Genomic DNA, 57671 nt, shown 5'->3' with positions numbered 1-57671 from the left:
AGCGCGGATGGCGCAGGAGCGGTTGCTCGGCCCCGGCGAGGATGAGGCGGCGCCTGAGCCATTGATGCTAGGCGAGACCGAACTGGATCGGCCAGCGCCACGGCGCTTGGCCCCAGAGCCAACCAGTGCTGCCGCGTTGACGATAACCCTGGTCTTGATCTGTTTAGCGATTGGCCTCTATCCGGGTCCGTTATTGGCCAATATTGATGGGGTTATCCGCGAGTTGGCCTTTATTCGGGCGTTATAGGCAGGAGGCAGGCGAAGATGGATCGTATCCTGGTTCTTGTCGCGGGGTTGGCCTACCCCGGCTTGCTGTTCGCAATAGGCTTGGGGATGCTCTACCGGCGCGTGCTGGGAGGAGCGGCGGGGAGCATGCATCTCGGTGAAGCGCTGCGTTCGCGGGAGGGTCTGGCGTGTCTCGTGGGGATGGTTGCGGCGGGGGTGGGGTTAGCGGGCTTCCCATGGCCCTACCACCCAGCGCGGGCGATCCATGGGTGGGTGTGGAGTTGGGCGGCTATGGAGATCGCCTTTCTGCTGCCACTCGCCTCGGCACTAGGGGCGGGCGTTCCCAAAGTGGTGCGCGCCGCAGCGCGACGGGCGCAGATCGGGGTCTTTGGGCGCACATTCCTCTGGCTCGCACTGGGCAGTGCGCTCACTGTTCATGACACCTGGAGCTTGGCGGCCCTTCCCACTCACCTGTTGGCTCTGGCAACGGCGGTGGTGGGCTTCCCGCTTGCAGTGGGCTGGGGGCCATTTGACGACGAGGTCAGCCTGAATGGATCGGGGCTTGATGCTGGCCTACCCCTAGCGTTGCGCCACCTCAGTACCCTAGCGCGCGATGTGGCCAGTGCCGCCCTCTTGGCAATCATGCTCTTGGCTGTGCTGCCGACGGGGATTGTACCGCCTTGGCTGGCACTCATCCAGATTCTGGCGGCCTTTGTGGTAGTCGCGATGATCCTACGGCGATTTGCGGGGCGGCTACCACGTTTACCGTTGGCTACTAGCCTGCGGATTGGCTGGGCCTATGCGGCCCCACTCGCGGGGGCAGCGTGCGTGGCGCTGTTGTTGGTGCTTGCGGCCTGATCGGTGCCGTCGCTTGCCTTGAAGACATGGAGTAGCTCGTGAGCAGAGAGAACGACGTGGTGATTGAGATTGACGATCTCTCCAAGTCGTATGGCCACCACGAAGTGTTGCGTGGACTGAGCTTGCGTGTTGAGGCAGGCGAGGTGTACGGATTACTGGGGCCAAACGGGGCGGGTAAATCAACGCTGCTCCACCTGCTGCTGGGCTTTCTCAAGCCCACTGCTGGGCATGTACGAGTCTTGGGGAGTAGCAATCTCGAACGGATGCGGGCGCAGATTGGCTATATCCCCGAACGGCAGCGCTACCACACCCGCTACACAGCGCGTGAATATCTACGCTTTATGGGCGAAATGAACGGGCTGTATGGGAGTGCATTAAGCAACCGACTCGATGAGTTGATCATTTTGGTTGATCTTGAAGCCGATGCCAACCGTATGTTGAGCACCTTCTCCAAGGGGATGCTCCAGCGGTTGGGGGTGGCACAGGCGCTGCTGGGTGATCCCAACCTGTTGCTGATTGACGAGCCAACCAGTGGCCTTGATCCGGTTGGTCAACGGGCGGTACTTGATCTGCTGGCCAGCCTGCGTGACCGTGGCCATACGGTCTTTTTGTGTACCCACTACCTGCACGAGATCGAATACTTGTGTGATCGGGTCGGGGTATTGGCGCGGGGCCAGATTGCTGCTGAAGCGTGGGTGCATGATCTGCGAATTCCGAGCAGTAACGTGATGATCGAGGTAGATCGGCTGGAGCCAGAATTACGTACCCAGCTTCAGACGCTCAGTATGGGGATCACCTGTGAGCCGCGCATCATCCAGATTCGGCAGAATACGCCCCAATTGCAGACCGAGGTATTGCAGCTTTTGATCAATGCGGGCGTGGCGATCCTCTCTTTGGCTCCACTTGAGAGTCCGCTCGAACAGTTTTACAGCCAGGCTGTGCAAACGCGGATTCAGATGCAGCACGCTGGTAGTACAGACGATGCGGGCTTGTCAACAACTGCGCATGAATCTATGCCAGTTGCTCGTCCGACAGGTGAGGGTGAGACGCTGCTGAATGAATTATTACGGCGGAATTCTGGTTCGGCGAATGGTGAGACGAATAAGCCTGAATAGGAGGAGAGCGGAGATATGCGCAGCCTACGCTTCACTGGCTTTATGCTGTTGGAATATATCCGCTCAGGCCGAGTGGCGTTGGAGATCATCGCCACGCTGGTGGTCTTTTTCGTCTTTTTGCGCCGAGTGGGAATCAGCATGAACGCGGAGTACTTCTTTAGCGTGACGGGGGTGTATGCACCCATCTTGACGCTCTACACCACAGCGGCCTTTATTGGCCTAGGGGATCGTCCGCAGGGCTATGTGTTGCTTGCACACGGGATGAGTCGAACCAGTTACCTACTGGGCATCTTTGGGAGTGCCTTCAGCATTGTTGCCGGTTCCTATGGCATTCTTTCGGTGATGGCCGCACTCTTCAACCGTCCGCTGGATCTGAATATCTTCGGGTGGATGTTGGGTACGTTACCCTTATTGTTGAATATTGCCCTACTGGCGGCATTGATGCTGATGCTCTCGCCACTCGTCTTTCCGAGTGCGTGGCGTTTGACGGTACTGGGCTTGATTGCCTTAGCTTTTTCGAGCAACTTCATTGGTGGGCCGATTTTCGAGTCGTTACCGTCACTGGTACGGGCCATCTTGCGCGCCGTGCAGGCGGTGTTGGGGGGGCCATTGGTGCCCGCCTTCTACGGCTTTCAGCTTACTGTAACCCGTGATTATAGCTCGATGACTGCGGTGGCGAACATCCTGGCCCAGGTTTCGTTATTGATCGCCTTGTTGGGATTGGCGATCTATTCGTTTTCGCGGCGCGATTTGATGTTTAGTGATGGGGCGCCGTAGCGACGCAATATTTTGCGTCGCTACGGCCTCACCGGCACAAACGCGATAGCATCAATCCAGACCCCGCGACGCAGATCGCCAGTGAGGCTTCCACTTATCACCAGCGCCTTGGTGGGGGTGAAATCGTAGGTACCGAGGTCGGCCCACCAATTGCGGGCATCCTCGGCGTTGAGCGTAGCGAGGCTCTCGCCGTCGCGGTGGCGAATGAGGTAGCGTTGCTCGCGGGACTCATCGAGGCCGTTGAGGGCGTAGGGGATGTAGGCGAGGACGCGGTAGCGCCCGGCGCTGGGCAGTTGAGGCCGCCATGCCGCCACGAGGGGTGGGGCCAAGGCGGCGCTGCGCCAGGGTTGGGTGTTGCTGCCGGGGAAACTGCTGGCGCTATAGCGCGAACCGCCCGCATAGCCCACCTCATTGAGCAACCAATCACCACTACTACTGAAGCCGGGGCCAGCATCATCCACCACCACCACCCCGGCGGCGGGTGGGCCACACGGCGAAGGCGCGTCGGCCCAGAGCCAGACACTCACCTGCCCAGCGGCCTGGGTAGCCCAGGGATCAGGGTTGGTTCCACACCAGCCATAGGGGTCAACATCGCGGCCCAGGTACTGCACCTGGAAGTGGAGATGGGCACCATTGGCACAGCCACTATCCCCGGCGATCCCGATCTGTTCCCCGGCGGCCACCTGCTGACCAGCCTCGACACTGATGCGATGCAGGTGCCAATAGAGGGTTCGGTAGCCGTTCCCGTGGTCAATGATCACCGCCTTGGCAGGTGTGGGGCAGCCATCGTCGGAGTTTCCGGCGAAGGTGACGTTGCCTGCGGCAGCAGCCAGGATCGCATCGGGCGGCCCCATCGCATAATCCCAGCCGGTATGGCCATCATAGGCAAAGGCGATATCGGTCTCGTGACGACCCCAGAAGGTATCTATACCGCCATTTTCACGCAAGAAGGGCGCGTCATGGTCGAAGAAGGATGTAACTGGAAAGATCGTCGTCATGGGTTGCACCATAAATGGCTGGGCCAACGCGGGCCAATCGGTGGGTGGCTCACGTGGATCGCCGAAGATGCGCGCATAGGTATTGAGCAGCCCTTCGAGTCGCGAGCCTAACCCACCGGGGTTGGTGGTGGGGGCGAGGACGCGGGCCAGGACATAGCGACTGAAGGCGATATCGGCACTTACTGGTTGGCGGGTACCATCGGCGAAGACGAGGGGTGGCGGCGGGTCGTTGGGGTTGCGCAGGGTATACTCGCGCATAGCGGCGCGGATCTCACGGGCAGCCCAGCGCAGTTGGCTATAGATACCGCGTCGGTTGCCGCCATCACCCTGGTAGCCCATAGCCCAGGCCAGATTGTCGTTGGTTCCGGCATTTAACAGGCCCGCGTGGTAGTGCATGAGCGCCAGCAGCAACTTGGGGTTAATACTATAGAGGCTGGAGAGCCCCACGAGGACATCGGTGAAGCGTTGGGAGCGCTCACCCACCTGGATACGCACCGTGGCCAGGGGGCTACCGCGCTCCTCCAGCAACGCCTGGATCTCCGGCGTACTGAAGTTATGGGCATAATTGAGGCGTTGTGGGTCAAAGAGCGCATCACGCGGGATGGGGATTGCGGTGGGAGGTATGGGGGTCGGTATGAGACTAGCCGCCTCGGTCGGTATAGCCGACGGGGTTGGCAGACTAGTTGGGGGTAATAGTGTTGGGCTGGGGCTTGGTGGCGGCGGTGGGGTGGCGCATGCTGTAAGAGCCACCGCGAGAACCAGTGCCAGCAGGGTGATCTTCATAGAGAGACTCGTAGGGGCGAAGCATCGCCCACCATGTGATTGAGGCTAACTGACAGGATTGGGGCGATGCTTCGCCCCTACAGGATTGGGGGCGATGCTTCGCCCCTACAGGAATCCGGTGCGACGCGCTCCCAATGCAGCTAGGTCATCCGCGAGGGCGACGATTTCATCGGCGCGGAGCAGGACACTACGCCATGCGGCGGGGATGGCTTCAAGGCCATAGAAGGCACCGCCGATCTGGCCATAGATCGCGCCAGTGGTATCGGAATCTTGGCCCAGATTGACGGCTAGGATCGCACCGGAGGCAAAGTCGTGGCTATGGTAGAAGGCCCACAGCGCCGCTTCGAGCGCCGCCGTCACATAGCCAAGCCCCTGGATTGTAGGCGGCATGGCATGCTGGTAGCTGCCCTGGGCCACCTTGGCGACCCCGGCCTCAAGGGCGAGATCATTACCCAAACTGGTATCGAAGAGATCGGCTTTGCTGGCCCCGGCCAGGGCGCGCCAGATCAGGCGGGCATAGAGACGGCAAGCATCAATGGCAGCGGGGGCGGCGTGGGTTACTCGCGATTGATGACCGGCCCAGGTGATGGCCTCAGCCTCATTGGCAGCGGCCAGGACGACCGGCACCATTCGCATCAGCGAGCCATTCCCGGCGGTATTGGGGCTTGGATTGCCCGCATAGGGCTGATTGGTCATCTGGTAGGTTTGGAGGGCGGCACGGGTAGCATTGCCAATATCGAAACAGCGCCCGGTAGAGCTATTCTCACCATTGCGCCACCAGCGCACATAGCGTTCGATCTGATCACGCGGATCAAAATCGCCAACAGCGACCAGACTCTGGCCCAAACAGAGCGCCATACTGGTATCATCCGTCCAGAACCCTGCGGGGAGATTAAACGGGCCACCGCCGACGATCTGCGTCACCTGGGGGGTGAAGGGATCGAGGGGGCCAGTAAACTCCAGGGTTGTACCGAGGGCATCGCCAATAGCGAGGCCCAGTAAAGCACCTCGGTGGTGGTCGGAGGGATGGGGATGGCTCATGGGAGAACTCCAACGTATGGCGGTTACGCGGCCCTATTGTAGCACGAGGAGGGCATGGTATGGACGAGGGGTTGAACCACCTAGACGCAGAGGGACGGGCGTGGATGGTGGATGTGGGAGGGAAGGCGGAGACGGAGCGCGAGGCGATTGCGCGGGGGCGGGTGCGGATGCATGCGGCGACGCTGGATCTGATCATGGGAGGTGGCTTACCCAAGGGGGATGTGGTGGCAGTAGCGCGGGTGGCGGGGATTATGGCGGCCAAGCGCACCCCAGAACTGATCCCGCTCTGCCATACGCTGCTGTTGACCCATGTGAGCCTCGACATCCATGCGGCGGGTGACGGGAGCGGATTGGAGATCGAGGCCACCGTGCGCTGCCGGGGCCAGACGGGGGTGGAGATGGAGGCATTGACGGCGGTGAGTGTGGCGGCGCTGACGATCTACGACATGGCCAAGGCGGTAGATCGGGAGATGCGGATCGGTGAGATTCGCCTCGTGGCCAAGCATGGCGGGCGCAGTGGGCCTATCGTGTTGGAGTAGCATCTAGTTTGGGGAATCGGCTTCAAGTGCCTGGCGCAATTGGGCCACTTCAGCCGAGATCGCATCGGTACGGTACATATTGCGCAGCACCGTCTCTTCGAGCACATCGCGCCAACGGCGCAGATCGCGCAGGCGGTGGGCGATGCGTTCATCGTTGCTGCGTTCATAGTCCTCTGCCAGATTGGCGATCTGCTGCTCCAACTCGGCGAGTGTCCAGGAGACATCGGCGAGTTCGGCGTTGGCACTCTTATAGCGGCTCAGTTGCTCCTGGTACTGTTGACGTAATTGTGTATAGTGATCCGTTTCTGATTTTCCTGGTTTCATGTGCTACCCCATCCCATGAACAATGTTTGGGTTTAGGATAGCATAGGTTGGTGAGCGACTGGGCTAGATCCACGAAGTTGTTTGGCGGCGTAGCCGCCAAACAACACCAAAAAAGATCTTCGGGGGCGGCGTAGCCGCCCCGCACCCCCACCGGAGGTGACTTGACACTGAACAAACGTTCTTTTATACTGTATAAACATCCGTTGAATAGTATCGAAGGGGCAGGTTATGAGTCCACCATTTCTCATGTGGTATGACGACAACCCCAAACTCACCGTAGCGCACAAGATCGAGGATGCCATCGGGGCGTATCGCAACCGTTTCCCGAAGACCGCACCGACGCTGGTACTGGTGAATGAGGCGGAGGTGATCGAAGTAGCGGGAATTGAGGTACGGGGTATGACAACCGTACACCGCAACACCGTATGGGTTGGGTTGGATCGTGAGGATGCCTCAGCGGAGGTGCCGCTACCTGCTGCAAGCCCCCCGCCATCAAGCGTATCTAAGCCGCAGCGGCGCAAGGGCCAGACCTAAACCTGATTGTCGAGTACTGCCAAGCCATAGCGCGCGTGGGTATTGTTGGGGTCAAGGGCGAGGACATTCTCAAGGGCGGTACGCTGGTCTTCGGGATCATCAACCGCACCGCTGAGCCAGAGCCATGCTTCGGGGATGCCTTCGTCCTCACTGACCACGCGCAGCAACAAGTCGCGGGCGCGGTCTTTATCGCCTTGGCTGAGCGCAAGGGCTCCTTCGTAGAGCCATGTTGCAAGTTGCTTATTCATGGCGGTCAACACCTTTCTTGTTGCACTTTCACGATCTGAGCTAAGATGCTGAGGGCGATCTCTTCGGGGCGCTTACCACCAAGAGGCATGCCAATTGGGGCATAGATACGGGCGAGTTGGTCTTCGGTGAAGCCTTCTTGGCGCAAGCGGGCGAGGCGTTTGGTATGGGTCTTGTTACTCCCCAATGCACCGATATAGCGTGCGGGTGAGTCCAAGGCCACGCGGAGTGCGGGATCGTCGAGTTTGGGGTCATGAGTAAGCACTGCCAGACAACTCCGCGCATCGAGGCGACCGGGCAGCACCTCATCGGGCCACGCGACGAGGAGTTCATGGGCGTGGGGGAAGCGTTCGCGGTTGGCGAAGCTGGCGCGGGGATCAACGATCACGGTATGGAAGCCGAGTACCTGTGCCAGAGTGTCGAGGCTGATAGCGATATGGACGGCACCGATCAGAAAGAGGCGTGGCGCAGGTGCAAAACTTTCGATCAGGAAGCTGCACGCCAGATCGGGGTACTCAACTACCTTGGTGATCGCGTGGGTGAGGAGCGTCTGGGCATCGCGGCTGACCCGTTGTTCCAACGTGGGATCACCGAGATTTCCGTGGGCGATTCCAGCGGGGGTGATGAGCAGTTTGCGGCCAAGGTGTGGGCCGGTGATGCGGGTTGCCGTTGCGATGGGGTATTCGGTCGTGAGGGCGTGGCGGATCGCCGCATAGTGGGTGAGTGGTTCAACAAGAATATCTATCTCGCCACCACAGGCCAAGCCAAGTGCCCAGGCATCTTCATCGGCAACTCCGATATGGAGCAGGCGTGGTTGATCGTTGACGAGAGATGTCTGGCATGCCTCGATCACTGCGCCCTCGACGCACCCACCACTCACTGATCCGGCCAGAGATTGAGCGGAGGAGACGATCAGTTTGGCTCCCACCGGGCGGGGTGAGGAACCCATGGTACGCACGACCGTTGCCGAGGCAATCGCTTCGCCGCGTGCCAGCCAGTCGTCAATGTGGGGAATCAACTCCTGCATACCAACCTCCTAACCTCTATTATACCTGCTGGTTGGGTCGTGTAGTATTTCCTCAAGCTCACAAAATACTCAGCAGACAGAAAGAGCCAGCCAAGCTGGCTCTTTCTGTCTGGTGTGAGATGATCGGGGTACGGGCTATGGATGGAGGATCACCGTAGCAATCTGCACCCCTAGCCTGCGCCCATCACCACTGGCGCGATCATAGTCGCGGGGGTGGAAGGTGTGCGACTCCAGCATGATGACCACTTCGCCGGGGTTGCTGATCGGTTGGGGTAGATTCAGGCGGTAAGTGTCGCCCTCCGCACTGAGCATTATTGTGCCCACCACTTGGCCATTCAGTCTGACCCACAGTGGGGTTCTGCTGCCATCCGGGCGGCCTGAGGCGGCTCGGATCTGGATCTGCTGGGCACCGGCAGCCGCGTGTAGGCGCACGTAGGCCGTGCCTTGGCTCCAACGGAAGCCCGTCTCCTCGGTGGCGAGTTGGTGAAATCCACGGATAAAGCCCAGATCTAGCCCATCGCCGAGGTTAAGTTCGCTGGGTGGTGGGCTGATCATCCGTTCCCATGCCCAGGTTTGCAGATCTTCTAAGGCACTACTCTCGTAATCAAGATCCTGCCGGGCGGCCTTGGTCTCACCCTGAAGGCGCAGCAGATCGCCGCGTAGTAGGTGCGCGTAGGGGTGCGCGGGTAGCAACTTGATCGCGGCGTTAAGGTACGCCAGGGCGGTTTGGTTCTCCCCGCGTGCAAGCGCGGCACGGGCCAGGGCGACCTGCGCCAGTGCCGAGTCGCTGTCCCATTCCAACGCAGCCTCAGTGGCGCGTTCGGCGGAATCTGCGTCACCCCGGCTCAGCGCGGCTTCGGCACGGGCGAGGTGGAAGTGTTTGTTGGCCAGTTGCCACGCCAGTGCGGGGTAGTTGGCGTGCAGGAGCGTGATGCTGAGGCAGAAGAGTGCGGCGAGTAGCCCCGGCCAAGCCGGGCGTTGGCGGCTGGTCAGCATTAGCCCACTGTAGGCGAGCAGCGCCGGGTAGAGTGGTAGGCGGTAGCGTAGTTCGACATGGAAGATCAGGGTGGTGAGGGTGACATAGAGTACCCAGGGTAGCAGCAGCCAGCGCGGTTGGCTAAAGGTGTGTAGGAACCATGCCCACACTGAACGCGGTTTCTCGCCTTGGGCTGTGTGTTGGCCCATGCCGATCACCCCGGCGAGCAGAATAAGCAACCAGAGGCCATCGCCCAACACTAGGCGTGCCCAGACCTCCGCCGGGCGTATCCAGATCGCCGGACGGGCCAGCATGTCGTCGCTGAACTCCAGGGCAAAGAGTTTCTTCAGTTCGCCCCCGGCTTTGTGTAGGAAGCGCCCCGGATCGGCCTGAATGACCGCCATGCCGCGTTGGGTTGCGATCTGTTGCCGCGCCAGTCGGTCTTCGCCCATGGCGTAGAGCTGCGCCTTGACCGCCTCGCGCCCAGCCGGATCGTTATCGAGCCACAGGTTTTCGGCCCCGGTGGTGTCAATCAGGATGAGGCCGCCGTAGGTCAGGTAGTTGCGGGTGCTCCAAGGAAGAAGTACCAGACAGCAGGCGAGGGCCAGGGTGAGGGCGGGAGTCATGGCCCTCATAGGCATTCGGTTACACATCCTCTTGTGCCCCGGTTTTTGACCGCAGAGGACGCAGAGGAACGCAGAGGAAGAACCACAAGGAGCGCGAAACCCATCCCTCTGCGTACCTCTGTATCCTCTGCGGTTGATAGGGCGTACTACCGAGGATGATACCTTCCTTAACCGAATGCGTATGAGGATGGCCCTCACCCCCCTAGCCCCCCTCTCCCGCACGCGGGAGAGGGGGGGATTCAGCGCCGCCAAAACCAACCAGACTGTGCCGAGCGGCAGGAGCGGCAACGCTACCGAACGCACCAGACAGAGCGCCCCGATGATTAGCCCGGCGGCCCCGGCGAGGCGGGCGCTGCCGGTGCGGGCGGCGCGCAGCACCAACCAGAAGACTGCGCTTAGCCCAAAGAGAAAGAGTGCCTCGGTGAGCAACTCGGTGGCGTTGGCGGCCAGCGTGTAGCTGAGCGCAGTCAGCAGCGCCGCGATCAGTGCCGGGCGGCGCGGGGCGTGGCCGTTCTGTTGCGCAACTTCGTGGGTGAGCAGGTAGACCAACGGGATGGTCGCGGCACTGATGATTGCTTGGACGAGGCGCAGGTTCTGGACGAGCGAGTCGATCAGGTAGATCCATCCGGCCAGGAAGAGCGGGTAGAGTGGCGGACGCATCAGCCGCAACTCGACATATTCATGGTCGCGTAGCAGCCGAATGGCCTGATCCAGATACTCGTGTTCGTCGCCGCCCAGCGGGTAGAACTCGCGCCAGTGCCACGCGAGCAGGCGCAGCCCCAGGCCGAGCAGGATGATCACCAGGAGCGGCCATGTTTTGTGTGATCTTGCCACTAACGCACCTCCGCCCAGTCTAACTGGTAGGCCAAACGCCGCAACTGACCCACCTGCGGCCCCTGTTGGCGCACCAGATCGAGCGCATCGGGGACGAAGGTGGCCGCGTGTAGCGTGACGATCAGGTCACTCCCGGCGGGTTGGGCGGGCAGCGCCAGACATTCGCTCCGTAGCTCGCGGCTGAGCGCGATCTGGCCCAGGCTGGTCGTTCCAACCCGAACCTGCACGCTGGGCAGCGCCATGTCGCTGGGCCAACCCAGGCCGCTGATGCTCAGACAGAGTTGCTGGGGTTGCCCGCTGGCAGCGCGGGGGAAGCGCAGCGCGGCGTCGCCACTCGCCCAACGCACAGTGGCATCCAGGTCGGGATCGTAGCGCCCCAGGTAGAAGCCGTGGATATAGCCCAGATCGTTATCGCTGGCCAGATCAATGCGGTTAGTGGGGGGCGGGGCGAGCCACTGCCATGCCCACGCCACCGGGTTCTGGTCATCCACATGGGCTGGGCCAAACTCGCGCCGCGCCGCCTCTAAGTCGCCCATCTGGCGGAAGAGTTGACCCGCGATCAGGCTGCGCTGCCAACCCTCTAAGGGCTGCTCTGGCCCCTGCGCCAGCCGATCCATCCCGCCAGCCGGATCGCCCTGCAACCCGGCCAGCAACGGTGCGCCCACACCCACCGCATACGCCGGGAGGGCGGGGTCATTCAGGGCTGCCGCAGCCGCTACCACATCGCCGCTGCCCAACGCGCTGGCTAGCCGCTGCTCGGCCAGGTAGGCGGGGCGGGTGCGCAGGGCGATGCGCGTATTCTCCAGGCTCGATGGGTATGGCCCCAGGTACGAGGCCCAACGCGAGGCCGCGTCCGCTGCGCGGGGTTCGAGGTAGGCGTAGGGCGCGGTGGCGATCAGGCCCAGCAGGAGGGCGAGGGCAGCACAGGCGCGGGTGTAGCCCGACGGTACACGGCGCACCCGGCTGAAGAGCGTGGTTAGGGCGTAGGCGGCCAGCAACACCACCAGCGGCATGAGCGGGACGCGAAAACGGTTGATCGCAAAGAGCAGCGGCGCGGTAGCGAGGTTGTAGAGCAGCCACAGGCCAACCAGGGTGATCGCGGTCTGCTGGGGGGCTTGGCGGCGCAGCCAGCCCCAGCCCAGCACCGCCAGCGGCAGGCTGAGCACATAGAGCGTGTCATCGAGCAGAAAGAGGGCCAGACTGTACCAAGGCGGCAGGCGACCCAGTGCAAAGCCCTTACTCAGCCGCTCGTCGCCGGTATAGTTGATCTGAAAGAGGTCGGCCAGTTCGATCAGGCTCTTCTGTACGAAGGCCAACGGGGCTTGGCGCAGCAGACAGAACGCCTCGGCATTCAGCAGGGCTTGGCGCTCAGCCTGGGTGATCTGGTCTACTGGGCTTTCCAGCGCCGCCAACAGCCGCGCATCGCCCGCCGCGTAGAGACACGCCCCGTTGCGCTGATCGGCAACCAGCGCGGTGCGCTGCTCCTGGCTCAATGTCGGTTCGAGCAGCGCCAAGATGAAGTTACGCAGCGGCGCATCACTGCGCCCGCCATCATAAGCGGTACGCGCCCCCAGCGCCAGGTTGAACGCGCCAGTGGTGTCCACCAGCACCATACCGCCGTAGGTGCGGCTGGCGTAGAGGCTCCACGGAGCCAGGATGAGGGTGAAGGTAACGCCCAAGATCGCCACCGCACTGAGCCACTGGCGCTTGGCCTGTAGCCCAACCCAGATCAGCACCAGTGGCACGAAGCCCAAGGTGAGGCCACGGGTGAGCGTGGCTAGACCGAGGAGTAGCCCCGCGATGATTAACCAGGTGTCACGCTCTATTGACGCAAAGGCGCGAAGACGCAAAGGTTTTGTTGCAGGCTTTGCGTCTTTGCGTCTTTGCGTTAAACCATGAATGTCCGCCCAGCGCGCCAGCGCCACGAGGCTGCCCAGCAAAAGGCTGGTGAAGAGGGTTTCACTGAGGATGAGTTGCGGATAGGTGGCGAAGGGCAGGTAGATCGCGCCGAGGATCGCGGCGCTGCCGGGAGCATAGCGCTGGGCGTTGGTGGGGAGAACCAGCCGCATTGGCATTCGGTTACGCATCCTCTTGTGCCCCGGTTTTTGACCGCAGAGGACGCAGAGGAACGCAGAGGGAGAACCACAGGTAGCGCGAAACCCATCCCTCTGCGTACCTCTGTATCCTCTGCGGTTGCTATGGCGTACTACCGAGGAAGATACCCTCCTTAACCGAATGCGTATGAGAACCAGCCGCCCCAGGGCATAGATCAGCCCGATATTGAGCAGGCTCAACCCAATCTGACTGAGGAAGATCGGGGTGAGCGAGTTGCCAAAGAGCGCGAGGTGCGCCGCCAGGAAGAGCGGGTAGAGTGGCGCGCGTGTCCACAGGTAGTGCAGGTGCCACGCAAAGCCGCGCCCGTGGGCCAGCCAATCAGCGGCGGCGAGGTACTCGGCCTCATCGCCGATCAGCCCCAGGCGCGGCAATTGACCCCACAGGGCTAGGCGTAGCCCTAGGCCGAGCAGTAGAGCAACCCAGAGGAGTTTGTGGGGTTTAGAATCTGTCATGTCTGGTTCGTGGTTGCAAAAGAACACAAAGAATCTTTGCGTCTCTGCGCCTTTGCGTGAAATCAATCATCCTGGTTTCACCGAATAATCTCCACACTCCCCAACACGAATCGCCCATCCTCCATACCGCCCTCGACCTGCAAGCGTGCATCCGGGGCTGGGTTGCTGGGGCGATAGATCCCCAAGAGCAGGGTGTAGCGTCCAGCGGGGAGATCGGCGGGCAGCGCAATCGTGCGATCATCGCGGGCGGGCTTGCCGGGTAGCCACGTACTGGTGGGCAGGTAGCCCGCGAGCGGTTGGCCATCATCTCCGGCCACCGGTGGGGCGCTACAATCCTGGCACAGGTGCAGAAAGAAGCTGAAATCCTCACTCGGTTGGCTGGTTACGTCCCAGAAGAGGCTGATCGGCAGGTTGCCCCCGGCGCGATAGACCCCCGGCGGATCGGTTTGCCATGCCTTCAGGGTAAAGCCTTGGAAGATAAGTTGCTGTGCGAAGGTGACACCAACCGGGGTGGCCGGACTGATGCGCTCGCCGGTGATGTAGGTTTCGGGAGCCTCCTGGCAGAAGAGATGTACCCCGTGGTAGCGCCAGATTCCACATGGCCATGTGCGCTGCTCGCGACTGAAGGCCCAGAAGTTACCCACCAGCCCATACTCATCGCCCGGTGCGGGCGCATCCACCGTGCGCGCATGGTCGGGCGCAATCAGCAGGAAGCTGCGGCTATACCCGGCCAGATTGGCGCGCCGTTCGATGTCCCACTCGCGCTGGCCGTAGGCGGTTTCGCCCTGCCAGAAATCGGCAAAGACGAGTGGGGTTGGAGCCGGATCGGTACTCATCTGCCGCATATAGTAGTCGTAGAGCGGGCGGATGTAGGAGGGATGCACCACCACCGCATCATCGGGATGCACCCGCAGCGCTAACTCGCGGATGGCCTCGCGGTACTGCTCCTTCACCGCCGCCCCCGAAAAGAGGCCGAAGGGCGGCGTGAGCAGCGCCGAGGTGCTGGTGGCGAGCGCGAGGAGAAGTAGGATGGCTGGGGCCAGGTGGGGGATGATCCCTATTGGCATTCTCTTGCGCTCCGGTTGTTGACCGCAGAGGACGCAGAGGAACGCAGAGGAAGAACCAGAGGTAGCATGAAACCTATCCCTCTGCGTACCTCTGTCTCCTCTGCGGTTGCTATGGCGTACTACCGAGGATGATACCCTCCTTAACGGATACCCCAACACCAACACCCAGATCGGATAGACCACGATCAGGTAGCGCGCCTCATAGAGCCGCGTGAAGAGCAATTGCAGACCGAAGAGAACGAGCGGCACGAGCAGCAGACAGAGCCACGTCTGCGCGAGGGGGCGGCGCAGATCCCGCACCAGCCCCAGCATCCCCCAGATGAAGAGCAGCCCCCACGGCAACAGCCACCACCAGGCGGCATCCCCCGGCCAACGGTCGAGGCTAAAGCGGGTAAACGTGAGCCAGAGCGCATCGAGCGGCCCAGCGGGGATGTAGGCTCCGGTAGCGGCGCGGTCACTGCCGAGTCCGAGTGCCATCACCCCCACCAACCCCGCACTGGCCAGACTCATCCCGATCACCCCGATCTTCCACCCCGGCCTGCGTTGCACCACCCACGCCCAGCCGATGGCCAACACCACCAACGCTGCGAGGCGGTGGATGCTCAGCGCCACTAGCGCGATCAGGGCAAAGCTGCGCCAGTTAGATTCATATGTAAAGAAACCTCGTATTGACGCAAAGGCGCGAAGGCGCGAAGGTTTGTTAGCGCGAAGAAGTTCTGGGATGCGCCGCATGGCTTCGACAAGCTCAGCCAGCGGCGCGGTGGCGGTGGCTGAGCTTGTCGAAGCCATGCTTGTCGAAGCCATGCAAGGTTTTGTTGCCGGCTCTGCGCCTTCGCGTCTTTGCGTTAAAACCTGGAGGCTAGGAGGGTGCAGCGCCCGCATCCCCGCCCAGACGAGCAGCGCCGCCGCCAGCAACAACAGACTATACGCCTTGGCCTCTTGCGCATACCAGAGCGGGAAGGGGCCAACCATAGCGATCAGTGCGGACGCCAGGGGCGCCAGCCGCGCATGCGGGTTCCCTACCCGTCCCGCCAAGTAGATCACCGGCACCGCTGCCGCCCCGGCCAGCGCTGAGGGTAGGCGCAACATCGCCTCACTATCCCCGGCCAGCATGATCCAGAGCTTCAGCAGCAGGTGGTAGAGCGGGTAGGCCGCCGAGGGACTCACCAGATCGCGCAGCAGATCGGCCCACGGCAGATTGGCCACCTGCCAGCTACTGCCCTCATCCAACCAGAGGCTCTGTGCATCCAGGTGGTAGAGGCGTAGCGCGAGGGCGAACCCGAAGAGGACGAGTGGGGCAACAAGCGGATGCTGTAGGCGACGCAAGACTAACCTCGATTATCGATCATCGTGTAGGGGCGAAGCATCGCCCGCCAATCTAGCTCGTGTTCCCCATACTCTACAGTAGGCGATGCTTCGCCCCTACGTAAACCTGCTCAAAGCGCTCGCAGGTCTTTTCCCAGGTCAGTTCCTCTTCGATGCGGCGGCGAGCGGCACGGCCAAGCCCTTCCGCAAAGGGGCGATCCGCAATCAGGCGCATGATCGCCTGCGCCAGCGCCGCCGGGTCACGTTCGGGGACGATCAGGCCATGCACGCCATCCGCGATCACATCGGGAACCCCAGCCACCCGCGAGGCCACCACCGGACGCGCCGCACCCATGGCCTCCAGCAACACATTCGGCAACCCGTCCACCCCCTCGCGCACGATGGGCAACGCAAAGACATCGGCGGCGGCGAGGTAGCGCGCCGTGCGCTGGCGATCCAATTGGCCGGTGAAGCGCACCTGGGCCGCGATCCCCAGCCGCTGCGCCTGGGCTTCAAGCTGCGCCCGCAGATCGCCATACCCGACGATACACAACAGCGCCTGCGGATAGCTGCGCAATACCTGCGGCCATGCATCGAGCAGCACACCAAAGCCCTTCTTGGCCACCAGCCGCCCCAACCCGATCACCAACGGCACACCTTCACCCAAACCCAACTCGGCGCGCACCGCCGCCTGTGCCTGCGGGTCGGGGCGAAACTCGCGGATATTCACCCCATAAGGGATGATGCTACTCTTGCTCGCAGCGGCTCCCAGCCTAATCCCGCGCTGACCCAGATCGCCACTACACGCCGTCACCGCAGTGGCCTGCGCAAAGGCGGCGCGTGCCACGATGCCAGCGATGCGGCCCCGTTCGGCCAGGTAGATGTCGCTGCCATGCAGACTGATCACCAAGGGCAGATGGTGCATCCGCGCCACCAGCGCAGCCGGTGGCCCATTCGGCAAGACCCAATGCGCCTGCACCAGATCGAAGGGCGACCCGGCGCGGCGAGCAGCATTCAGGGTACGCAGCAGCGCCAGTGCCGAAGCACCCAGGGCGAAGGGCGCCGCCAGCAGCGCCCGCCGCTTAATGTGGGTGTCACTCAGCAGCGACTGAGCATAACCCCAGATATTCAGTGCCGGATGCGGCGCATAGCGAAAGAAGCGTAGATCCACCCCGCGCTCCTGCGGGGCACGCCGGAGGTCGGGGTGCCAGGGAGCCAACAGCGTCACCTGATGCCCGCGTGCCACCGCTCCGGCGGCGATCTCCTCAATGAACGGCGCGGTCGTTTCACCGGGATACTTGGGATATGACGAGGCCAACATTACAATGCGCATAGAACCAATTCCCGTTGAATAAATCACAGTTCACACTTCTCCTAGCATCCCGGTTTTGACGCAAAGCCGCTAAGACGCAAAGCCTTCAAGATAGACCCCAATTAAACCCTTTGCGTCTCTGCGCCTTTGCGTCAACCACGTGTGAACAGTTACTTAAATAGACCGCACCTTATGGAATCCGATACACAAAGGCGCGAAAATCTGCGCTCGGACTAGCATACACCAATTCAAAGCCCTCGATGACAGCGCCCACTTGATTCCCATGATCGAGCAGTTTATTCAACTGGCGCCCGCCATCACCCTTGACTCGTTGCTGATTCTCTAGCACCAGATAATCGGCACCATAGTGGTGGGCAATTTCGAGCAGCAGATCGCGGCTCGGTGTATTGGGAATCATCAATGTGGAGCGCTGGGTATGCCAGTTGGCCTGCCAGGGGATGCGCGTCATCAGCACGGCATCGGCGGGCACATGCTGATCGATCCACGTGTATGCAGCCAGATCGGGTGCCCAGATTGCCGTCTCTTCACGCACCTTCTTAGCAATATCAGGGCGCGAGAAACCGAGCACCCCACTGATCGCCACCAGCACCAGGATCAAGCCCAGCGGTGCCCAACGGCGATCCCCGATCTGAGCCAGCCGGTCATACCCGCCCCAGATCGCCCACGCGGCCAGCAGCGCCAACCAGGGAATGAGCATCACCCAGTAGCGCTCCTCGTTGGTGCGCCAGTAGGTAATCATAAAGACCATATAGGGCAGATAGGCCGCCGCCAACAGCCCCACCAGACGGCGACGGGAGCGCAACGCGGCGATCATGCCGATCAGCGCCATCCACGCGCCCAGGTCGCTGGCGATATTCTTACGCTCGTTATTACTAAAGAGCCACGCCACCCCATCGGGCGCACCATGCCAGACCGGCATGAGGTAGTTGCGTAGCTCGCGCACCTGCGCGATCAGCTTCTCCAGGGTCGCATCGAAGCCCCAGCGCATGATCCAACTCCGATCCGGCAACCCCGGCCCGCCCCACACCGGCGTAAAGACACGATAGATCTCCTCCCAGGCATCGCCGCTGTTGCCTCGGTAGCCCAACACCCAAGCATCATAGCTCTCAGTCGAAAAGACCGGCTTGCCAAACAGGAGCAGGTTGCGGATGACATAGGGAGCCAGCACGATCAGCGCCGGGAGGCCAAAACTGAGCGCCGCCGTGATGACGGCCTTAATCGTATGCGGGCGAGTTGTATAGAGGAAACCCAACAACCACAGCCCCATCCCCGCCAGCATGATCGCGCCACTCGGCTTTTGCAGCATCATCAAGCCACACAGCAGCCCCGCCGCGATCAACCAGCGCTGATCGGGTGCAGCTTCAGCCTGCGTACTCTGATAGAGGCAAAAAATCGCCCCCATACACCAGACCACAAAAGCCAAATCGCTGGTCGCATAGATCGTCAGCCGGAAGAAGAGATAGTTGGTCAACACAAAGATCGCCGCCGTCAACCCAACCCGCCGATCCCAGATGCGGCTACCAACCAGAAAGATCAGCAGCGCCAGCAACAGGTTGAAGACCAGATTGGGCAGCTTCGCTGCCCATGGCGTCGGCCCAAAGAGCGCAAAGAAGGGCGCAATCCAGACCGGCTGGAGCAGCGGCCATGTCTCCTGCGGGCGGGTCAACTCGGCATTGACCGTGTAGAACTGGGTGACATAATCCACCACCCACCCGCGCCCCGCTACCAGATTGCGCGCCACCACCGCATTATCGGAATAATCGGCGTGGCCCACATAGGGCAGTTGGAAGATCACCCACGCCTCATAGCCGATCCAGATCAGGCAGAAGGTGGTGAGCAGCAGCACCGCCCCGCGTGGCGACCCCAGCCCCGCCACAACCCGATCCGTCAGGCGGGGCAGACCCTCGCGGCCCAACACCAGCGCCAACACCAACAAACCAGCACCGAGCAGACTATAGAGCAACGAGTCGGGGAAGATCGTCCAGAAGAGCGGCCCGCCGTGGTTGCCGAACCAGGCCAAGAGTTGGTTCAAACTGGCTATAAACCAGATCAGCGCCGCCGCCACCAACCCATACCCCAGCCCACTCCCAAGGCCATACCGACGCACCAGCGCCCGCAGCCAGGCCAACAGCGTCGTGCGCCATGCCAGCAGCAACAACCCGGCCTGCGCGAGCAGCGTCACCGAGAGCGCCGCACCCATCCAGACGCGGGTAAAGGCCAACCCGACCCCGGCCAGCCCCACGGCAACCAGCGTCAGCGGAAAGGTGATCACCGGCGCAGAAGTGAGGCACGAGACGAGCAGAAAGAAGAGCAGCGCATTCAGGCCGAGCAGGAAGATCGCATTCCAGGCGGGCGGATAAAAGGCCAACAGCCGCTGCTCAGTTGGCGAGACCCGCAACTCAGCGAGGCGCAGCGCCTTCAGGCGCGGATCGTTCCCAAACGTGAGCGTATCGGTAAAGGTCGCACTACCTTGGAGATCAATCTGAAGATCTCCACCCACCTGCACGGCTGCGGGAATCCGCACATGGTACGCACCCCAACCCGATTGAGGCACAAACGAACCCACCGGCTGACCATCCGCAAAGACGGTAATCGTCGGTTGATCGAGATCGTGGCGCAGCACATCACTCGGCCAACCCTGGGCCTGAACCACCAGATCCAGATCCGCCCCAGCCCCCAGATTGGGCAAGATCACCCGCGCATGCTCACGGGTCCAACGGCTGCGCCCGGTAGGCGAGTCGGGGGTAAGGTCATCGGCAAAAAAATCACCGCGCTCAAGCGGCAGCGCACCCAACCCCGGATCACTACCGAGGAAGAGGCGATCCCCCAGCCATCCCACGCGCACCTTGCCTGTCGGTGGAGACTGGTAGGCCATCATCCCAACGGCAAGCGCAAGGAGCAGCACCAACCCCAGTGATCGCAGCGTGGGCCAGACCGATTGCCAGTTGGCATACTTTGGCTGAAAGTCAGCAACACCCATTATCCATCCACCTTAAGCAGAGCAGCATCGGGCTATTATACTGCCAAAATGTGTGGGAGGGCTTGTGCGGCGTTCCCCCTATTCTTATTTCTACCCGCCATAGTGCTGCAAAAATGCTTGCGGTGAGATGATGGGAATGTTGCGGAATGGATGCAATACAGTCAGATCTTCATCGCCTGATACGAGGACGGTTGCATTTCCATTCACAGCAACTTCCAGGAATTTGTTATCTTTCGCATCACGGCAAAGGTCTATTTGTTCGTGAATGGTCACAATCTCAGATCCAAGCACGAATTTGGTCAAAAAGTGTTCTCGGTCATGAAGCGGAATATAGGCTTCGAACTTCTTGCGTCGAATGACCTTGGTTAATTCGGCCAATGTTTCCGCTGAAAGCAGGATTATTCCATGCTGAACAGCATAAAATATCGCTTGGGCAGGAGTTGATTGGTCGAAGAGCAACGCGCTTACAATAACATTCGTATCGAAGACACACCTAATCATTGTCATTGAGGATATCCTGGAGTATCTCAGGAGTCATACCTCGTGCTTGGGCGATATGACTGATACGGGTCATCAATGCAGTAAGTGTTTCGCTGCTATCAAACGCAGCATCTATTTGATGATTGATGAGCAACTCAATCTTCTGTTGCACCTCCTGGGGCGCAATTCGGAAGAGTTGGGCAATGCGTGGGGTCACGCGGATGGTGATCGTCTCGGTGGTCATGATCCCTTCCTCACTTCTAGGGCGTTGCTCTTGGCTATCTTCCTTCCATTCTAGCCCGCTTTGGGGCTAAATTCTAGTCCCACCATAGCAACCGCAGAGGTACGCAGAGGGATAGGTTTTGTGCTCCCTGTGGGTACGGCCTCTGGTTCTTCCTCTGCGTTCCTTGGCGTCCTCTGCGGTCAACAACCGAGGCACAAAGAGCGCGTCATGACGAAGCCCCATACGTCTACGCCATAGCAACCGCAGAGGCCGCAGAGGTGCGCAGAGGGATAGGTTTTGTGCTTACGGCCTCTGGTTCTTCCTCTGCGTTCCTTGGCGTCCTCTGCGGTCAACAACCGAGGCACAAGGGGTCGCCTATGAAGCGAATCTCCCCCCGCCAGTAGGCTCCCAATTTGCACACCACGCCACAGGCTGCTATGATGCGCAGAATCGGGTAAGCAACATCAAGTAACAACGAGCACCATGATCTGGACCATCTCCGACCTCCACCTCTCCTTCGCCCAGCCCAAGCCGATGGACATCTTTGGGCCACACTGGAAGGATCACGCGGAGCAGATTGCACGCCGCTGGCGCGAACGGGTTGCGCCGGATGATTGGGTGTTGATCGCCGGGGACATCTCGTGGGCGATGAAGCTGCGTGACGCACTCGTGGATCTGCGCTGGATTGATGCGCTGCCGGGGCGTAAGGTACTCATCCGGGGCAACCACGACTACTGGTGCTCGCGGCGGGTCAACCCGATCCGCCCGCAACTGCCCCCCAGCATTGCGCTGCTCAGCGCCGATGCGCTGCATCTCGGAACGGCGGTGGTGTGTGGCACACGCGGCTGGATCACCCCGGAGACGCCGGGGTATGATCCGGCCACCGACGAGGCGATCTACCAGCGCGAACTCACCATGCTGGATCGGGCGTTAGAACACGCCACCCAACTCGCTGCCGGAACCCTCCCGATCATCGTGATGCTCCACTACCCCCCCTTCATCAACCGCCAACCCAGCGAATTTGCCCGCCGCATCGCCGCCGCCCGCGCCCGCGCCTGCATCTACGGCCACCTGCATCGCCGCCACGACCATGATCACGCGATGAACGAGACGGTTGAGGGCGTCTCGTACCAACTCACCGCCTGCGACTATCTCGGCTTTGGGCCGGTGGCGGTACGTGGCGTAAATTGAACGCACGTTCGTAAAATACTTGCCAAAAGCTCCCTGGTACGGTATAATGCAGGGAGCATTTTAGCGCGTTGTGAAGCGTAACAAGCGGGTTATTACCTCCGGTGGAGGTTCGGGGGAGGCGAAGCCTCTCCCGAAGAACTCTTTTTCTCATACGTTGGCGACGAAGCCGCCAACGTATGAGAAAAAAGCAGGTTTGGGGCTTCAGCCCCAACGACGTTGCACATACCCTGGCACCAGCCTGTAGGAGCATAGAAGATATATGGAAATAGGGATTGTCAAGCCGGTCAGCATCACCACCGAGATGCGCACAGCCTACCTCAGTTACGCCATGAGCGTGATCGTCTCACGCGCACTCCCCGATGCGCGTGACGGCATGAAGCCGGTACAACGGCGGATCATGTATGGCATGTGGGACATGGGCTTTCGGGCCAACACCTCCTACAAAAAGAGTGCCCGTATCGTCGGTGATGTGCTTGGTAAGATGCACCCTCATGGCGACTCCTCGGTCTATGATGCCCTAGCCCGCCTGGCCCAGCACTGGAATATGCGCTACCCGCTGATTGATGGGCAGGGGAATTTTGGCAGTATTGACGGCGATCCGCCGGCGGCAATGCGATATACTGAGGCGCGCCTCTCTACCATCGCTGAAGAGTTGCTCTTCGATATTGAAAAGAACACCGTAGATTTCCGCGATAACTTCGATGGCTCCTACCGCGAACCCTCCGTCCTGCCGGGGTTGCTGCCCAACCTGCTGCTGAATGGTGCCGCCGGGATTGCTGTGGGTATGGCGACCAACATCCCGCCGCATAACCTCAGAGAGCTGTGTGACGCGATCACCCACCTGATTGATAACCCGGAGGTGACGGTCGAGGAGTTGATTAAGATCATCCCTGGCCCCGATTTCCCCACTGCCGGGAATATCCTCGGCACCGAGGGCATTGTGGCGGCCTATGGTACCGGGCGCGGCCAGATCACCTTGCGCGCCAAAGCGCATATTGAAGAGGCCAACCGGGGGGCCTTCAATATCGTTGTCACCGAGTTGCCCTATCAGGTCAACAAGGCGCGGCTCCAGGAACGGATTGCCGAACTGGCTAAGGAGAAGAAGATCGAGGGTGTCCGCGATGTCCGCGACGAGTCGGATCGTACCGGGATGCGGCTGGTCATTCTACTCAAGCAGGATTCCCAGCCCAAGCGCGTCCTCAATGCGCTCTACAAGCATACTCAGATGCAGACCACCTTCGGCATCAATATGCTGGCCTTGGTTGAGCAAGGCCGCCAGCCTAAGGTGCTGACGCTCAAACGCATGCTGCAAGAGTATGTCGCGCATCGCCAGGAGGTTATTCGGCGGCGCACCGAGTACGAACTGGAGAAGGCGCAGGCGCGGGCGCATATCTTGGAGGGGCTGAAGATTGCGCTCGACAATATTGACGAGGTCATCCGCACTATCCGCGAGTCGCGCAATGCTGAGAGCGCTCGTAACAACCTGATTCGCAACTTTAGCCTAAGTGAGATTCAGGCTCAGGCTATCCTCGACATGCAACTGCGTCGCCTCGCCGCACTTGAGCGCAAGAAGATCGAAGATGAATATGCCGAGGTGATCAAACTGATTGCCGAGTTGGAAGATATTCTCGCCAACCCACGCCGGGTGTTGCAGATGATCCAACAAGATCTGGCGCGGATCAAGGAGAAGTATGGCGACGAGCGGCGCACCCGCATCATCCCCGATGCGTCGGGGGAGGTGAGCGATGAGGATCTCATCCCCGATGTGCGTGTGCTGATCACGCTGACAGATCGCGGCTACGTTAAGCGCCAAGCCGCCGATGTCTACCGCACCCAACGCCGGGGCGGGCGCGGCATCAAGGGGATGATCACCCGCGAACAGGATCTCGTGCGCCACCTGCTCTCCTGCGGCTCCCACGACAACCTGCTCTTCTTCACCGACAAAGGTAAGGTCTACCAACTCAAGGCCCACGAGGTACCCGATAGCGCCCGTACTGCCAAGGGCTTACCGCTAGTCAACCTGATCTCGCTCGATCCGGGTGAGCAGGTTACCTCCATGCTCGCCGTCCCCGACTATGATGGCGAATACCTCGTGATGGCGACCCATCGTGGCAAGATCAAGCGTACCCAACTCTGTGAGTACAGCCAGGTGCGCTCGAATGGCCTGATCGCGATTGGCCTAGAAGAGGGCGACGTGTTGGGATGGGTACGCATCAGCAATGGCCACGAGGATGTGCTGATGACCACCGTACAGGGGCAGACCATCCGCTTCCGCCAGAAAGAAGTTCGCGCCATGGGTCGTCCGGCCACCGGGGTGAATGGCGTGAACCTGAGCGACGGTGATCGGGTGATCAGCATGGAGTTGGCGATCCCCGACAGTGATCTGCTGGTGGTGACGGCGCGCGGCTTCGGCAAGCGCACCAAGTTGGAGGAGTACCCACCCAAAGGCCGCGCCACGGGCGGGGTGATCACGATTAAGCTGCGCCCCGGTGATGAAGTGGCGGGGGCGGCCATCGTCAATCAGCGCTCGCTGCTCACCTTTGTCACCGCCGCAGGGGTTGTGATGCGCACCTCCGTAGAGGAGATCTCGCAGCTAGGACGATTAACCCAGGGGGTGACGATTATCAACCCCGATAGCGGGGATCGGGTGGCGGCGCTCTCAGTCGGAGACCCAGAGGAAGACGCGGGCGAGTCACCGACGATCATCAGCCCGGAGGAGTAGGAGGCCAGAGCTTCCCGGAAGTTAGGGAATTATTAATCCCGCACATCCCGTACCTCACCGACTGGCGGTGCCATCTGCTCAATTGGCATCGCCTTTTGGCGCAGCGGCTTGGTACTCACCTTCAGCCGTTCACCCTCGCGGCGAATAATATCAACAAAGCGATCCACCAACTCCGGGTCCCAATGTGTCCCACGACCCTCAATCAGGATACGGAGCGCGCGTTCTGGCTCCATAGCTGGGCGGTAGGCCCGATCCGAGGTCATGGCCTCGAACGAATCGGCAATCGCCAGGATGCGCGCCTCTAGTGGGATCTCCTCGCTCTTAAGGCCACGTGGGTAACCCTTGCCATCAACGCGCTCGTGGTGGTACTCAATGATCGGCAGCGTGGCCCGCAAGCCACGCACGCGCTCAATAATCTTCACCCCGATCCCCGGATGGCGCTTCATCACATCAAACTCCTCATCGGAGAGCGCTCCCGGTTTGAGTAGCACATAATCCCGAATCCCGATCTTGCCCACATCGTGGAGCAACCCCGCATAGTCAATCAGTTCAATCCGTTCGGGGGGCAGATCCAGTTCCTGCGCCAGACGAATCGCATAGCGCGTGACCTGACGCGAATGGCCATAGGTATACGCATCACGCGCCTCAATCGCCTCGGTCAGCGCCTCGATAGTCTGGCGGTTCTGATCCTTGAGGGCTTGGTAGAGCCGTGCATTATCGAGCGAGGTTGCAATCTGGGTTGCGAAGATCCCGATCAGACGGCGTTCAGAGGCATCGAAGTGCGGTTGCTCAGAACGACGCGCCATATGTAAATAGCCAATCGGGGTGTCGTGGCTGCGCAGGAGCGTTCCGGCAAAGAGACTCTCATCATTCGTCCCCGGCCCCCCGGCGAGGCGCATGTGGGCGGCCAACAACTGCTGATCGCTACATTCAGCGGGCAGGTTGATCGTGCCCAAATCGCCCCACCCCGCCGCTGAGCGCATGGCCAGCAGATGCAGTTTGCCGGTGTCGGTCATGTGCATCGAGAGCGCCAGAGCTTCGGGAGCAAAGCGTTGCCAGAGGAACTCGACGATCTGATCCACCTGGGTCTCAATATCCAGCGAAGTCGCGATCATCTGGCTAAACTGGTACATAAAGACCAGATCGGAGAGGCGTTCCTTCTCTTGGCGGATGCGGCGCAGTTCGAGGCTGGTGCGTACCGTGCGTTCGAGCTGCTCAGCCTCAATCGGCTTCGAGAGATAATCGAGTGCCCCCATCTTCAGCGCTTGGCGTGCGGTCTCGACTGTCGCAAAGGCCGTCAGCATCACCACATCAATTTCTGGATGATTCTGGCGGATGTGTTGCAGAAGTTGCATTCCATCCATCAGCGGCATCTGCATATCGGTCAACACCAGATCGAAGGAGTGGGAGTGGAGGAGATTGACCGCCACTGCACCATTTTCGGCGGTTGTGACATCGTAGGTCATTTGGAGCAGACGTTGGCAGAAGGTGCGGATGGTGGTGTCGTCCTCAACCACCAAGATACGTGGTCGTTGGGTTGTGGTGGCATTGATGAGCAACTCGGACATACCATCCCTCCGCAACATTCAAAAGGTTGCCGTTATGGTACCTGCATGGTACCTGCGGCAACCTTGCCTATGCCTGTAGTTTGAGGATCAATGGACATCGGTGGTACGTGCAGATGGAACCTCACGGTATCTGTTTGTGCGCAAAGAAGATTTGAACTCGCTGTTCAAGCTCTTCAAAATCGAAGGGCTTGGTCAGGTACTCATTCACTCCGGCGCGATAGGCATGTTTCTCGGTATCCGGTGTCCCAAAAGCCGTAACCATGATCACATGCACGGTTGATTGCTGCTGTCGTAGGGTGCGCACCATCTCGATCCCACCCATACGGGGCATATTCATATCGGTAATAATGACATCGCAGGGTGTCGTGGCGAGGCGCTCAAGTGCGGCCATCCCATCCTCCGCCTCGAGAACTACATAACCGCTGTTTGTCAGCAAGAAACGGTAGAGACGGCGGGTTGCCGGATCATCTTCAACGATCATGACCGTGGGCGACACGTGGGCCTCGCTTCGTTACATCAAGAAGGGAAAGAATGCGACCAGCATGAACAACCAATGCTCATACCCTCGTATGATACCACACCCATCATCTAGCGATATTCTGCCAGATCACGCTCATCAATGGTTGGCATAAAGCGCGACATCTCGACCATTTTGAAGATCTTCTGGTGGTGCGGGCTGACGTGCATGGCGAAGAGTTTATAGCCCGATTTGCGCGCTGAGACCACAAATTTGAGCAGGGCCGAAATACCCGCCGAGTTGATGAACGAGACCTCACGGAAATCGAGCACAGTGATGGGGCGCATGGCCGTATATTCTGTCGAGATTGCGGCTGCCGAGACCGCATCAACACTGGTGGTGGTGATATGCAGAATTACGACCTCACCAAACTCTTCGCGTCGAATAATATCGCTCATGGCTGTGTTTCTCTGCGGTAGAGCCGTAGGGTGAGGACAGTGCCCTTCTGGCTCGAAGTCACTTCGTAGTCATCAACAAGTTCACTAATCAGGTACATCCCAAAACCACGTAATTGGCCTTGTTCGAGATTCTGTTCATCAACGACGTGGCGAGTCGGATTGAACTGTTCAAGCCCCTGGCCCTGGTCGCTAATGCGGATCTCCAATTTATCGCCATCAATCTCAAAGACCACCGCAACCAGTTTACTGATCTCGCCCCGGTTGCCGTGATCAATCGCATTATTGACCGCTTCGCTGATTGCGAGCTTGAGATCCTCAACCCGCTCATCAGAGAAACCAAAAGCCGCACCAACTTCTGCGGCACTGGCGCGTACCACTCGTTCAAAGATTGGTTGTGAAGGGATGTTCAATTCGACCCGGTGCATGCCACACCCTGTTCTGCTACGTCGTTATGTTTATCTACCTACAATATAGCAAATCGAGTGAACCAGCGCCTAGCCTAGCCCCCTGGCGCATTGGTTGGATTGACAACCTGCCGCCGCCGCGAACCGGCGAGATTGGAGAGGGCCTCACTTTGGCGAGCGAGGTGGTCATAGCGGCGCAGGTAGGCTTTGCCCAGCGAGGTATTGCCGATCTGGAGGTAGCAGGCTCCGAGATAGTAGAGGGCTTGGGCGTGGCGCGGATTGCGGCGCAGCACCTTCTCAAAGAGCGGAATGGCTTTGCCCGGCTCGCTCAGTTCTTTATAGCACAATCCGAGCATAAAGTTGGTCTCAACATCCTCTGGCCAGTGCTCCAGCACGTGGGTAAACTCGTTCGCGGCCAGATCAAACCGGCTGCGGCGAGCATACATATAGCCCAGATCGTAGCGTAGCGAGTGGGCATTGGGGTTCAACTCGACGGCCTTCCGCCATGCGGCCAAGGCCCAATTTTCGCGGCCCAGCATATTATAGATAAAGCCCAGCAGGTAGTTGGCGTGTGGATCGTTGGGGAGGAGTTGCACGGCGCGTTCGAAGGCGCGTGCGGCGGCTGGATTAAGGCCCATATCGTAGAGCAACTTACCCATATTTAGGAAGAGCATCCCATTACCCGGATTGAGCTTGGCACACTCAAAGAGCAGATCATAGGCTTGTTTGGGCCGCTTAAGCAGCCGCATCACTGCACTCATTCGCAGGCGGGCCTGCACATAGTATTTGTCTTGGGGCGGGATGTGCCGATACTCTTCCAGTGCCTCATCCCAACGGCGCTGACGGGCCAACAGGTTGCCTAGCAAGTAGTGCGCATAATGCTCTTGGGGCCGCCATTGTAGCAGGGCGCGGTAGATGCGTTCGGCATCCTCCTCATAGTTTTGCTGCTTGAGCGCCTGGCTCAAGCGGTAGTACCATTGTGAGACCTCCTCCTCCGAGCGGCTGATCAGCGTATCTTCGATGATGCTACTGTCGGGTGAGATGAAGGTTGGCTCAACCCGCAGGGCTTCGGCGAAACACTTCTGGGCCAATTCGTGGGCACCGTGGCTCTGGTGCATCAACCCCATATAGTAGAGCGGTTCGGCGGCTTGGGGGCGGGCGTTACAGGCGCTGTTGTAGTGAATGTAGGCGCGGCCTGCATCATCCACATGTTGGTAGCAGCGCCCAAGCGCAAAGTGGGCCTCGTAGAGATTCGGGTTGTGCTCTAAGGTTTCGCGGAAGGCCGCAATCGCCCGATCCACTTGACCCCGTGCCGCAAACGCAACCCCCAAGTTGTAGTGGGCTTCAGCAAGTTGGTGGTCGGTCTGCACCGCCTCCAGATATTCGCGCAGTGCGCTCTCCCAATCATCCTGGAAGGCCAGGGCATTGCCGATATAGAGGTAGATGATCGCCCGTTCACGTTCGTAGATCTGGGCCTGCTCCTCACCATCCACATAGGCCGCGATCAGTGCCGCCTTGAAGTGCTCGATTGCCTCGGCATAGGCTGCTCGCAGGTAGGAACGCATCCCTTGGCTGAAGGCCGCCCCGAGACGCGTGCCGGTCATAAACCGCTCACTCCCCGCAAAGGTATCGAGGTCGAGGGGCATAAAGTGTAACTGCTCATTGACAGCCATAGGAGTCTCCGTACCTACAGAACCCGAATGGGGTCGGGTTTTCTACTATAGCATGCTGATCTGCACATGTATAGAACGTAATGTATCGTACCTGTTCATGATGTAGGGATGAAATAGTGCCCTCCACCCCCAAATCCTATGCAGGGCGATGCTTCGCCCCGACTTATCCCCCCCGATAGTCCTCTAGAGCCAACCGAAGTTGCTGATTCAGTTCGCGGGTGAGGCCACGTCCCAGGTGGCTCTGGGTGCGCTTCATAATGTCGGGTAGCAGACTAATCCAGGTCAGTGCATTGTTCTGGCTGAGCGCTGCGAGTTCACTATTCCAGAGGGTGTGGCCGATCTCGTGGCCCAGGACATCCAGTACAATAGTGCGTAACTCCGCACTCAGATCCGTCAGGCGGCGGCGCAGTACCACAATCGTAATATCGTCGCTCTGAACGGCTGCGCCTGCCCATTCGCGTACTTCACGTAGCAGCATGGCAACCATGGCACGCGGTTTGAGATGTGGGTTAGCGGCGACCACCGCTTCGAGCCGTTCATAGCCAAAGATCTCTCCGGCGGCATTCTCGGCCTCAAGCACCCCATCGGTATAGAGCACCACACTCTCACCCGGATGCAGCCCCACTGTCGCCTCGGAGTAGTCGCTGTCGGCATCAACACCCAGAGGCAGCCCGCAGATCTCGATCTCTTGCACCGCGTTGTACGCTAATAAGGGGAAGGTATGTCCGGCATTCGCGAGGTGCAACTCACCGCTGAGGATGTCCAAACGTGCATAGAGCATTGTGACCATACCCTGGGGGATTTCGCTCAATATTCCCTGGTTGACTCCAGCTAAGGTGATGGCGGGTGGGTTATTCCGGCGTGCCTCGTGGCGAAAGACGGTGCGTGCCACCGCCATACGCAGGGCGGCGGGTAGCCCTTTGCCGCTCACATCCCCGATCATGATCCCGTGAGTGCGTTCGCTGAGGCGCAGAAAATCATACAGATCGCCACCCAGATCGCGAGCGGGCAACGAGATCGCGCTGATCTCCCAACCCACGAGGTGCGGGGCGGCTTCGAGCAACAAGCCCTGCTGGATATCGCGGGCCAGCATGAGTTCTTGTTGGATCTCATCGGCGCGCCGCTGCTCCGCGCTAGGGATGGAGGCAGGCTGAACACGCCGAGTTTTGCCGCGCCGTCGGGGTGGGCGGTGGCCAAGCAGTGAACGCCATGCAGTTGGATTGGTATGACGATCTATCATCGTACTTCAACATGTAGTAAAGGGGCTTTCACCCCTTTTTGTCGTCTCGCCCGCCTAAAATTGTCAAGTAGCGTTGACAGGTCTCGGCCAGCCATCCAACGGCGACACCATCAATTAGGCGTTCGGGAGGTTGTCCGGCCAGTTTTTGGATCGTGTTCCGATATTCGCGGCGGGCGGCATCTATACGCCCAACATGGCGGTAGCATTCGGCGAGGTGGAACGAGATTTGCGCAGCGTTCGGGTCAAGGTAGCGTGCCCGTTCGAGATGGCTGATCGCCTGAGCAGGTTGATCCTGGCGCGCATAGATCAGGCCGATCAGTAGATACGCCTCGGTGGTGAGCGGGTCAAGTTCGAGCGCACGATGGGCCTCAGCCGCCGCCAGATCGAGGTCGCCGCGATTGGCATGGGCATGTGCCGAGAGGGCCAGGATCTGCGGGACTTGCGGGCCGCCCAGTGGGGCATTCTCGATCACATCAAGTGCGGCCTCACTCTTGCCCGCATCAATCAGGCCACGCCCTTGGGCTACTACATCATTGGTGGTGCGGGTTGAGTTGGGGTTGGGGCGTACCACCTGTTCAGGGCGCGTGCTGAATGATGGGCTGGGGAGTGGTGCCGGGCAGCGTGGCGGTGGGAGCGGCAGCGCCCGATCTTTCTGGTAGACATATGTCCCGTCCACTTCACGCCAACGAAAACGATTGAAGATGTTCCACAGCGTTTCGGAGAAACCAAGGAAGAGCGTACCGCCCTCGGCCATCATCTCATAGAAGTGCTGCATCAGGGTACGACAAGTTTCAATCTGAAAATAGATCGTCACATTTTGACAAAAGATGATCTGCATGCCCTGAAACTCTGTCGGAAATGGTTCGAGTAGATTGCGCTGCTCGAAACGAACCCAGCGGCGTAGGTGCTCATTGACCTCCAAGCCATCGCTTCCAAAGGGGCGAAAGAAGAGGCGGCGCTGGGATTCACTCAGGTTGCCCAGCGTGCGCCCACGATAGCGTCCGGCACGTGCGCGGGCCAGGGCGGTTGCGCTGAGGTCGCTGCCGAGGATCTCTAGCGGGCGAGTCGGCGGGTTGCCGAGTGTTTCGAGGGCCGTGATAGCAATCGAATAGGCCTCTTCACCAGTGGCGCACCCAGCACTCCAGATGCGGATCGGCACCTCTGGAGGGAGCCTGCGGTGCAGTTCGGGGATGATCGTCCTGCCGAGGGCCGTCATATGCTGGCGATGGCGAAAGAAGACCGTCTCGTGGTTCAGGAGTAGTTCGGCCAGAACATGCAACTCCGGGCGTTCGGCTTCACTAGTCAGCGCATCGGCATACACCACCACCTGCATTCCGCGCTGCGTGGCGCGGCGGCGCACCGCGCTGCGCAGCGTCTCATGGCGCGAGCCGTCCAGATAGACTCCGCAGTAGGTGGCCAACAGGTCACGCAAGGTGGTCAGTTGCACCGAACTCAATTCGCTACTTGGGGCCACTCCCTGGCTCACCCGGAACCTCCCCACTTGGGTGCGATGCGGTTAATTAATGCTTCGATGATCTTCTCTGGGGCTAACACCGCCTCGACCACGCCGAGGTCAATGGCGGCCTTGGGCATGCCAAAAATGGTACAACTAGCCTCGTCTTGGGCAATCGTATAACCCCCGGCGCGCCGGATTGCGCGCATCCCCATCGCACCATCGCGGCCCATGCCGGTCAGCAACACTCCAGTTGTTTGGGCGGCATAGATCTCGGCCACTGACTGCATGGTAATGTCAATCGAAGGGCGTTGCAGCAGCAACGGATGGTCACTCAGTTTGATTCGCCCATCAGTTTCAAAGGTCATATCCAGACGATCCGGAGCCACCAGCACCGTCCCGATCTGCAACGTCTCTCCAGCTTGCGCCAGCTTGATCGGCAAGACCGAACGGGTACGCATCCACTCTACCATACCTGCGCTAAATCCTTGGGCAATATGTTGAACCACCAGGACAGCGGCACCATAATTGGCGGGCAACCCGGCGAGAATCTGTTGGACGATGCGTGGTCCGCCGGTTGAGGCTCCGATCACCACCACCGGGAAGGTGCCGCTGGGGCGGCTCGGTGGTGGGGAAACGGGAGGTGGCACGGCCTGCGCCTCTTGCAGTTTGCGTCGCCCGCGCAGGTGGGTCACCACCTTCACACGCGCCAACAGTTTGATCTTGCGGATCAATGCTATTCGCGCCCGTTCGAGCGCGTCATTGTCGCCTAAGGCGGGCTTTTCCATCACATCTAACGCACCCGAATCGAGCATTTGGAAGGTGATGTCAATATCGTAGCGCGAAAGCGAAGCAGTGAGTACCAAGATCGGCGTGGGCTGATAGGCCATGATCTGGCGGGTGGTCTCGACGCCATCCATCACCGGCATGCGCACATCGAGTGTGATCAGATCGGGGCGTAGTTCGGCGACCCGGATCAATGCCTCGCGACCATCAGCCGCCTCACCGACCACCGTCAATTCGGGATCTTGTTCCAGCATCGTGCGAATAAGCCGCCGCATCAGGGCTGAGTCGTCAACAATCAGGATGCGTAGCGGGTGAGCCATAGTACCTACATCTCAAGAATCATTTTGACCCGGTTCGGCAGATTGAGCAGGTCAATATCTTTGTTCAGGTAGTCGTCCACTCCGGCCTCAAAGGCGGCGCGTTTATCATCGCTGGAGGTGAGCATAATAATGCGCAGATCATCAAGCAGGGGGTCATCGCGCAGCCGCCGACAGACCTCATAGCCATCAATGCCGGGCATCTGCACGTCGAGCACCATCAGATCGGGAACGTCCTGGGCGATGGCGGCGAGTGCGGCTTCGCCGCTGTGGGCGAGGCGCACCTGAAAGCCGAACATTTCGAGGCGCAGCTTGACAATATCGGTGACAAGTTTACTATCATCAACAACCAAGATCTTGGCTGGCATAGCACCCTCATTCCTACGCGGCGCAGATGCCCGCGAAGACCGGATGGATACTCTGATCTTCCGGGAAGCTTGGATCTTCCCGGAAGATCAGGTTAGAGATCGTTCCCCAATAACTGCTGAATCACCCCCAGCAGACTGCCTTGGTCAAACTGACTCTTCACGATATAGGCATGCGCTCCTGCTTCAAGGCCGCGACGACGATGTTCCTCAGAGGCGAGGCTGGTGATCAGCACAACGGGGAGTTCGGGTAGGGCAAGTTCGTTGCGAATGCGGGTGGTCAGTTCAAATCCATCCACACGCGGCATCTCAACATCACTTACCACGAGATCGTAGGCTTGTGAACGCAGTTTGTCAAGCGCATCTGCACCATCAACCGCAGCGGTTACGAGGTAGCCCGCTGATTGGAGGATGCTGCGGATCATCTCGCGGGTGGTGAAGCTATCATCGCAGACGAGGAGTTGGGGTTGGCGGCGTGGTGTGTGGTTGGTTTCGGTGGCCACGAGCGGGTGCAGGTTGCTGCTCATCTGCATCAGAATGATCGGATTGATCAGCAGGACGAGGCTGCCATCGCCGAGTTGCATGGCTCCACTATAGATGCGCTGCTTGGCCAGGACTGGCCCTAGCGGTTTGACCACCGCTTCGCACTCGTCGAGCAGGGCATCTACTACCACGACCAGCATGCGTTGGGCGCTGCCGATGAGGAGCGCGGGGAGGCGTGATCGGTTGGTGAGGGTATGATTGGTGTCCACCCCCAGGATTTCTCCCAGCGAGCGCACCATAAGATCCTGGCCAGCATACATCATCGTTGGCTGGCCCTCAATACTGCGCACCTGATCGGCCTGCACCCAGGTTGTGCCACGGCAGCCACTAGCGGGCAGGGCAAAGCTCATCGGCCCGACTTGGACGAGCAGGACGCGGGTAGTGACCAGCGTAAGCGGCAGAGTGAGGATGATCTGGGTTCCCTGCCCCAGGTGCGATTCGATTGCTACATGGCCACCGAGCTCATTGATATTCGCGCGCACCACATCCATGCCCACGCCACGCCCAGAGATGTCGGTGACAATCGGGGCGGTCGAGAAGCCGGGTTGGAAGATCAGGTCGAAGATCTCGTGGTCGCTCAGGCGCAGCGCATCATCGCTTCGCAGCATCCCTAGGTGGATGGCGCGTTCGCGGATTTTGGCGGGATCAATCCCGCTGCCATCATCGTGGATGACGACGCGCACCTCGCTACTTGCGGCTTCAGCCTCGATCATAATTGTGCCAGTTGCGGGCTTGCCTGCGGCTTGGCGTTCCTGCATAGGTTCGATACCATGATCAACCGCATTCCGGATCAGATGCATGAGCGGATCTTGGAGTAGTTCGAGCACCTTCCGATCTAGTTCCACCGTCTCACCACGCATCTCAATCCGCGCCAGCTTCCCGGTCGCATCGGCGACATCGCGCACGAGGCGCGGCAACCCGGCATAAATCGTCGCAATCGGCACCAAGCGTGCCGCCATCACCTCCTGCTCCAGATCGCGCACCAGCAGGTCACTCTGGTTTACATGGCGTCCGATATGTTCACTCTGGCGCTGGATGCGGCCCTGAATCTGCTGCGCAACACTATGGATGGCACTGAGGCGCTGATCAAGTGCGTGGCGTTGTGATGCCGAAAAGCGTAGTTGGTTCAGTTCGTCTTCGAGTTCGCGGATCACACGCGCCTGCTGGTTCATCGCGTGGCGCAACTGGTTGATCTCGTCGGCATGGTTAACGAGCACCTGATGGCTGACCATGAGTTCCCCAGTCAGATTGAGTATGCGATCCAGGCGATCAATCCGCACGCGCACGGTTCGCCCGCCGCCTGAACGGGTGGTGGGCGGGGCCATGGGTGGGCGCGGGCTAGGGGTAGGCGCGGGTTCAGGCGGGGCGGGCGGCGGAATCGGTTGTGGGGAGGGGGGGGGCGTTGGCGTGGAGAGGGGCAGAGTCTCAGTGCGCCCCTGAATAAGCCGGATGAGCGCCTCAACATCCAGATGCGATGGATGGCCCTCAATCGCTGCTGTGGTCAGAGTCAGCAAGGCATCGCCACCGCGCAGGAAGCGCGAGGCCAGATCATGATCCAGGTCGCGTTGCCCCTGGCGCATCTCGCTCAGGATGCTCTCCATCTCGTGCGCCAGTCGGCCTACCGTCTCGAAACCCAGCATGCGTGCCGAGCCTTTGATCGTATGCACCGCCCGGAAGATGCGGTCAATCTGTTCGCGTCGTGCTTGGTTATCGGTGAGCGACTCAAGCGCCAACAATCCATCGTTGAGTGTGCGCACATTCTCAACGGTCTCTTCGCGAAACTGATTATAGAAGGCGGAGAGATCCATAGTCACTCGTCATTCACCACAATACCGTGCAAACGGTCGGCAATCGCCGTCAGAGTCGCCGCCGACTCGGCCATCTGGCGCGCACCGAGCGCAGATTGCCGCGCCACCTCCGCCACTTCCCGCATCGTCTCGACCACCTGCTCACTCGCACTCTGCTGCTGGGCGGTAGCCAAGCCAATCTCCGCCGCCGACTGTGCGGTGCGCTCGGCCACCATTACGATGCTATCCATCACTTGTCCGGCGCGATGGGCCAGTTCGACACCGCGCTCAACCGCCTTGCTGCCCTCTTCAGCCGCCAATACCGCCACACTGGTTGCCTGACGGATCTCGGCGATCACCCCCTTGACCTCCTTGGCGGCGGCGAGGGTGCGGTTGGCGAGGCTCTTCACTTCAGCAGCAACCACGGCAAAGCGGCGGCCATGCTCACCCGCCCCGGCGGCCTCAATCGCGGCATTGAGGGCGAGCAGGTGGGTCTCATCGGAGATGTCATCAATCAGGTCAATAATCTCGCCAATCTGCTGCGAACGTTCGCCCAAGCTGAGCACCCGCGAACTGACATCCTGCACCCGTCCACGGATGCGCTCCATCGCCTGAATGCTCTCGTCCACCGCACTCTGGCCACTACTCAGATTTTCCAACGTCTGTTGGGCGGCCAGCGCCACATGCTCGCTCGCCTGAGCAATCTGGCGTGCGGTACTGCCCAACTGCTCAATCGTGGTTGAAACCTGCGAGACCGCGCTGGCCTGATCGGCGGCCCCCCCCGCCTGCTGCTGCGAGGTCATCTGCATCTCGGCAGCGGCGGCAGCCAGTTCACTCCCCAGTTCCACCTGCTGAATATTCTTCTCCATCAGTTGCTCGGTCTTATTGAGCAACTCCTGGGCGCGCCCCTGCGACTCAGCCAGGGTGGTACGCAGATCACGTCCACTGAGCCACGCCAGCAGCGAGAGGAGCAGCGTGGCCAAGCTGAAGATGGCAAACGCCATATTCGCGCTGCTCCTGACGGGTGGTTGGTAGCCAAAGCTCTGTTCTGCGAGGAGCAGAATCGCAATCGAGACGAGCGATCCAGCGGCAACCAGGATACTATCGCGCCCACGCCCGAACAACCCTGTGCTCACAATCGGCACAAAGAAACAGAGACTCAATGGCCCACTCGCGCCGCCAAAGATCGCCGTCCCAAGCAGACAACTAAGCAGCATGCCATAGAAGATGAGTTGACTGGATTGGCGGGCCAGATGGCGCTGCAAGAGCCAGAACGCCCCGCCAAAACAGCCGAGTGCCCCGATTCCGATCAGGCCACTGATGATCACCAGCGTCTCGCTGATCTGCTCACCAACGCGCAGAACGCCTACCACCAGCACAAAAACGAGCGCCGTCGTCATGCCCACGGCAATCAGCAGGCGCATCACCCCGACATTATCTTTGAGCAGACTACTCGGTTCGTGCAGCAATGAGCTCTTCATGTTATACCGCACCAATCATGACATCAGTTGCAATCCGGCGCAGATCGAGCAGGAGCAACGGGGCATCCTGATAGATCACCGCTCCGATGAACCAGGGGCGGGCCAGACGCTGGGCCAGCAACGGGGCGAGCATTTGAATTTCGGACTGGTTCTCCAGGTGTAGGCTATCAACACGATCAATCAACAGGGCTACCGAGCGACGGCGCAGAGCAATGATCAGGGCGTGGCGGCGGCCTGCCCCCTGATGTGGCGGGCCACCCAGCATAGGGCCAAGTTCGCGGCAGATCAGGGTTCGATCATGCATGTCCGTCGGGGGATCGGTGGGATCAATCAGGCTCACCGTCTGTACGTGTGACTGTACAACTCCAAATAGTGCGCCCCCCACCGCCACTCCCAGGATACAATACTCGCTCTGCATACGTCTACTCAGCCTCCTGAATGGTGGTCATTAACGCCTCCATACTGAAGACCTGGAGCGGATGCGCTTCATACTGGGTTACTGCGTGCAGGAGCCGGGCGCGTTGTGGACTCAGGCCAACCGGTGGCGGGAGCAGATCATCACGTTGGAGCACAAGCAGATCGAGCGCGGCATCAACAATCAGCGCGAGGCGCACCGAATTCTGATGGATGATCACCAGGCGGGTGGCGCGATCAGATTGGGTGGCTGCTAAACCCAAAAGGTGGCGTAGATCCACCGCCGGAAGCACCACCCCACGTTGGTTGATGATCCCCGGCAGGATCGCTGGCGCACCCGGAACCGGCGTCGGTGGTCGCCAGCGCGCTACTTCGCGCACGGCACTGCCCGCCAACGCATAATACTCGTCGCCCAGACGCACAACGAGGTATTCTTCGCTTCGTGGCTCACTACTTGACATGAAATGGCTTAGTGGTTGGCACGGATGCTTGGCTTAACTATGAGCATACACTGAAAGCTAGGTAGGGGTCAAGTAGGAGAAGCATCGTCCTTAGGGCATGTGCAAAGATGCTGCTGGTAAATGCCCTCTGACCTCCAAACTTCTGGGAAGCTCAGCAAGTGGTTGTTCTCAGGCGATGCGTCGCTTCTACTTATGCTACAATAGCGCCTACCATGACCCAGCAGCAGCAACAACCTTCCGTGCGTCTGATCGTCCAGATCCCCGCGCTGAATGAGCGTGAGACGATCAGCACCGTCATTGCAGACATCCCGCGCCAGATTCCTGGGGTTAGCAGTGTCGAAGTCTTGATCATTGACGATGGCTGCACCGACGATACCGTTACGGTCGCGCTTCAAGCGGGGGCCAACCATGTCGTCCGCCACACCTCAAACAAAGGCTTGGCCACCGCGTATCAGACCGGTATTGACGCTGCGTTACGGCTAGGTGCGGACATTATTGTCAACACCGATGCTGATCATCAATACCCTGGTAGTGAGATCCCGCGCCTGATTGCGCCCATTCTGGCCAAAGAAGCCGACATCGTGATCGGTGACCGTCAGGTGCAGATGATCGAGCACTTTTCGCCACTCAAACGCACGTTGCAATATGTGGGCAGCAGCGTGGTTCGTTGGGCCTCCGAGACGAACGTCCCCGATACGGTGAGTGGTTTTCGGGCGCTCTCGCGGCAGGCAGCGTTGCGCACCTTTGTCACCACCGATTTTTCCTACACCGTGGAGAACCTGATCCAGGCCGGCAAACGTCGCCTGACGATCACCGCCGTGCCGATCCGCACCAACATCGTCGAACGGCCCTCGCGGCTCCACCGGGGCAACTGGAACTTCATCAAACGTCAGGCGGCGATTATTGCGCGCACCTACGCCACCTACGAGCCACTCAAGACCTTCAGTTACATTACATTGGTGCTCTTCATCCCTGGCCTCTTCTTCCTACTCTCAGCGGCCTACATCTTCATTGGGCGGCGGCTCAACTGGTTCCTCGAATCGCGCTCCAACGATCAATCACTCTTTGTCGGCGGCGTCTTGATCGTGATGGCGCTAGTCACCTTTCTGATCGGCCTCTTAGCGGATCGGGTGGGTGGAGTCCGGCGGGTGCAAGAAGAGATCCTCTACCGAGTGCGGTCGATCCAGGTCGAGGATGAAGCTTGGCGGCGCGACATAACCGCACGGCTCGATCAGATCGAGCGCGACCGCGACATCGGCATACCGTAGGGGAGAGAGTCGCGTTGTGACGCGCCGCCCCCGAAGATCTTCGGTATTGGTTTTTGGCGGCGAAGCAGCCAAAAACCAATACCCATTGAACAGAAACACCGAGCAGGCTAGGGGGTAACCCCTAGCCTGCTCATCATTGAGAAGAATATGGCGATGGAGATTAGAGGTCGACGTGGTTGAGAGTCTGGGGTTGGTTCAGCGCTGAGCGGCGTTGCCCAGGCGAACCCGATGTAGACCAGAGCGTGCGCAGATGTTGCAGCGCCCCACCCGTGCGGCGATCCAACAGCATCACGAAGCGGGTCGCTTCAGCGATACCGAGCCGCTCCACCAAGGCATCCCATCCCTCTTCAATCAGTCGCATCTCCGTTTGAGTCATCGGTTCTGCTCCTTAAGTAGTTGCACATCCGCATCAACCATCATCTGTACCAGGGTCGGGAATGGCGTCTTGGGTTGCCAACCCAGCGCCTTCTGTGCCTTGGAGGGGTCACCGATCAGCAGATCGACCTCAGCGGGGCGCATAAAGCGCTCATCCATCACCACATACTCCTGGTAATTCAGGCCGACGTGGCTAAAGGCCAGTTCGCAGAACTCGCGTACCGAGTGGGTCTCTCCGGTGGCAATCACATAGTCGTCCGGTTGTTCCTGCTGGAGCATCAGCCACATGGCTTCGACATAATCTCCAGCGAAGCCCCAGTCACGCTGGGCATCGAGATTCCCCAGACGTAACTCGTGGTCAAGACCAAGTTTGATCCGTGCAACGGCGTGCGAGATCTTGCGGGTCACAAATTCCAGCCCTCGGCGCGGGCTTTCGTGGTTAAAGAGAATACCGCTACAGGCGAACATGTTGTAGCTCTCACGGTAGTTCACCGTGATCCAGTGGCCATAGACCTTGGCAACCCCATAGGGGCTGCGGGGGTAGAAGGGGGTGGTCTCCTTTTGAGGAACCTCAACCACCTTCCCGAACATCTCACTGCTACTCGCTTGGTAAAAACGAATGTCAGGATCGACGAGTCGGACTGCGTCCAGCATCCGCGTCACACCCAGGGCGGTGGTTTCACCCGTGAAGACCGGCTGGGGCCACGAGGTTTGGACGAAGGACTGTGCGGCCAGATTGTAGACCTCGGATGGGCGATGCTCGCGCAGCATATTGATCAACGAGACTTCATCGAGCAGATCGCCGGTGACCAGTGTCAGGTACGGCTGGATGTGGGTAATGCGCTCAAAATTGACCGTACTGGTACGGCGCACCATCCCGATCACATCATAGCCCTGGGAAAGTAAGAACTCGGCCAGGTAACTACCATCTTGGCCGGTAATACCCGTAATTAATGCACGTTTCTTCATGTCAGCCCTCTCACATCACAGACAGATCGACGGACTCTCAGAACCGATGATACTATAGCAGCCTGCGTCGTCGTCGTCTGCTAAGTGAGTTATCACGATCTATGAAGCCCAACGAGTCACTATCCCAACGAATTGCACATCTTCGTGCTACGGGGGGATGGACCCAACAAGAACTCGCTGAGCGTTTGGCAATCTCGCGGGTAGCTGTCTCACACATTGAAGTGGGGATAAGCCAACCCAGCGAGCGTACCATCACGCTGCTCGCCGGTATCTTCAAGCATGAGCCAAGCGAGTTAGTCACCGGAACAAACTATCCTGAGGCAAAGACGGAGCGGCTACCTGCTGTAGCCTGTCGCTATACCGAGGTTGAACTTCAGTGTGCGCTCTTCGAGCGCGACCTCCACTGGCTACGCCAGATCACTACTTGCGCAAACTATACCACACTTGCTCGCGATGTGCATGATCACTGGACACTGTTTTTTGATAGTCTGCGCAGATCTTCACAAGATCTGCGCGAACGAAGGCTGATTGATCAAACTCGCCAGCGCGGGGGTGTGTAACCAAGCTAGAAGCTTCCCGGAAGCTAGAAGCTTCCGGGAAGCTTCACAATTAGGCTTGGGCCGCAGCGACGGCCTTCTGGGCGGCTTCGGCCAAGGTTGCTGCGGGGATCAGGCGCGACTCGGCCAGCAATCGGCGGCCCTCTTCCTCGTTGGTGCCGGTGAGGCGAGCGATCATCGGTACCTGGGTATCCACTTCTTCGAGGGCGGCGATGATACCACGGGCGACCTCATCTACGCGGGTGATGCCACCGAAGATGTTGAACATCACCGCCTTGACATTGGGGTCAGCCAGAATGATCTGAAGGGCTGCCTTGACCTTGTCTTTACCGGCACCGCCACCAATATCGAGGAAGTTGGCGGGTTCGCCGCCATAGAGCTTGACGACATCCATGGTAGCCATGGCCAACCCAGCCCCATTGACCATACAGCCGATGGTGCCATCGAGCTTAATGAAGGTAATCTCGGACTCACGGGCTTGTCGCTCGGCCTCCGGCTCATCGGATGAATCGCGCAGCGCCTCAAGATCGGGATGGCGGAAGAGGCCACTGTCATCAAGCAGTACTTTCGAGTCGAGCGCCTGGAGGCTACCATCATCGCGGATGACGAGCGGGTTAATCTCGGCCAGCGAAGCATCTGTCTCCACAAAGACACGGTAGAGGGCACTGGCGATCTGGGCAAACTGACGCGCCTGTTTACCATCCTTCAGCCCAATCGCAAAGGCCAACTCACGCGCCTGGTAGTCGAGCAGCCCGAGTTGGGGATGTGCGGCAATCTTGATGATCGCGTCGGGATTGGTTTTGGCTACTTCCTCGATCTCGACCCCACCCTCGGACGAGGCGATCATCATGACCCGCTTGGTGGTGCGATCAAGAATGGCACTCAGGTAGATCTCCTTCTGGTAGCTGATCGCCTCGGCAACCAACACCTTCTCTACCGTCAAGCCTTTAATATCCATACCCAGGATCTGGGACGCAACCTGTTCGGCCTGCTCTGGGGTCTCTGCAAGTTTGACCCCACCTGCCTTGCCACGCCCACCGACGAACACCTGTGCCTTGATCACTACCTTCGCGCCGATCTGCTCGGCAATCGTGCGGGCCTCCGCTGGGGTGCTGGCAACGCCGCCGCCGGTCACAGGGATGCCATAGCGGGCTAATAGGTCACGGGCCTGGTACTCGTGCAGCTTCATAGGTAGTGACGCACTCCTCTACATTCGGCCTGTGCCGAACGGACGCAACGACTCTTTAGTTGTGATGGCACTAGTTTGTATCGATCTGCCATCAACTCGGAATTACAACGATTACGATGCGAACATTGATACCACTATGGTAGCATATCGTGAATAGAGATGTCAAACATGATGAGTATGGGCAAAAGATGTGCAAATGGTGAAAATATGCTTGAAAATGGCACCAAAAGCATGGTATACTCGATGAGAATTGAGCTTCCCGGAAGCTGTGTATCTATAACATAAGAGAGGAAACAGATGGAGAACGCGGGGATTATCTTTTACGGAACGCGCTGGTGCTCGGATTGTCGGCGTGCCCAGCGCCTACTCGATCAGCTTGGTCATGCCTACACCTATGTGAACATTGAGTCTGATCCCGCTGCGACCGCCTATGTCATGCAGGTCAATCGGGGCAACCGCAGTGTACCGACGATAGTCTTTCCCGATGGGTCGATTCTGGTCGAGCCTTCGAATGCACAACTACAGGCCAAGCTGACCTTGTAGGGATTAAGCATCGCCCACCATGTGGCTTGGGGAACACGAACTACATTGGCGGGCGATGCTTTGGTTCTACGCTATGATCGCAGATCTTAGATCAGAAATGGAATAAAGCGGTAGCGCACCTTTTGTATATAGGTTTGGTAGGTAGGATCACGGAGGAGTACTTGCTCTTCCGCCTTGGTGCGCAGGTATTGGAATGCAATTGAGAAGATAATCACCAATAGGTTAAGTAGACTCGCATTTCCAAGCAAAAAACCGAGGTAACTGAAGAGGTAACTACCATAGAGTGGGTGGCGAACTAGCCGATAGAGGCCATTGGTCTTGACGCCACGGTTGGCCGCCAGGATACCGAAGCTGCGCCCCAGGCTGGCCACCGCAATGATCGAGATGACGAGGCCAACGATCTGCACCCCGATACCCACCTGCATCATGAGAGGGTGGTGCCAACCACCGGCGCGTTGCAGTAATGGGGCGGCGGTTCCGGCGAGGGCGATCACGGCGTCGAGCCATGAACGGCTGATATCGGTGGTGTTGCGGCGGGTAATGATTAACCCGATCAGCAGAGCTTCTTGGATGGCCAGCAGGAGCATCTGGATCTGACCGGTGCTGCGCCATGTATTGAAGGCCGCCAAGGTAAAGAAGGTGAAGAGAACGCCCAAGAGAACGTTCTCAATAATTGGACGGATGGAGGTCTTCATCGGGGCCTCGTTCGGTGGTGGGTGCGGGATGGACGCGGCATCCCGCACCGTGACAGATCTTAAAAGACCTCACTAGCGATGATCGTCTGTTCGCGATCTGGGCCGACCGAGATGATCCCTAGGCGTGCCCCGACCAACTGACAGATGCGAGCGACATAGGCTTGGGCAGCCTCTGGCAGATCCTGGAAGCGGCGCACGTCACTGGTCGGACTCATCCATCCCGGCATCTCTTCATACACCGGCTCTACCTGATCAAGAACGGCGGTGGTTGCCGGTGGGTATTCGAGAGTTGCATCGTGCAATTTATAGCCGACACAGATCTTGATGTTGGCGAGTTCATCCAGCACATCGAGCTTGGTGATCGCCAGGGTGTCAATCCCATTCACCTGGGCGGCATAGCGCGCCATCACCGCATCGAACCAGCCGACGCGCCGCAAGCGCCCGGTGGTTGTTCCGACTTCAGCCCAAGGCTTACCGATCTGGCGCAGTGCATCCGCATCGGGGCCATCGGCGAGTTCGGTGGGAAACGGCCCCTGACCGACGCGGGTGGTGTATGCCTTATAGACGCCGATGACCGAGTCAACACGGGTTGGCCCGATCCCAGCGCCCTGGCATGCCCCAGCCGCACCGGGAGGTGAGGAGGTGACATACGGGTAGGTGCCATAGTCCACATCGAGCAGACAACCCTGGGCACCTTCGAGCAGGATGGGCATATCCTTCTCTAAGGCGCGCATAATGATCGGATGGGTATCGGTGATGTGATCGGCCAGTTTGTGGCCAAAGTCGAGGTAGCGCAGGTATGTGTCGTGAAGCGAGAGCGGCTTGGCACCGTAGAGTTTGGTGAGCAGGCGGTTCTTTTCCTCCAACACACTGCGCAGGCGGTTGAGTAGGGTCTCTTCGTGGAGCAGATCAGCCATACGGATGCCGCTGCGGTTCATCTTGTCGGCATAGGCGGGGCCAATCCCACGCCCGGTGGTGCCGATTTTATCGTCACCCCGCGCATCTTCCTGAAACCGGTCGAACATAATATGGTAGGGCATGATCACGTGGGCGCGCTCGCTGATGAAGAGCTTACTGGTATTGATGCCCCGGCTCTTGAGATCGTCAAGTTCCTGGAGTAGTCCTTCCGGGCTGATCACCACGCCGCTCCCGATCACATTGACGGTAGATGGATCAAAAATCCCTGAGGGGATGAGATGCAGTTTGAAGGTACCGAGGTGGTTGACCACCGTATGTCCCGCGTTATTCCCGCCACCATAGCGAACCACCAGGCGCGCCTTGCTAGCGAGCAGGTCAACCAGGTGGCCTTTGCCTTCATCGCCCCATTGGGCGCCGATTAGTGCGACGACAGACATGGCCGTCCCTTTCACGCGAAGGGCTTCCGGGCGCGTCGTACAGGTCGGACGCTGGCGGAGGCCGTGAAGATTTCCGAGTTGCAAGCATGCCACGGGGGGGCTTGCTTTGCAATTGTAGCAGATATCTGTATCGGTGGGGTAGGGTGGTAGAGACGCAAGTAGAGACGCAATATATTGTGTCTCTACCATATTATCATTGCAACGCGGCGCGTAGCTTTTCTAGGGCCGCATCCACATGGGCGTTGGTGATGATCAGCGGAGGCAGCAGCCGAATGACATCCTCACCGGAGGTGCCGACGAGGAGACCTTGGTGCTGGGCCGCAGTGCGGGCATCGGCGGCGGAGCCGTTGAGTTGGAATCCGCGCATGAGGCCACGCCCACGGATCTCGCGGATCTGGTTGGGCATGGCAGCGGCGAGATCCTGGAGTGATTCGCCGAGGTAGTTGCTCACTTCGCACACATGGGCGAGAAATTCGGGGGTGTTGATTTTGTTGAAGACCGCCCCGGCCACGGCGGTGACAAGCGGGTTGCCGCCAAAGGTGGTGCCGTGATCGCCGGGATGGATGGTGTCGGCGATACGCTGGTTGAGCAGTACTGCGCCGATGGGCATCCCCCCCGCCAGTGGCTTGGCCACGGTCATCATGTCGGGGCGCACGCCGCTTGGTTGGTGTGCCCAGAGACTGCCGCTGCGGCCCATTCCACACTGGATCTCATCAAGCACCAACAGGGCGTGGTGCTGGTTGCAGAGTGCGCGGGCGGCTGCCAGAAACTCGTCGCTGGCAACGCGCAGCCCGCCTTCGCCCTGGATGGGTTCGATGAAGAGGGCGCAGACATCTGCGCCCATGGCGGCCTCTAAGGAGGCCACATCGTTATAGTTGGCAAAGCGCACCCCCGGCATCACCGGCATAAAGGGTTCGCGGTACTTCTCGCGGGCGGTGATGGCCACCGCACCCATGCTACGCCCGTGGAACGCGCCGTCGCAGGCGATGATGGTGGTTTTGCCCTCACCGTAGTATTCACGCGCATAGCGGCGCGCAAACTTGATCGCTCCTTCTACTGCTTCGGCTCCGCTGTTGCTAAAGAAGACCTTGTCGAAGGCGTCGCTACTGGTGACGAGCATGCGGGCGAGGTCGGTGGCGGGGGCATTGTGGAAGAGGTTGGAGGTATGGATGAGCTTGGTGGCCTGCTGGTTGATCGCCGCCGTCACGTCGGGGTCGCCATAGCCGAGCGCATTGACGGCAATGCCGGCCACAAAGTCGAGGTATTCACGGCCCTCGGTATCGTAGAGGTAGACCCCCTCACCGCGCTCGATGACCGTATCGGGGCGGATGTAGGTCTGAAGAATATATTCGCGGTCGGCCTGGATGACGGCCGCAGCAGTATCGGCTGGCATGGGCGATCCTTTCTTACGGGACGAGTAGTTTATTGGCACAGATTATACACGTTCTTGCCGGGCTTGACCCATGCGCATCACGATGCGCCCCTACGGTTCATAATGCTCCGGCGTAACTACCTGGTGGGCGTGCGCGGGATCACGAGGCCGTGGGTTGCGTCCATGCGTACCAAGCCCAGATCCAACACGAACTGGATGTCATCGGGGGGCAGGGCGGCAGGTACCATGTTGGCCAGCAACGGCTCGATAACCGCCCGCACGCGGGGTTCGTGCAGCCGCTCGGCTAGTCTGTCCAGGTGGGTGTCCTGGCGCTGGATCAGCACCTCCTTGGCCGCGTTGATCACATCGGGGGTGATCGGCATGGCCGGGTTGGCGCAAGATCTTATTCAGATCTGTACGTACATCCGATCAGATCGTGGTATACTCCCCACTTACGTTTGACGATAGGCGAAGGCTCAATGGCTCACGTATCTGCGTGCGTTGGGCGCTGTGTTGCGTGCAATAGGCGCACGGTCACTTTCGGCCAGATGCGCGGTGTTTTGGTTTGCCAGCGGTGCAACGTGCCGCTCTAGATAGTGAGTCGTGTATGTCCCATATCAATCCGAAACTCAAGGCCGACGCAGACGCCCTGATCACTCGTGGACGCACGCTGATCGAACAGGGGCAGTTGCCTGAGGCGACCAAGTTGCTCAACCAGGCGGTGAAGCTCTATTGGTCCGCAGGCGACTTCTATAGTGCTGCGGCGCAGACCGGCAATTACGGTTGGTTATTACGGCGTCTGGGGCGTGCCGATCTGGCGCGGCCCTACTTGGAGCATGCGGCCACGATCTTTGATGAGATCGGCTTGGCTGATTTTGCCGAGCGCCACCGTTTCGCCGCTAATGATGTGGCGAGTGTGCTTGAGCCAGACTTTTTGGCGAATTTGCCCCCGGCGGTGCGTGGGGCACTCGAACGGGGCGACGGAGCAGGCTTACAGGCCGCGATTGACGCCCTGCCAATTGCGGAACAGCAGTTGATCTTTGAGCAACTCAGTGCGGCGGGGGTGATCAGCGACGTGAGCGAGGAGCAGGCCGCAGCGGCGGTGCAGCAATTTGAACCGCTGCTCCAAGCGATTGCGACGGTTGCCCGTGGTGATGCGAGCGAACGCACCGATGTCGAGCAGGCATTGGAGGATCTGGAACGTAAGGGTTGGCAGATCCGGCAGCCCGTTTTGCGGATCTGGCAGGGGGTACGCAATAGTAGCGCACTGCTCTTTCAGCTTGATCCGAGTGATGCCGCGCTGGTGCAGCGTATTTTGACCATCCTTGAGACGCCTGCGGCTGAAGAATAGCGAACTATGGCCATCACGATCTGTCATGAATCACCGGATACTCACGAGGCGGCGGCATTAGTGCGCGAGTTAGATGCCTACCTTCTTCCGCTCTACCCGCTTGAGAGCCACCATGGCCTGGATGTAAGTGCGCTTGTCGCCGAGCGAGTCTCCTTTTTTGTCTTACGTTTGGATGGAGTTGCCGCTGGATGTGGTGGGGTCAAGATCTATGCTGGTGAGTATGGCGAACTCAAGCGGATGTATATTCGCCCTGCCTACCGCGAACGCGGGTTGAGTCGCCTCTTACTCCACCACATCGAGGGCTTCACTCGTGCCCAGGGAGTCAATCTGTTACGTTTGGAGACCGGCGTTTTGCAGGATGCGGCGATTGGTCTCTATCGCACCATGGGTTTTATTGAGGTGGGGCCATTTGGCGCTTACAAGCTCGATCCACAGAGCATCTTCTTCGAGAAGTGGCTGGGATGAGATCTTCTTGCTACAAAATCGCCACTGCCCGACACGGCCCGGCGCTACCACCTGCAACTTTGAGTGGGAAGCAGGCGACCATAAAGCCACTCGGTGGCAAGGCGGCCAGATTCACCAGACGCTCGATCTGGCAATAGGGTAGATCGAGTTGGTGCGCGGCCCAGAAGATCCCCGCTTCCTGGCGGGTCAGGGCTGCGCGGGCCTGCCGATCCAGCGGCGCGTCCCAACCCCAGGCATCAATCCCCATCACCCGCACCCCCTGATCGTAGAGCCAGCGGGTCGCTTCGGGCGTCACCCCAGGGCCACGGAAGAGATAATCGGGTTGATCGTAGAAGGCATCGCGCCCGGTATGCACCAGCACAATGTCGCCGGGGCGCAGGGTGTGGCCGCTGCTTTGTAGCGCCGCCTGCACCTCTTCGACGCGCACCGCGTCGCCATCTTCCTTATGGCGCATATCGAGCACCACCCCCGGCGCGAAGAACCACTCCAACGGCAACGCATCAATCGTCTGGGCGGGTTGGCCCTGAATGACCGAGTTGTAGTGCCAGGGGGCATCAACGTGGGTGGTATCGTGGGTGCCCAGGCGGGTGAAGGTGTCGGTGGCCCAGCCCTCGCCATTGCGCAACAGCGCAGCGGGCACCTGGAAGAGCGCCTGGATCTGGGCTGCCCCCAGGGCATGATCGTGGTTGGCGAGATCAACCCGCACCGCCTCCATCGTACCGGGCGGGCTACTCCGAATTGTCGCCGAGAGGTCAATGATGGGCATAATCACCTCGTTGTGCTTGTTGGTGGACTACACACCCGTATAGTAGCGCATGTTGGAGGGGTTGGCACGTAACTGTTCACACGTAACTGTTCACACTTGGGGTAAAGGAAGCTTCTGATTGACGCAAAGGCGCGAAGACGCAAAGGGTTGTTGCAGGCTTTGCGCCTTGGCGTCTTTGCGTCAAAGCCTGGAGGCTAGGAGAAGTGTGAACAGTTACGTTCACACTTGGGGGAAGAGAAACGTTATTGTTCACGCGAAGACGCGAAGGCGCGAAGGTTTTTTACCCCAATCGTGAACACTTACGTTGGCACAGATTTTTTTGGTGGCTTCCTATTTGTGGTACACTGGACACACTTGTGTGGTAGTAGGAGTTTATATGTCCAACACACGGTTTGAATACGATGAGGAGAAAGCTCTCAAGAATATTGCTAAGCATGGGATGAGCTTTGAAGAAGCAATAACAGTTTTTAGTGATGATTTTTCAATTACTATATATGATGAAATACATTCTATTGATGAAGATCGTTACATTGACATTGGACGCTCAATACATAACCGCCTTCTGGTGGTTGTCTATACTGAGCGTCGGAATCGTATCCGTATCATTAGTCCGCGTCAAGCCACTACGGTAGAACGGAAATCCTATGAGCAACGAGACGCCTGATGTTCGCCATGAAGATGACATGGACGCAGAATATGATTTTTCCCATGGTGTACGCGGAAAACATGCCAAGGCAATGAGTCGAGGGTATACCGTGATTGTTCACAAGGTGGATGGGACGACAGAAGAACGTCATTTTACCCTCCCCGAAGGGGTAGTAGCGCTTGATCCTGATGTGCAAGTCTACTTTCCTGACTCAGAGACGGTGAACCGTGCCTTACGTGGCCTTATCGATCTTATTCCGCATCAGAAAACATTGTAATTCTAAATCGCCCCAAACCAGCCGCGCCGCTCCATCCACTTGGCGATTTCGATCACCGGCGAGATGGTCAGTGAGACACCGAGGATGATCAGCCAATCAATTAGGGGCAGGCTGAAGGTGCCGAAGGCGTCGTGGAGGAACGGGACGTAGATGATCGCCACGAGGAGCAGCAGTTCCCACACGATGGCGAGGTTGAGCCAGCGGTTGGCGAAGGGCCGCCGCAGGATCGAGTGGCGATCTGAGCGGTAGTTGTAGGCTTTGAAGAACTGGATTAGCACCAGCGAGACGAAGGCCATGGTCATCGCTTCGCTCAGTGCGCGCCCGGAGTTGATCGCCCACGCGAAGAGTCCTAGGTTCACCAGGGTTGACCAGATGCCGCCCACGAGCATCAGGATGACCACCGGGCGGGTGAAGATGCCGCTACGTGGGTCGCGGGGTTGGCGCTCCAACAGATCGTCTTCGGGCGGATCTACGGCGAGGGCCAGTGAGGGCAGGCCGTCGGTGGCGAGGTTGACGTAGAGGATCTGGACAGCGGTGAGGGGCAACGGCATTCCCAGCAGGGTCGCGCCGGTCATCAGGCCGATCTCGCCGATGTTGGAGGAGAGCAGGTACATCAGGTATTTCTTGATGTTGCCGAAGATCCCGCGCCCCTCCTCAACTGCGGCCACAATCGAGGCAAAATTGTCGTCGGTGAGGGTCATCGCGGCGGCCTCTTTGCTCACGTCGGTGCCGGTGATGCCCATGGCGACGCCGATGTCGGCTTTTTTGAGCGCCGGGGCATCGTTCACGCCGTCGCCCGTCATGGCGACGATGTGGCCACGGGCTTGCAGCGCAGTGACCACGCGCAGTTTGTGGGCTGGCGAGACCCGTGCATAGACCTGGATCGTTTCGATGGCGTTGGTCAACTCCTCATCGCTCATGGCCTCCAACTCCGCGCCGGTGACGACGCGGCCATCGGTGAGGAGTCCCAACTCGCGGGCGACAGCCTGGGCTGTAATTGGGTGGTCGCCGGTGATCATGATCGTTTTGATCCCGGCGTGGACGCAGTTGGCGATGGCTGTGCGTGCTTCTGGGCGCGGTGGGTCAATCATGCCGACCAGCCCGATGAAGGTCAGATCCTGGGTCGCCTCGGTGATGTTGGCGGCGCGCCGCCGGGCTAACCCCAGCACGCGCAGGGCGTCGCTGGCCATCTGTTGAGCTTGGGCGAGAATCGCGGCGCGCCCCGCCGCATCCAGCGGACGCACCCCCTCTGGGGTCAACAGGCTCACGCACGACTCCAACAGGATCTCCGGGGCACCTTTGGCGTAGGCCACGCGCCCTTCGGGGGTCTCGTGCAGCGTCGTCATGCGCTTGGTCTCGGAGGTGAAGGGGATCTCGTCAATACGCGGCGCGTGGGACTCCAGATCGGCTTTGTGGATTCCCGCTTTGGCCGCTGCCACGATCAGCGCGCCTTCGGTGGGATCGCCCTTCATGTGCCAACGCCCCTCGCGCTGGCTGAGGTGCGCGTCGGAGCAGAGCACCCCGGCACGCAGCAGTTCGGCCAGCGGCCCACTGGGGGTGATCAGCGTACCATTACGCAGGAAGGTGCCGGATGGCTCGTAGCCAGTGTTGGTGACCTCGATCATCTCACCAGCGACGAAGATGCGCCGGGTGGTCATCTCGTCTTTGGTTAGGGTACCGGTCTTGTCCGAGCAGATCACCGAGGTGCTGCCGAGCGTTTCGACGGTGGGCAGGCGGCGCACGAGTGCGTTGCGGTGCGCCATGCGCTGAACCCCAATCGCCAGCGAGATGGTGACGACCGCTGGAAGGGCTTCGGGCACCACCGCGACGGCCAGTGCAATCCCGAAGAGCAACATCTCTAGGAAGGGCTGGCCGCGTGTCAAGCCCAAGCCGACCACGACCGCCACCACCACCAGCGCGGCTTTGGCCAAGGTCTTGCCGACGCGGTCGAGGTTCTCTTGCAGCGGGGTGCGGCTCGTCTCGACGCCCTGGAGCATACCGGTAATTTGGCCGAACTCGCTCTGCATGCCGGTAGCGATCACCAACGCCCGTCCACGCCCGTAGGTGGCAACGGTGCCGGAGTGAACCATGTTTTTGCGATCCCCAACCCCAAGTTTGGGGTCGGTGAGGGCGTTGGTATGCTTCTCAACCGGCAGCGACTCGCCGGTAAGGGCGGCCTCTTCGATTTGCAGATTGATCGCCTCGATGAGGCGGGCGTCGGCGGGGATGCGATCACCGGCCTGGATCAGGATGAGATCGCCGGGCACCAGATCGCGGGAGGGAACCTCGACCTCTTCACCATCACGCAGCACCGTGGCGGTGGGCGCGGCCATCTTCCGCAGCGCCTCAATCGCCCGTTCGGCGCGATACTCCTGGATGAAACCGAGGAAGATGGCGAAGAGCACGATGATCGCGATGACGATGGCCTCAACCTCTTGGCCCATGAAGGCCGAGAGGAGTGTGGCGACGAGGAGGATGATCACCAGCACGTTGCGAAACTGTTCTGCCAGGATGGCCCATGGCGAGACCCGCGCACTCGCCTTGAGTTCATTCGGGCCATACTCGGCTTGACGCCGCAGGCTCTCCTCGGCACTCAGTCCTGCGGGGCTAGATTGAAGTTGCGCAATGGCGGCATCGGCATCGAGGGTATGCCAGGGTTGTGGTGTTTGCATGGCGTTCCACCTTGCTTAGATAGGGTACAAAAAAGCGAGTACCCCCACGACCAAACGTGGTGGTCTCGCCAAGAGTGCATCTGCACATTCGGTCAGCCGGGAGCAAGCTCCGTGATGACGACTGACCAGCCCCAAGGGCGGGTGGCTACTCCCCTACCATGATGATCATACCAAGTGGAGGTGCTTGGTGGGTGGGGCGCGGTAACACCTAGGGTGAAGATACCGTAACTGGTTGACCGCAGAGGGGGTTGTGCATTCGGTTAAGGAGCGCATAAGCCATATCAACCGCAGAGGACACAGAGGTACGCAGAGGGGTCGGGCTACCTACAACCTGTGGTTCTTCCTCTGCGTTCCTCTGCGTCCTTTGCGGTCAAAAACCGGGGCTTCGTCGCGACGCGCCCCTACGAACGCCGATGGTGTGTCATTAACAGATCCTCGGTAACTGCTCGCCGACCAGCGTATCCACCACCCGTGTCCCGCCGATGCCGGTGCGTGCCACGACCATCCCCGGATGCTCGGTCACCACCTCGCCGATGATCGCCGCGTGGTGTCCCAGCGGATGGGCGCGCATGGCTTCGAGGATCGCCTCGCCCGCCTCACGCGCCACAAAGGCCACCAACTTACCCTCATTCGCCACATAGAAGGGGTCGAGACCCAGAATCTCGCAGGCGGCGCGCACCTCTGGGGGTACCGGCACCGCCGAATCGATGACGCGCACCCCCACCCGTGAAGCGGCGGCAATCTCGTTGAGTGCCGAGGCCAACCCGCCGCGTGTCGGGTCGCGTAGGGCGTGGATGTTGGAGTTTGCTGCCAGCATCGTCGCTACCAGATCATGCAGCGGGGCGCAGTCGCTCATGAGCGGGCTACCAAACTCCAGCCCTTCACGTACACTCATGATCGCCATCCCGTGCAACCCGATCTCTCCACTCACCAGCACGAGGTCGCCGGGGCGCGCTTGGTCGGGGGCGATGCGCAGCCCCGTCGGTACCACCCCGATCCCACTCGTGGTGATGTAGACCCCATCGCCGTGGCCGCGATCTACCACCTTGGTGTCGCCCGTCACCAGGGTGACCCCGGCGTTGCGGGCGGCGGCCCCCATCCGTTCGGCGATAGTGGCGAGTTGGCTGATCGCCAAGCCCTCTTCGAGAATGAATCCGGCGCTCAGGTAGAGCGGCTGGGCACCGCTCATAGCGATGTCGTTGATCGTCCCATTGACCGCCAGATCACCGATACAGCCACCGGGGAAGAAGAGTGGCCGCACCACGAACGAATCGGTCGAGAAGGCCAGCCGCGCCCCGGCCACCTCAAGCAGCGCCGAGTCGCCGAGTTGCGCCAGCGTACCGTTCTGGAAGGCGGGCAAAAAGATATGCTCGACCAACTCCGCCGAGAGCTTGCCGCCCCCACCATGGCCCATCACAATCGTGGGGTAGTCGCGTAGCGGAGCCGGACAGACCCAGCCATCAAGATCTATCATAGTTGTGCCTCAGATGTATACTCACATCCCGGTTTTAACGCAAAGACGCCAAGGCGCAAAGCCTTTTATAGAACCCTAATCAAAATCTTGGCGTCTTCACGCCTTTGCGTCAACGCGAAGTTTCTGTTTACCCCAAAAGTGAACGCTTATCCTCAAATCTCCCATACTGGTAATAGGCCGCGCAGGCGCCCTCGCTGCTCACCATAGTCGCGCCGAGGGGGGTGCGTGGGCTACACTCCTTGCCGAAGGCGGCGCACTGATTCGGCTTGATCAAGCCTTGCAGCACCTCGCCGCTGCGACACAACGCCGACTCGGCAGTCTGGATGTGGCCGACATCGAAACGCTCCTCGGCATCGAAGGCGCGGTAGCGCCCACTGAGCCGCCAGCCACTGTTGGGGATGCGCCCGATCCCGCGCCAGGTGCGGTCAGTCTCCTCAAAGACCTCGGCCAGCACTTGTTGCGCGGGCAGGTTGCCGGGCGCACTCACGGCGCGGGCGTAGGCGTTCTCCAACGCAGGCTGCCCGGTTTCAAGCTGCACGATTGTGCGGCGGATACCCTCCAAGACATCCAGCGGCTCAAAGCCCGTCACCACAATTGGGACGTGGTACTGCTCGACGAGCGGGCCATACTGGTGTGTGCCCATCACACTACAGACGTGACCAGCGGCAAGGAAGCCCTGCACCCGGCAGGTGGGCGATTCCATAATCGCCCGGATGGCGGGCGGCACCAGCACATGCGAGACCAGCATGGAGAAGTTGGTCAGCCCCAACTTGGCCGCCTGCACCACTGTCATGGCATTGGCCGGGGCGGTCGTCTCAAATCCGATCCCAAAGAAGACCACCTGGCGTTCGGGGTGCTGCTGGGCCAGTTTGACCGCATCGAGCGGCGAATAGACCACCCGCACATCACCACCAGCGCTCTTCACCCGAAAGAGATCGCCCGCACTGCCCGGCACGCGCAGCATATCGCCGAACGAACAGAACGTGACCTCCGGGCGCGCCGCAATCGCCAGCGCCTTATCAATCACCTCTAGGGGCGTGACACACACCGGGCAGCCGGGGCCGTGGATCAACTCGATCTGGTCGGGTAGGAGTTGATCAATACCATTCCGAATGATCGCGTGGGTCTGACCGCCACACACCTCCATGATCGCCCAGGGGCGCGTCGTGATACGGCGGATCTCCTCGAAGATCCGCTGGGCCAGTACTGGGTCACGGTACTCATCAAGATACTTCATAGATCCTCAACCCAGGCCAACCACTCGGCCATGCCCGTACCGGTACGGGCCGAGGTTGCAATGATCGGCACACCCGGATGCACCGCTGCGATGTTGGTATGCGCGGCAGCGGCATCAAACTCGGCGGCTTCGGCCATATCCAGCTTCGAGAGCAGCACCAAATTGGCCCACTGGAACGTACCGGGATACTTGAGCGGCTTATCCTCGCCCTCCGTCACCGCCATCAGCACCACGCGGCCATGTTCCCCCAGATCGTAGCTGGTCGGGCAGACCAGATTACCCACATTCTCAATAAAGAGGATGTCGAAATCGGCCAGATGCCAGCCCTCCAAGTGGCCCATCACCATATCGGCTTCCAGGTGGCACATGCCAGCCGTCTCAATCTGGCGCACGGCAGCCCCACTGCGGGCGAGGCGTCGCGCATCATTATCGGTCGCCAGATCGCCCACCAGCGCCGCCACCCGGTGGCGCGTACCGAGTTGGCGTAATGTCTCTTCGAGCAGGCGCGTCTTACCCGCACCGGGGCTAGAGAGCAGATTGATCACCCGCACCCCTGCCTGATCAAAGCGTTGGCGCAATTCGAGTGCCAGTTGATCGTTCTTACTTAAAACATTCTGGCGCACCTCCACCAGACGCGGGGATTCACTCATGGCACCTCCAGAGAGATAAGCTGAAGCTCGCGGCCCTGCACCATCCGCATGGCCGGTTGCTGGCAGATCGGGCAGACAAAGGATTGTGGGTTAGGCAGATCAGCCTCGGCATTGCATAGGTCGCAAAAGATGCGCACCGGCACCTCCTCAATCTCCAGGCGCGCCCCGGCGACCAGCGTCCCAGCGGCGGCAAGGTCAAAACTGAAGCGCAGCGCATCGGGAACAACCCCGGCCAGTGCGCCAATGCGGAGGTGGAGTGCAATCACCTGGCTGGCCCCGGCTTGGCGGGCGGCATCATCGGCGAGTTGTACGAGGCTCAACGCAACGGAAAGTTCGTGCATCGTGAGGTTGCCTTGTCGCAGGTGGTGGATAGGAGGATTATACCAATTTTTGGTTGGGTCTGGGGCGCAGCCGCACATGCCCTATACACACTCAGGGCATGTGCAAAGTCCTTGGGGCTTGGGGCGGCGCAGCCGCCCCCACACCCCCACCGGAGGTGACTTTGCACATGCCCTGGGGTGATCTCACCTTAACATGACATTTTTTACTTTAACCTTGACAAATGGAACCATTATTCTGCATGATACTCTAGTATGGCTAGATGATCTCTGTATATGTCATCTTAACTAAGCGCTGATCTTCATCCTACTCACCATTCTTTTCCCTGGTAGCGCTCATGGAATATACCAATTATTTACATATGAAGAATATCCTGATCGTCGGTGTTGATGCTGTCGAGGTTGCAGGTGTGGTTGCATGCTTACAAGAGCGAGGAATAGTGGGATTTCGCCACGAACATGTGGTTGAAATTACTCAACTTTCTTCGATTTTGGAACAACACCAATGGGATCTTATCCTAGGCATCAACCTTCAGTACCCCACCCAACTCCTTCATACCCTTGCTGCCCACCAACCCCACCCGCGCCTGCTGCTGGTTATGCCAGAGGTTAGCCTGAATACGGTGGTTGATCTGATGCGCCTCGGTGCGTGTGGGGTGGTCGAGCGCAATGATTATGATCGCCTTGCTGAACTCGTAGAACAGGAGTTGGCCTACACACACCTAACGGGACGTGATGCGTATATGCTCCATGTCCGATCTATTCTGGATACGATGCTCGATGCGTTTACATCATTCTCCTTGACTGAACGCCGCATTCTCTTTTCGAGTGCCGCTTTTGAGCGGGTCTTGGGCTACCCACTCCAATGTTTTGTGGATGATCCCAACTTCTTTATGCGCGTGGTGCATCCTGACGATCTCGATCTCGCTATTGCGATGCGTCAGAAAGCCCTCACCGATGGACATATTGAATTTGAACACCGCATGCTTCTTCCTGACGGGTCAGTGCGCTGGCTCTTACGGCGTTCTTGGGTGATCTTTGATACTCAGGGGCGTCCGCTCATCGTCAATGATCATGCGCATGACATCACCAAGCATAAGCAGACCGAGATTGCCCTGATGGAGAGTGAACAGCGCCTGCGCCTCTTTGTCGAGCATGCCCCGGCGGCGATTGCCATGTTTGATCGCACCATGGTCTACCTTTTGGCTAGTCGGCGCGTATCCGTTCAGGGTGGGTCACTCCTGAGTTGCGAGAATCAGTAGAATCCGGCATACTACCGCTATGGACGAGCCAC

General features: G+C 59.7%; 54 protein-coding genes (1 of these 54 running past the window's edge). 16 read left to right on the top strand and 38 right to left on the bottom strand.

What is annotated here, in order from left to right:
• The 4 genes in view from EKD03_RS04800 to EKD03_RS04785 are tightly spaced (at most 38 nt apart) and all read left to right on the top strand, a layout consistent with a single transcriptional unit that may run on beyond the window.
• A protein-coding gene (locus EKD03_RS04800; RefSeq protein WP_129628126.1) for a proton-conducting transporter transmembrane domain-containing protein crosses the window boundary here: on the top strand, nt 1–247 show its final stretch. 1205 nt of this gene lie to the left of the window's left edge; only the last 247 of its 1452 coding nucleotides appear in the window; its start codon lies off the left edge, out of view; the stop codon is at nt 245–247.
• A 17-nt stretch (nt 248–264) separates the two neighbouring features.
• On the top strand, nt 265–1083 hold the full coding sequence (locus EKD03_RS04795; protein ID WP_129628124.1) for a hypothetical protein: 819 nt from the start codon (nt 265–267) through the stop codon (nt 1081–1083).
• A 38-nt stretch (nt 1084–1121) separates the two neighbouring features.
• Nucleotides 1122–2198 (top strand): ABC transporter ATP-binding protein, encoded by a 1077-nt coding sequence (locus EKD03_RS04790; RefSeq protein ID WP_238613394.1) that lies wholly within the window; start codon nt 1122–1124, stop codon nt 2196–2198.
• 15 nt (nt 2199–2213) lie between these two features.
• Complete coding sequence (locus EKD03_RS04785; RefSeq protein ID WP_129628122.1) at nt 2214–2975, top strand: hypothetical protein; 762 nt, start codon at nt 2214–2216, stop codon at nt 2973–2975.
• A 20-nt stretch (nt 2976–2995) separates the two neighbouring features.
• Here EKD03_RS04785 and EKD03_RS04780 read toward each other — a convergent pair whose 3' ends face one another.
• Nucleotides 2996–4756: a peptidoglycan DD-metalloendopeptidase family protein gene (locus tag EKD03_RS04780; protein WP_238613393.1), complete on the bottom strand. Its 1761-nt coding sequence runs from the start codon at nt 4754–4756 to the stop codon at nt 2996–2998.
• Between the two features lie 105 nt (nt 4757–4861).
• Complete coding sequence (locus EKD03_RS04775) at nt 4862–5797, bottom strand: ADP-ribosylglycohydrolase family protein (RefSeq protein ID WP_129628120.1); 936 nt, start codon at nt 5795–5797, stop codon at nt 4862–4864.
• A gap of 59 nt (nt 5798–5856) precedes the next feature.
• On the opposite strand from EKD03_RS04775, the gene moaC reads away from it, so the two are divergent.
• Nucleotides 5857–6336 (top strand): cyclic pyranopterin monophosphate synthase MoaC, encoded by a 480-nt coding sequence (moaC, locus tag EKD03_RS04770; protein ID WP_129628118.1) that lies wholly within the window; start codon nt 5857–5859, stop codon nt 6334–6336.
• A gap of 3 nt (nt 6337–6339) precedes the next feature.
• On the opposite strand, the gene EKD03_RS04765 is transcribed toward moaC, so the two are convergent.
• A complete protein-coding gene (locus EKD03_RS04765; RefSeq protein ID WP_129628116.1) occupies nt 6340–6660 on the bottom strand; it encodes a hypothetical protein in 321 nt (106 codons plus the stop codon).
• 228 nt (nt 6661–6888) lie between these two features.
• On the opposite strand from EKD03_RS04765, the gene EKD03_RS04760 reads away from it, so the two are divergent.
• On the top strand, nt 6889–7194 hold the full coding sequence (locus tag EKD03_RS04760; protein WP_238613392.1) for a hypothetical protein: 306 nt from the start codon (nt 6889–6891) through the stop codon (nt 7192–7194).
• Here the strand turns inward: EKD03_RS04760 and EKD03_RS04755 are convergent.
• The 9 genes from EKD03_RS04755 to EKD03_RS04710 all read right to left on the bottom strand — a co-directional run bounded on the left by EKD03_RS04755 (nt 7191) and on the right by EKD03_RS04710 (nt 20879).
• A complete protein-coding gene (locus EKD03_RS04755; RefSeq protein ID WP_238613391.1) occupies nt 7191–7442 on the bottom strand; it encodes a tetratricopeptide repeat protein in 252 nt (83 codons plus the stop codon). The genes EKD03_RS04760 and EKD03_RS04755 overlap by 4 nt on opposite strands.
• Nucleotides 7443–7447: 5 nt before the next feature.
• Nucleotides 7448–8467, bottom strand: coding sequence for an XdhC family protein (locus EKD03_RS04750; protein ID WP_129628112.1), 1020 nt, complete (start codon nt 8465–8467; stop codon nt 7448–7450).
• Between the two features lie 135 nt (nt 8468–8602).
• Complete coding sequence (locus EKD03_RS18760; protein WP_129628110.1) at nt 8603–10903, bottom strand: glycosyltransferase family 39 protein; 2301 nt, start codon at nt 10901–10903, stop codon at nt 8603–8605.
• Complete coding sequence (locus tag EKD03_RS04740) at nt 10903–13470, bottom strand: hypothetical protein (protein WP_129628108.1); 2568 nt, start codon at nt 13468–13470, stop codon at nt 10903–10905. The genes EKD03_RS18760 and EKD03_RS04740 overlap by 1 nt, the downstream gene beginning before the upstream one ends.
• A gap of 77 nt (nt 13471–13547) precedes the next feature.
• A complete protein-coding gene (locus EKD03_RS18755; RefSeq protein ID WP_238613390.1) occupies nt 13548–15863 on the bottom strand; it encodes a glycosyltransferase family 39 protein in 2316 nt (771 codons plus the stop codon).
• 73 nt (nt 15864–15936) lie between these two features.
• Nucleotides 15937–17175 (bottom strand): glycosyltransferase, encoded by a 1239-nt coding sequence (locus EKD03_RS04725; RefSeq protein WP_129628106.1) that lies wholly within the window; start codon nt 17173–17175, stop codon nt 15937–15939.
• Nucleotides 17176–17344: 169 nt separating this feature from the next.
• Nucleotides 17345–20155, bottom strand: a complete 2811-nt coding sequence (locus EKD03_RS04720; protein WP_129628104.1) for an ArnT family glycosyltransferase — start codon at nt 20153–20155, stop codon at nt 17345–17347.
• A 90-nt stretch (nt 20156–20245) separates the two neighbouring features.
• Nucleotides 20246–20662, bottom strand: coding sequence for a putative toxin-antitoxin system toxin component, PIN family (locus EKD03_RS04715; RefSeq protein ID WP_202976764.1), 417 nt, complete (start codon nt 20660–20662; stop codon nt 20246–20248).
• The gene (locus tag EKD03_RS04710) at nt 20649–20879 is read right to left on the bottom strand and encodes a hypothetical protein (protein WP_129628102.1); all 231 of its coding nucleotides are present in this window, start codon (nt 20877–20879) and stop codon (nt 20649–20651) included. The genes EKD03_RS04715 and EKD03_RS04710 overlap by 14 nt, the downstream gene beginning before the upstream one ends.
• A 462-nt stretch (nt 20880–21341) precedes the next feature.
• Here EKD03_RS04710 and EKD03_RS04705 point away from each other — a divergent pair, with 462 nt between their 5' ends.
• Nucleotides 21342–22049, top strand: a complete 708-nt coding sequence (locus EKD03_RS04705; protein WP_129628100.1) for a metallophosphoesterase — start codon at nt 21342–21344, stop codon at nt 22047–22049.
• A gap of 259 nt (nt 22050–22308) precedes the next feature.
• Entirely contained in the window at nt 22309–24771 is a 2463-nt protein-coding gene (gene gyrA / locus EKD03_RS04700) for a DNA gyrase subunit A (RefSeq protein ID WP_129628098.1), read from the top strand.
• 32 nt (nt 24772–24803) lie between these two features.
• On the opposite strand, the gene EKD03_RS04695 is transcribed toward gyrA, so the two are convergent.
• The 13 genes from EKD03_RS04695 to EKD03_RS04635 all read right to left on the bottom strand — a co-directional run bounded on the left by EKD03_RS04695 (nt 24804) and on the right by EKD03_RS04635 (nt 38178).
• Nucleotides 24804–26339, bottom strand: a complete 1536-nt coding sequence (locus EKD03_RS04695; protein WP_129628096.1) for an HD domain-containing phosphohydrolase — start codon at nt 26337–26339, stop codon at nt 24804–24806.
• A gap of 121 nt (nt 26340–26460) precedes the next feature.
• The gene (locus EKD03_RS04690; RefSeq protein ID WP_129628094.1) at nt 26461–26835 is read right to left on the bottom strand and encodes a response regulator; all 375 of its coding nucleotides are present in this window, start codon (nt 26833–26835) and stop codon (nt 26461–26463) included.
• A gap of 92 nt (nt 26836–26927) precedes the next feature.
• Nucleotides 26928–27254 carry an STAS domain-containing protein gene (locus tag EKD03_RS04685; protein WP_129628092.1) on the bottom strand — a complete coding sequence of 109 codons (327 nt, stop codon included), beginning with the start codon at nt 27252–27254 and terminating at the stop codon, nt 26928–26930.
• Nucleotides 27251–27679 carry an ATP-binding protein gene (locus EKD03_RS04680; protein WP_129628090.1) on the bottom strand — a complete coding sequence of 143 codons (429 nt, stop codon included), beginning with the start codon at nt 27677–27679 and terminating at the stop codon, nt 27251–27253. The genes EKD03_RS04685 and EKD03_RS04680 overlap by 4 nt, the downstream gene beginning before the upstream one ends.
• A 74-nt stretch (nt 27680–27753) precedes the next feature.
• Nucleotides 27754–29331, bottom strand: a complete 1578-nt coding sequence (locus tag EKD03_RS04675; RefSeq protein ID WP_129628088.1) for a tetratricopeptide repeat protein — start codon at nt 29329–29331, stop codon at nt 27754–27756.
• Between the two features lie 163 nt (nt 29332–29494).
• Entirely contained in the window at nt 29495–30571 is a 1077-nt protein-coding gene (locus EKD03_RS04670; RefSeq protein WP_129628086.1) for a PP2C family protein-serine/threonine phosphatase, read from the bottom strand.
• A 28-nt stretch (nt 30572–30599) separates the two neighbouring features.
• Nucleotides 30600–32057, bottom strand: a complete 1458-nt coding sequence (locus EKD03_RS04665) for a CheR family methyltransferase (protein ID WP_129628084.1) — start codon at nt 32055–32057, stop codon at nt 30600–30602.
• On the bottom strand, nt 32054–33130 hold the full coding sequence (cheB, locus tag EKD03_RS04660; RefSeq protein WP_129628082.1) for a chemotaxis-specific protein-glutamate methyltransferase CheB: 1077 nt from the start codon (nt 33128–33130) through the stop codon (nt 32054–32056). Before cheB ends, EKD03_RS04665 begins: the two co-directional genes overlap by 4 nt.
• A gap of 5 nt (nt 33131–33135) precedes the next feature.
• Nucleotides 33136–33495 (bottom strand): response regulator transcription factor, encoded by a 360-nt coding sequence (locus EKD03_RS04655; protein ID WP_129628080.1) that lies wholly within the window; start codon nt 33493–33495, stop codon nt 33136–33138.
• A 92-nt stretch (nt 33496–33587) separates the two neighbouring features.
• Nucleotides 33588–35843 (bottom strand): hybrid sensor histidine kinase/response regulator, encoded by a 2256-nt coding sequence (locus EKD03_RS04650; protein WP_129628078.1) that lies wholly within the window; start codon nt 35841–35843, stop codon nt 33588–33590.
• A 2-nt stretch (nt 35844–35845) separates the two neighbouring features.
• The gene (locus EKD03_RS04645; protein ID WP_129628076.1) at nt 35846–37303 is read right to left on the bottom strand and encodes a methyl-accepting chemotaxis protein; all 1458 of its coding nucleotides are present in this window, start codon (nt 37301–37303) and stop codon (nt 35846–35848) included.
• Between the two features lies 1 nt (nt 37304).
• Nucleotides 37305–37721, bottom strand: a complete 417-nt coding sequence (locus tag EKD03_RS04640) for a chemotaxis protein CheW (RefSeq protein ID WP_129628074.1) — start codon at nt 37719–37721, stop codon at nt 37305–37307.
• A 4-nt stretch (nt 37722–37725) separates the two neighbouring features.
• Entirely contained in the window at nt 37726–38178 is a 453-nt protein-coding gene (locus tag EKD03_RS04635; protein WP_129628072.1) for a chemotaxis protein CheW, read from the bottom strand.
• Nucleotides 38179–38390: 212 nt separating this feature from the next.
• Between EKD03_RS04635 and EKD03_RS04630 the strand changes: the two genes are divergently transcribed.
• Nucleotides 38391–39446 (top strand): glycosyltransferase family 2 protein, encoded by a 1056-nt coding sequence (locus EKD03_RS04630; RefSeq protein WP_238613389.1) that lies wholly within the window; start codon nt 38391–38393, stop codon nt 39444–39446.
• A gap of 160 nt (nt 39447–39606) precedes the next feature.
• On the opposite strand, the gene EKD03_RS04625 is transcribed toward EKD03_RS04630, so the two are convergent.
• Entirely contained in the window at nt 39607–39822 is a 216-nt protein-coding gene (locus tag EKD03_RS04625; protein WP_129628070.1) for a hypothetical protein, read from the bottom strand.
• Entirely contained in the window at nt 39819–40790 is a 972-nt protein-coding gene (gmd, locus tag EKD03_RS04620; RefSeq protein WP_129628068.1) for a GDP-mannose 4,6-dehydratase, read from the bottom strand. The genes EKD03_RS04625 and gmd overlap by 4 nt, the downstream gene beginning before the upstream one ends.
• 101 nt (nt 40791–40891) lie before the next feature.
• Here gmd and EKD03_RS04615 point away from each other — a divergent pair, with 101 nt between their 5' ends.
• Nucleotides 40892–41350: a helix-turn-helix domain-containing protein gene (locus EKD03_RS04615; RefSeq protein WP_129628066.1), complete on the top strand. Its 459-nt coding sequence runs from the start codon at nt 40892–40894 to the stop codon at nt 41348–41350.
• A gap of 49 nt (nt 41351–41399) precedes the next feature.
• On the opposite strand, the gene sucC is transcribed toward EKD03_RS04615, so the two are convergent.
• Nucleotides 41400–42536, bottom strand: a complete 1137-nt coding sequence (sucC, locus tag EKD03_RS04610; protein ID WP_129628064.1) for an ADP-forming succinate--CoA ligase subunit beta — start codon at nt 42534–42536, stop codon at nt 41400–41402.
• 297 nt (nt 42537–42833) lie between these two features.
• Between sucC and EKD03_RS04605 the strand changes: the two genes are divergently transcribed.
• Complete coding sequence (locus EKD03_RS04605) at nt 42834–43079, top strand: glutaredoxin domain-containing protein (RefSeq protein WP_129628062.1); 246 nt, start codon at nt 42834–42836, stop codon at nt 43077–43079.
• 86 nt (nt 43080–43165) lie between these two features.
• Here the strand turns inward: EKD03_RS04605 and EKD03_RS04600 are convergent, their stop codons facing one another.
• The 4 genes from EKD03_RS04600 to EKD03_RS04585 all read right to left on the bottom strand — a co-directional run bounded on the left by EKD03_RS04600 (nt 43166) and on the right by EKD03_RS04585 (nt 46884).
• Nucleotides 43166–43774 carry a methyltransferase family protein gene (locus tag EKD03_RS04600; RefSeq protein ID WP_129628060.1) on the bottom strand — a complete coding sequence of 203 codons (609 nt, stop codon included), beginning with the start codon at nt 43772–43774 and terminating at the stop codon, nt 43166–43168.
• A gap of 59 nt (nt 43775–43833) precedes the next feature.
• Entirely contained in the window at nt 43834–45129 is a 1296-nt protein-coding gene (locus tag EKD03_RS04595) for an adenylosuccinate synthase (protein ID WP_129628058.1), read from the bottom strand.
• A 193-nt stretch (nt 45130–45322) separates the two neighbouring features.
• Nucleotides 45323–46522 carry an aspartate aminotransferase family protein gene (locus tag EKD03_RS04590; RefSeq protein WP_129628056.1) on the bottom strand — a complete coding sequence of 400 codons (1200 nt, stop codon included), beginning with the start codon at nt 46520–46522 and terminating at the stop codon, nt 45323–45325.
• A gap of 116 nt (nt 46523–46638) precedes the next feature.
• Complete coding sequence (locus tag EKD03_RS04585) at nt 46639–46884, bottom strand: hypothetical protein (protein WP_129628054.1); 246 nt, start codon at nt 46882–46884, stop codon at nt 46639–46641.
• 224 nt (nt 46885–47108) lie between these two features.
• Between EKD03_RS04585 and EKD03_RS04580 the strand changes: the two genes are divergently transcribed.
• Nucleotides 47109–47852, top strand: a complete 744-nt coding sequence (locus EKD03_RS04580) for a tetratricopeptide repeat protein (RefSeq protein WP_129628052.1) — start codon at nt 47109–47111, stop codon at nt 47850–47852.
• 6 nt (nt 47853–47858) lie between these two features.
• On the top strand, nt 47859–48317 hold the full coding sequence (locus tag EKD03_RS04575) for a GNAT family N-acetyltransferase (protein WP_129628050.1): 459 nt from the start codon (nt 47859–47861) through the stop codon (nt 48315–48317).
• 10 nt (nt 48318–48327) lie between these two features.
• Here the strand turns inward: EKD03_RS04575 and EKD03_RS04570 are convergent, their stop codons facing one another.
• Nucleotides 48328–49083, bottom strand: coding sequence for a cyclase family protein (locus tag EKD03_RS04570; RefSeq protein ID WP_174842809.1), 756 nt, complete (start codon nt 49081–49083; stop codon nt 48328–48330).
• Between the two features lie 376 nt (nt 49084–49459).
• On the opposite strand from EKD03_RS04570, the gene EKD03_RS04565 reads away from it, so the two are divergent.
• Both EKD03_RS04565 and EKD03_RS04560 read left to right on the top strand, forming a co-directional pair.
• Nucleotides 49460–49747, top strand: coding sequence for a BrnT family toxin (locus tag EKD03_RS04565; RefSeq protein WP_129628048.1), 288 nt, complete (start codon nt 49460–49462; stop codon nt 49745–49747).
• The gene (locus EKD03_RS04560; protein WP_129628046.1) at nt 49728–50006 is read left to right on the top strand and encodes a hypothetical protein; all 279 of its coding nucleotides are present in this window, start codon (nt 49728–49730) and stop codon (nt 50004–50006) included. The genes EKD03_RS04565 and EKD03_RS04560 overlap by 20 nt, the downstream gene beginning before the upstream one ends.
• A 2-nt stretch (nt 50007–50008) precedes the next feature.
• Here the strand turns inward: EKD03_RS04560 and EKD03_RS04555 are convergent, their stop codons facing one another.
• The 5 genes from EKD03_RS04555 to hypA form a co-directional block, all read right to left on the bottom strand.
• The gene (locus tag EKD03_RS04555; RefSeq protein ID WP_129628044.1) at nt 50009–52678 is read right to left on the bottom strand and encodes a cation-translocating P-type ATPase; all 2670 of its coding nucleotides are present in this window, start codon (nt 52676–52678) and stop codon (nt 50009–50011) included.
• A gap of 424 nt (nt 52679–53102) precedes the next feature.
• The gene (gene hypE, locus EKD03_RS04550) at nt 53103–54152 is read right to left on the bottom strand and encodes a hydrogenase expression/formation protein HypE (protein WP_129628042.1); all 1050 of its coding nucleotides are present in this window, start codon (nt 54150–54152) and stop codon (nt 53103–53105) included.
• 127 nt (nt 54153–54279) lie between these two features.
• The gene (gene hypD / locus EKD03_RS04545) at nt 54280–55389 is read right to left on the bottom strand and encodes a hydrogenase formation protein HypD (RefSeq protein ID WP_129628040.1); all 1110 of its coding nucleotides are present in this window, start codon (nt 55387–55389) and stop codon (nt 54280–54282) included.
• Nucleotides 55386–56039, bottom strand: coding sequence for a hydrogenase nickel incorporation protein HypB (gene hypB, locus EKD03_RS04540; RefSeq protein WP_129628038.1), 654 nt, complete (start codon nt 56037–56039; stop codon nt 55386–55388). The genes hypD and hypB overlap by 4 nt, the downstream gene beginning before the upstream one ends.
• On the bottom strand, nt 56036–56380 hold the full coding sequence (hypA, locus tag EKD03_RS04535) for a hydrogenase maturation nickel metallochaperone HypA (protein ID WP_129628036.1): 345 nt from the start codon (nt 56378–56380) through the stop codon (nt 56036–56038). Before hypA ends, hypB begins: the two co-directional genes overlap by 4 nt.
• Nucleotides 56381–56715: 335 nt before the next feature.
• On the opposite strand from hypA, the gene EKD03_RS04530 reads away from it, so the two are divergent.
• The gene (locus tag EKD03_RS04530) at nt 56716–57639 is read left to right on the top strand and encodes a PAS domain-containing response regulator (RefSeq protein WP_129628034.1); all 924 of its coding nucleotides are present in this window, start codon (nt 56716–56718) and stop codon (nt 57637–57639) included.
• The last annotated feature ends 32 nt before the right edge of the window (nt 57640–57671 follow it).

The sequence above is a fragment of the Candidatus Oscillochloris fontis genome (assembly GCF_004138135.1).
GTDB classification, from domain to species: domain Bacteria; phylum Chloroflexota; class Chloroflexia; order Chloroflexales; family Chloroflexaceae; genus Oscillochloris; species Oscillochloris fontis.
This window is presented reverse-complemented; position numbering and strand designations above follow the sequence as displayed.

Bases quoted from the DNA above. Each gene is read 5' to 3' on its own strand.
- EKD03_RS04795 (WP_129628124.1), top strand. From the start codon at position 265: ATGGATCGTATCCTGGTTCTTGTCGCGGGGTTGGCCTACCCCGGCTTG.
- EKD03_RS04785 (WP_129628122.1), top strand. From the start codon at position 2,214: ATGCGCAGCCTACGCTTCACTGGCTTTATGCTGTTGGAATATATCCGC.
- EKD03_RS04780 (WP_238613393.1), bottom strand. From the start codon at position 4,756: ATGAAGATCACCCTGCTGGCACTGGTTCTCGCGGTGGCTCTTACAGCA.
- EKD03_RS04775 (WP_129628120.1), bottom strand. From the start codon at position 5,797: ATGAGCCATCCCCATCCCTCCGACCACCACCGAGGTGCTTTACTGGGC.
- moaC (WP_129628118.1), top strand. From the start codon at position 5,857: ATGGACGAGGGGTTGAACCACCTAGACGCAGAGGGACGGGCGTGGATG.
- EKD03_RS04765 (WP_129628116.1), bottom strand. From the start codon at position 6,660: ATGAAACCAGGAAAATCAGAAACGGATCACTATACACAATTACGTCAA.
- EKD03_RS04760 (WP_238613392.1), top strand. From the start codon at position 6,889: ATGAGTCCACCATTTCTCATGTGGTATGACGACAACCCCAAACTCACC.
- EKD03_RS04755 (WP_238613391.1), bottom strand. From the start codon at position 7,442: ATGAATAAGCAACTTGCAACATGGCTCTACGAAGGAGCCCTTGCGCTC.
- EKD03_RS04750 (WP_129628112.1), bottom strand. From the start codon at position 8,467: ATGCAGGAGTTGATTCCCCACATTGACGACTGGCTGGCACGCGGCGAA.
- EKD03_RS04740 (WP_129628108.1), bottom strand. From the start codon at position 13,470: ATGACAGATTCTAAACCCCACAAACTCCTCTGGGTTGCTCTACTGCTC.
- EKD03_RS04725 (WP_129628106.1), bottom strand. From the start codon at position 17,175: ATGCGCATTGTAATGTTGGCCTCGTCATATCCCAAGTATCCCGGTGAA.
- EKD03_RS04720 (WP_129628104.1), bottom strand. From the start codon at position 20,155: ATGGGTGTTGCTGACTTTCAGCCAAAGTATGCCAACTGGCAATCGGTC.
- EKD03_RS04715 (WP_202976764.1), bottom strand. From the start codon at position 20,662: ATGACAATGATTAGGTGTGTCTTCGATACGAATGTTATTGTAAGCGCG.
- EKD03_RS04710 (WP_129628102.1), bottom strand. From the start codon at position 20,879: ATGACCACCGAGACGATCACCATCCGCGTGACCCCACGCATTGCCCAA.
- EKD03_RS04705 (WP_129628100.1), top strand. From the start codon at position 21,342: ATGATCTGGACCATCTCCGACCTCCACCTCTCCTTCGCCCAGCCCAAG.
- gyrA (WP_129628098.1), top strand. From the start codon at position 22,309: ATGGAAATAGGGATTGTCAAGCCGGTCAGCATCACCACCGAGATGCGC.
- EKD03_RS04695 (WP_129628096.1), bottom strand. From the start codon at position 26,339: ATGTCCGAGTTGCTCATCAATGCCACCACAACCCAACGACCACGTATC.
- EKD03_RS04685 (WP_129628092.1), bottom strand. From the start codon at position 27,254: ATGAGCGATATTATTCGACGCGAAGAGTTTGGTGAGGTCGTAATTCTG.
- EKD03_RS04680 (WP_129628090.1), bottom strand. From the start codon at position 27,679: ATGCACCGGGTCGAATTGAACATCCCTTCACAACCAATCTTTGAACGA.
- EKD03_RS04675 (WP_129628088.1), bottom strand. From the start codon at position 29,331: ATGGCTGTCAATGAGCAGTTACACTTTATGCCCCTCGACCTCGATACC.
- EKD03_RS04670 (WP_129628086.1), bottom strand. From the start codon at position 30,571: ATGATAGATCGTCATACCAATCCAACTGCATGGCGTTCACTGCTTGGC.
- cheB (WP_129628082.1), bottom strand. From the start codon at position 33,130: ATGGCTCACCCGCTACGCATCCTGATTGTTGACGACTCAGCCCTGATG.
- EKD03_RS04655 (WP_129628080.1), bottom strand. From the start codon at position 33,495: ATGCCAGCCAAGATCTTGGTTGTTGATGATAGTAAACTTGTCACCGAT.
- EKD03_RS04650 (WP_129628078.1), bottom strand. From the start codon at position 35,843: ATGGATCTCTCCGCCTTCTATAATCAGTTTCGCGAAGAGACCGTTGAG.
- EKD03_RS04645 (WP_129628076.1), bottom strand. From the start codon at position 37,303: ATGAAGAGCTCATTGCTGCACGAACCGAGTAGTCTGCTCAAAGATAAT.
- EKD03_RS04640 (WP_129628074.1), bottom strand. From the start codon at position 37,721: ATGCAGAGCGAGTATTGTATCCTGGGAGTGGCGGTGGGGGGCGCACTA.
- EKD03_RS04635 (WP_129628072.1), bottom strand. From the start codon at position 38,178: ATGTCAAGTAGTGAGCCACGAAGCGAAGAATACCTCGTTGTGCGTCTG.
- EKD03_RS04630 (WP_238613389.1), top strand. From the start codon at position 38,391: ATGACCCAGCAGCAGCAACAACCTTCCGTGCGTCTGATCGTCCAGATC.
- EKD03_RS04625 (WP_129628070.1), bottom strand. From the start codon at position 39,822: ATGACTCAAACGGAGATGCGACTGATTGAAGAGGGATGGGATGCCTTG.
- gmd (WP_129628068.1), bottom strand. From the start codon at position 40,790: ATGAAGAAACGTGCATTAATTACGGGTATTACCGGCCAAGATGGTAGT.
- EKD03_RS04615 (WP_129628066.1), top strand. From the start codon at position 40,892: ATGAAGCCCAACGAGTCACTATCCCAACGAATTGCACATCTTCGTGCT.
- sucC (WP_129628064.1), bottom strand. From the start codon at position 42,536: ATGAAGCTGCACGAGTACCAGGCCCGTGACCTATTAGCCCGCTATGGC.
- EKD03_RS04605 (WP_129628062.1), top strand. From the start codon at position 42,834: ATGGAGAACGCGGGGATTATCTTTTACGGAACGCGCTGGTGCTCGGAT.
- EKD03_RS04600 (WP_129628060.1), bottom strand. From the start codon at position 43,774: ATGAAGACCTCCATCCGTCCAATTATTGAGAACGTTCTCTTGGGCGTT.
- EKD03_RS04595 (WP_129628058.1), bottom strand. From the start codon at position 45,129: ATGTCTGTCGTCGCACTAATCGGCGCCCAATGGGGCGATGAAGGCAAA.
- EKD03_RS04590 (WP_129628056.1), bottom strand. From the start codon at position 46,522: ATGCCAGCCGATACTGCTGCGGCCGTCATCCAGGCCGACCGCGAATAT.
- EKD03_RS04585 (WP_129628054.1), bottom strand. From the start codon at position 46,884: ATGCCGATCACCCCCGATGTGATCAACGCGGCCAAGGAGGTGCTGATC.
- EKD03_RS04580 (WP_129628052.1), top strand. From the start codon at position 47,109: ATGTCCCATATCAATCCGAAACTCAAGGCCGACGCAGACGCCCTGATC.
- EKD03_RS04575 (WP_129628050.1), top strand. From the start codon at position 47,859: ATGGCCATCACGATCTGTCATGAATCACCGGATACTCACGAGGCGGCG.
- EKD03_RS04570 (WP_174842809.1), bottom strand. From the start codon at position 49,083: ATGCCCATCATTGACCTCTCGGCGACAATTCGGAGTAGCCCGCCCGGT.
- EKD03_RS04565 (WP_129628048.1), top strand. From the start codon at position 49,460: ATGTCCAACACACGGTTTGAATACGATGAGGAGAAAGCTCTCAAGAAT.
- EKD03_RS04560 (WP_129628046.1), top strand. From the start codon at position 49,728: ATGAGCAACGAGACGCCTGATGTTCGCCATGAAGATGACATGGACGCA.
- EKD03_RS04555 (WP_129628044.1), bottom strand. From the start codon at position 52,678: ATGCAAACACCACAACCCTGGCATACCCTCGATGCCGATGCCGCCATT.
- hypE (WP_129628042.1), bottom strand. From the start codon at position 54,152: ATGATAGATCTTGATGGCTGGGTCTGTCCGGCTCCGCTACGCGACTAC.
- hypD (WP_129628040.1), bottom strand. From the start codon at position 55,389: ATGAAGTATCTTGATGAGTACCGTGACCCAGTACTGGCCCAGCGGATC.
- hypB (WP_129628038.1), bottom strand. From the start codon at position 56,039: ATGAGTGAATCCCCGCGTCTGGTGGAGGTGCGCCAGAATGTTTTAAGT.
- hypA (WP_129628036.1), bottom strand. From the start codon at position 56,380: ATGCACGAACTTTCCGTTGCGTTGAGCCTCGTACAACTCGCCGATGAT.
- EKD03_RS04530 (WP_129628034.1), top strand. From the start codon at position 56,716: ATGGAATATACCAATTATTTACATATGAAGAATATCCTGATCGTCGGT.